Source organism: Rhodococcus sp. NPDC003383 (assembly GCF_053589115.1).
This window is the reverse complement of sequence record NZ_JBSFRG010000026.1, coordinates 1-57,671: the sequence shown is the minus strand read 5'-3', so window position 1 is coordinate 57,671 and position 57,671 is coordinate 1. Positions and strand designations below refer to the sequence as shown.

Genomic DNA, 57,671 nt, shown 5'->3' with positions numbered 1-57,671 from the left:
CTCCCACGCTGTGATCGATCGTCACTCCCGAGCGCTGGACAGAGCGCAGTAGCGAGCCACTGCAATTTCACGTGGTCCGGGCGGGGCACTACTCGACCGGCGGCGCCGTACTCTCCACCCTCAGGGGGCGGTGTTCACTTGGTTCGCGCCCTTCGGCGCGGCAACAGGGCGGCGAGTTCGTCGCGGCTGGTGGTTCCGGTCTTCGTCATGGCCCGGTAGATGTGGCTCTCGACAGTGCGTACGGAGAGGGTCAGTCGACCGGCGATTGCTCGATTCGACAATCCCTCACCGATCAGCATCACGATCTCTCGTTCGCGATCGGTCAGCGGCAACGACGTGGTGGCCAGACGGAGGGCCGGGGTATCGGCGCCGCCACATTGTTCGGCGAGGGCATCTGCGCGCGCCGAGCATCCCAAGGCCGATCCACGTCGTTCTTGGATGCGGTACGCGAGGGCGGCATGGGCGGCCGCATCGACAGCGGCAACCATATCGCCCATGTGCTCGAAGTCCGTTGACACCGACTCCAATTCAGCACCGTCGCCGCGCCGGAGGGCGGACGCGAACCGGGCTGCCAGACCGACACGTGGACCCTCGACGATCGACTCCAGTCTGTGCAATCGGGGTGCCCCGGTGTGGTCCCCGAACTGGACGGCCGTCTGCAGACAGATCACTTCGGCCCCGAATTGTCCTTTGGCTGCCGCAGTTTCGGCCGCCGACAACAAGACGGTGATCGCCTCGCTGACGGCGCCCTGGCATGCGGTTGCCCACGCCCGGGCAAGGCTGCGCTCGTAGTCCAGAGTCCGAAAGGAACGTCGTAGTTTGTCGAGCGCGGTGAGCGCCTCGCTCGACGAACCGCGCATCGCGAGTGCAGTTGCGAGCGGGACCCGATAGCGGTACCCCCAGCCGATGGCATGGCCCGAGGCGGACAACGATACGGCTGTCGGGTCCAGCGTCGAACATGCGGTGTCGAGGTGACCCGCCCCGAGGGCTGCCCTCGCCGCGATCGCAGCGCCGAGTAGATGAGCCGCCCCCGGAAGATCGGCCGCTTGTCTGCGTACCCGCTCGGCCACCTCGACGGCTTCGCTCACTCGGCCGGATAGCAGCAAGGCGCTGACGTGTGCGTCGGCGATGTTGAATCGCATATGCGGAGCGTCGAAAGAGCGAGCCGCAACGTCGTAGCCGTCCTCTGCGACCGCCACGGCGTCGCCGGTGCGCCCGGCGTCGGCATATATGGAAGCAAGCACCCAGGCAACCTCGGCGCCGACGACCGGAGGCAGGTCGTCCGGCGCCAGCCTCTCCGCAGCTTGCATTGCCCTGTCCGGCTGGTCCATCGCAAACCGGTACACCGTGAGGAACGCGTCGATGAAGTGGCGGGCCTGCGGTGGTGTCGTGCACGACGCATCGTCGATGACTTGCTTCGCGCGCGCCGGGTCGCCGAGCGTCCACAGAAGGTTGCTCGCCCGCAGGAATGCGAATCTGGCCTTCTCGCTGTCCGTCAACCGGCCGGTGTGAATTGCGGTGAGTACGGAATCGGCTTCCTCGCCGCGACCCGACCAGGAAAGTGCATGCGCCCGGACGAAGGCGGGTTCCGGTCCGGCCCCGGCACGAATCGCTGCCTCCGCGAGTCGATCGGCGAGGGGCAGGTCTCCCAACCAGACAGCGCCCCGGGCGGCCCTGACGAGCAGTTCGGCGTCCGATGCGACGTCGGAGTCGAGGCTCAATGTGCCGCGGCGCACAACCACTCGCATGTCGTCCCGGTCATCGGATTCGGCGAGTTCTGCGGCGACCAGTCCGCGTAGCCGTCGAAGCCGAGTGGGTGCCGTGCGCCTGCGCCGTACCTCGGCGTAAAGCGGGTGCGCCACCCGTACCGCCATACCACCACCGACGGGTTCGAGTGTGATGAGACCGCGGGTGTCGGCCTCCTCGACCGCCGCTGGGTCGGCGATCCGGTTCAGGGCCGCCAGTTCGATCGGCTCCCCGACAGCCAGCGCGTCGATCACGTCGCCAACCTTCGCGGGAAGGGTGCCGATCCGGGTTTCGATCAGCTGGATCAGGCCCGACGGCATGGTCGGTTCGCCGATCCACCGCCAGCATCCGTGTTGCTGCACAATTCGGTGGTCGGCGACCTCCTGCTCGACGATGTTACGTAGATACAGAACGTTGCCACGAGTAAGGTTCCACAGCCGTCGGACCGCATCCGGATCCACCGATCCGTCGAGGGCAGCCGACAGCAGCGTGCCGGTCTCGTCGAGTGTCAGCGGCTGCAGGTCGAGGTGGTCGAACCGGCCGACCTTCCATATGTCCTGTGCCGCGGCAGGAATCGGTTCACCGTCGAGAACGGTGAGCAATACTTTCGCTGCACCGCGGTGCACGATCTGATGTATCACGAATGTCGACAGATCGTCGAGAAGTTGCACATCGTCGACGGCCACTACCACCGTGGCGCCGAACGATGTGGCGGTCAGCGCTTCGATGACCCCCCGGAGCAACTGAACGGTGTCGGTGACGCCCGACTGCGCCCACGCCGTGACTGCGCCCAGCGGAATTGCCCGCCCCGAAGACGTGCCGACCACCAGACGGCTGATGCAACCCTTCGACTCAGCAGCCGACAAGGCTTCGCGGGCGAGCCGACTCTTGCCCACACCGGCCCCACCGTGGACGACGATCCCGGAAACATCCGACGCCTCGATGACGGCCTCGATGGTTCGCATCTGCTCCGAGCGGCCGATCAACGGCCACGACGCACGCACCCGAGAAGCCTATCCCGACCTCTGGCTTTCACGTCCGGAAACCTCCTCGATGATCCAGGGTGGCGAGACGGTGGCGTGGTCGGCAGGTGCGGATGAGGTCCCGACGGGGTGGAGGGTCCGCGGCTCAGCTCAGGGTGACGGTGCACCCGGGCTGCAGGGTGACGACCGTATCGCGGCACATGATCTCGATCGATTCCTGATTCCCGGGCTCGGCAGCGACTTCGACCGTGCGTCCGCTGACCGTCAACCACAGCTTGCGGCCGCGGTAGTAGATCGGAAACTCGAGGGCGCCCAGGGTATCCGGCCATTGCGGACCGAGGACGAGACGGTCGCCGCGGACTTCGAGTCCGGTGAAGCACCTCTGCAGCAGGTCGATGCTGCCGGCCATGGCCGCGAGGTGGATGCCTTCCGACGTCGTCCCGCCCTGGATGTCGGTGATGTCGGAGGCGAGGACCTGCTCGAAGTACTCCATCGCCCGCTCGCGGTGGCTACGGGCGAGCACCCACGAATGCACCACGGCGCTCAGCGTCGAACCGTGGGAGGTCCGGGCGAGGTAGTAGTCGATCGTCCGGTGGATGGTTTCGGATTCGAGGACGTACCCGAGTTGTTCGAACAGTTCCCGCAGTTCGTCGGCGGAGAGGAGATAGAACAGCATCACGACGTCGGCCTGTTTCGACGCCTGGTAGCGGTTGACGTCGTCGCCTTCCGCTTCGAGGATCCGGTCGAGGCGGTGGATGTCCGGGTACTTCGCGCGGTATCGGTCCCAGTCGAGTTCGGCCAGCTCGCCGTAGCCTTCGAACTGGCTGATGACCTCGTCGTGGAACGGCACGAACATGCGGTGCCCGAGATCCGACCACAGCGTCATCTCCTGGGCATCCAGGTGGAGACGGTCGACGAGCTCGGCGCGGTTGTGCTGGGGGATGGCGGCGAGGGCCTCGATGGCCCGCCGGATCACCCAGACGGCCATGACGTTGGTGTACGCGTTGTTGTCGACGCCCGAGTACGGCGCGTCGGGGTAGCCGGAATGGAACTCGTCCGGTCCCATCGCCCCGCGGATCACGTAGCGGGACTTGGCCCGGTCGTACGACGCCAGACTGGCGAAGAACCGCGCGATCTCCACCAGCATCTCCGCCCCGAAATCGCCGAGGAACTCCACGTCCCCGGTGACCTGGTAGTACTGCCACACGTTGTAGGCGATGGCGATGCCGATGTGGTACTGGCGCCAACTCGGGTCGGGCAGCCATCTTCCGGAATCCGGGTTCAGGTGCAGTTGCTGGCTCTCCTCGCGGCCGTCGCTGCCGGACTGCCACGGGAACATCGCGCCCCGGTACCCGGCGGCGGTCGCGGCGCGGCGCGCTTCGGGGAGGCGACGGTATCGGTACTGCAGCAGCGACCGGGTCAGGGCCGGCTCGCGCAGGTTCAGCACCGGGAAGACGAACACCTCGTCCCAGAAGATGTGGCCGCGGTAGGCCTCTCCGTGGAGTCCGCGCGCCGGTACCCCCACGTCGAGGTCGGCGGTGTTGCGCGAGACGGTCTGCAGCAGGTGCAGCAGGTGGAAGCGCACGATCCGGGACGCTTCCTCGTGACCGGCGAGGTCGATGCCGACCCGGTCCCACAGGTGTTCCCACGCCAGGACGTGGCCGTCCAGGATCTCGTCGAATCGCCCGAGCCCCTCGAGCAGCCGGGTCGCCGCCTCGGCGGGGCCGGAGATCGCATGGTCACGGCCGGTGAACACGGTCACCGTCTTCTCCGCAGTGATCGAGGAACCTGCCTCCACATCGACGGTGAGATGGTGGCCGACACTGCCGTCCTCGTCGAAGAATCGGTAGTTGCAGGCGTTGCGGTTCCCGTCGGACCAGACGGTGGTCCGGGCCGCCACCGAGACCGGGATGCGCGACTGGTTCGTCTGCACCGTCAGAACCACCGAGTCGTGTGCCGCCTCCCGCGCCTCGACGGGTTCGAGGTGGTCACTGGCCAGATCGCGATACCGCTCGACGAGCGTGTTGCGGACCGCGCCGTCGATCGCCGTGCGGAACTCCACGCTGCCGCTCCAGTCGTGGGCCACGATCGTGGTCTGCAGCGCCCCCACGTGGGGCAGGTGCATCGCGACGAACCGGCGCTGGATCACGGTCGTCGTCCGGCCCTGCGGGTCGCGGTACCGCACCCGACGGGTGAGAACGGCGCGGCGCAGATTCAGGTACTGGCGGTAGTCCATCAGTTCGACGGAGTCGATGTCGAACCAGTGCCCGCCGTCGATGCGGAAGGTCATCGGCAGCCAGTTCGGGGCGTTCACCAGGCTTTCGTTCGTGATCACCGTACCCGCGCGGTCGTCGTGCAGCCGGTTGTACAGACCCGCGATGTAGGTGCCGGGGTAGTGCCACCGTCCGGCCACGGATTCCGGTGAGCACCCACGGGTGGCGAAGAATCCGTTGCCCACCGTGCACAGTGCCTCGCGCAGCTTTTCGCTCGGCGGATCGTAGTCGTCGTAGTACAGCATCCATCCACCCGCGCGGGACGGGCTCGCGGGGTCGCGGTCGACCAGATCGGCCAGGCGCTGGAGCAATTCGCGAACCTGCGCCGGATCGTTCACGGCGAACCGCGCGGCCGACCGGCGATCACCGGGCTCCTCGCTGCGGACCACGATCCCGATCCCCTCGGGAGACAACGCGTCGAACGCGTCCTCGTCCGAGGGATCGTCGCCGATGTACAGCGGCAGCAGCCCTTCCGCGCCGGTGACACGCCCGAGCACCCATCGCAGAGCCTCACCCTTGCCCCAGTCCGCGATGGGAAGAACCTCGAGCACCTTCCGGCCGCCGATGATCCGGAGAGAATCCTCGGCACCAGCGACCTCGTGCACGACGGCCGCGACCTCGTCGACGCGGTCGGCAGGCACGGCGCGATGGTGCACGGCGACCGAGAATCGTTTCCGTTCGATCACCACGCCCGGCACGGTGCGCAGGCGCTCTTCGAGCAGCCCGGACACCCGGTCGAGGGCCGATCCGGCGGCCGGAGCCTCCGAATGCTCGTACTGTCCACCCGTCGGTCCGGCGACGTCGAATCCGTGGCTGCCCACATACCAGATACCCGGTATCCCGACCCGCGCCTGCAGGTCCGGCAGGTCACGCCCGCTGACCACGACGACGGGGCATGCGTCCGCGAGCCGGCGGAGAACCTCGGCGGTGCCGTCGGTGAGCACCGTCGCTGCGGGGTCCGGCTCGAGGTTCGCCAGCGTGCCGTCGAAGTCGAGGAACAGCACCGGTGTGCGCACCCGCAGCAGCGTCGCCAGTTCGTGCCGGGAGGTCAGTGCGTCGGGTATCTCCGAGAGCCGGTGGTCGCCCGCCCGGATGTCGATCTCGCCCGGATCCCGGATCACCAGGGCGAACCCGGCTCGCTGCGCCGCAGCCGCGACGTCCTCGTCGGCGGTGATCACGACGGTGGCCGTGAGCGGTGACCGGAGCCGGGCGGCGACCTCCGAGGGGGTGGTGTCGGTGGCCACGATCGGAAGCGAATCGTCGTCTCCTGCTGTGTCGCCGGCCGCTGTGTCGACGCCTGCTGTGTCGAGCACCGACCGGGCGTCCCCGGTGGGGGAGAACACCGCGACGTCGACGCCGAGATCGCGCAACCGGTGCAGCAGCGCAACCGTCGAGTCGACGGACCGGCCGTCTTTCAACACGCCCACGTCGACGACGACGGCGCCGTGGTGGCGCAGGTCGATCAGCGGCAGGGGACCGGTCTCGTGTTCCGCCTGCACAGCGCCTCCCGGACGAACGAGCTCTACCCCTGGTGTTCTGATCATGGCACCGGAGAAGGCCGAAGAGTGGATACTTCGCGCAACACCGGCCGTCTGAGCAGCAGATCTCCGATCCGGGCCCTGCGGTGCACGAAATCGGTTTACCGTGCACAGGGGGTGCGCCGTTCGCCGGGGAACACAGGGAGCCACCGATGGGTGAACACAAGGTCTGGGTACGACCGATCGAATCGGTGAGCGCGGACGACGCGCCCACCGTCGGCGGAAAATCCGCCAACCTGGGCGAGCTCACACGGGCGGGATTTCCGGTTCCCGCCGCGTTCGCCGTCACCACCGACGCCTACCTCGACGCGATGCAGGCGGCCGGTGTGCGCGAAAGGCTGGCGGCCGAGGCGGTCCCGCCCCCCGACATCGACGACGCCACGCTCATCCGCACCTCCGCCGAACTCGCCGCGCTGGTGACCGAGTCGACGATCCCGGACGAGATGCGCGCGGACATCGTCTCGGCGTACGAGGCCCTCGGAACCAACATGCCGGTGGCCGTGCGATCGTCGGCGCCTGCCGAGGACGCGGCGGACACGTCGTTCGCCGGCATCCACGAGTCCTACACCAATATCATCGGCGCCGACGCGCTGGTGCGCGCCGTGCAGGCGTGCTGGGCGTCGTTGTGGTCCGAGCGGGCTCGCACCTACCGCGGGCTGCGCGGGGTGGCCGACGAGCCGTCCATCGCCGTCGTCGTGCAGGTGATGGTCAAATCCGAGTCGTCCGGGGTGGCATTCACCGCCGACCCCCGCACCGGCGAACGCGATCGCATCGTGATCGAGGCGGCGCTCGGCCTCGGCGAGGTCGTCGTCGGCGGGCAGGTCGAGCCGGACACCTACGTCGTCGCCAAGGACAGCTTCGAGGTGCTCGACGTCCACCTCGGGCATCAGGAGTTCCGGATCGCCTCGACCGACACCGGCGACAGCCGGGTCGCGGTCGATCCGGCCCGCGGCACCCGCGTGCTCGACGAGGACCAACTCGAGCGGGTCGCGCGTCTCGCCGCCGGTGTTGAGCAGCACTACGGTTCCCCGCAGGATCTCGAGTTCGCGTTCGCGGACAACGAATTGTGGATCGTGCAGACTCGCCCGATCACCACGCTCGACACGTCCTCGTCCGGTGGGCCGTCCGGAAACGGTGACGCGACACCGTTGTTGACCGGCCTCGGTGCCGGCCCCGGCGTGGCCACCGGGCGGGTGCGGGTGCTCCACGAACTGGTCGACGGCAAACGCCTGACCGACGGCGAGATCATCGTCGCACCCATGACCCGGCCGGACTGGCTGCCCATCCTGCGCCGCGCGGGCGGCATCGTCACCGACGGTGGCGGCATCACCTGCCATGCCGCGATCGTCGGGCGGGAACTCGGCAAACCGGTGGTGGTCGGGGCCCGCACCGCGACCACGGACCTGCGCGACGGGCAGCTGATCACCGTCGACGGCGATGCGGGCGCAGTGTTCGACGGGAAGGTCCAACCCGAGACCCGTCCGGCCGCGGCGGCGCCGGCGGTCCCGACGGCCATGGGTGCCGCGCCGACCGTCACCGCGACCTCGGTGTACGTCAATCTCGCGACGCCGGATGCCGCGGAGGCGGTCGCTGCCACCGACGTCGACGGGGTCGGATTGCTGCGGGCCGAGTTCATGATCACCGAGGCCCTCGCGGGGGAGCATCCGGCGCGCTTGATCGGGCAGGGGCGGCGCGACGAGTACGTGGCGAAGATGTCCGAGGGGGTCGCTCGGATCGCGGCGGCGTTCGCGCCGCGGCCGGTCGTGTACCGGGCGATCGACTTGCGCAGCAACGAATTCGCGGATCTCGAGGGCGGCGAGATCGAGCCGGACGAGGAAAACCCGATGATCGGCTATCGCGGCTGCTTCCGCTACGTCCGCGATCCGGAGCTGTTCTCATTGGATCTCGATGTGCTGCACCGGGTTCGGGAACAGCATCCCAACGTGCACCTGATGATTCCGTTCGTGCGCACCCGGTGGGAGCTGAAGGAGTGCCTGGCGCAGCTCGACGCGCATCCGCTCGGCTCGGATCGCCGGATGCTGCGCTGGATCATGGCCGAGGTGCCGTCGGTGGTGTACTGGCTGCCCGAATACGCGAAGCTCGGCATCGACGGGGTGTCGATCGGCACCAACGACCTGACCCAGCTGATGCTCGGCGTGGATCGCGACTCGGAGGTGTGCCGCGACCTGTTCGACACCATGGATCCGGCCGTCCTCGACGCGATCGACCACATCATCGAGCGGGCTTCGGCGGCGGGGCTGACCACCTCGCTGTGCGGCCAGGCCGTGTCGACGAGCACCGCACTCGCCGAGCACCTGGTCCGGCGCGGCATCACCTCGGTGTCGGTGACGCCCGACGCGGCGCCGCAGACCAGGCGGACGGTGGCGCAGGCCGAACAGCGGATCCTGCTCGACCGCGCCCGCGGAGCCGGAGCGTGACGTCGTGACCGGCACCGCCCCGGCGGATCTGCTCGATACTCACCTGCCGGTGTACGACGTCGCCCTCACCGAACAACTGGTGGTGGATGCGGAGGTTCCCGCCGTCTTCCGCGCTGCGCACGATCTCGACTTCCTCACCGTGCGAACACCTTTGCTGACCGCGGCGTTCTTCGTGCGTGGCCTGCCGGCACGCCTGTCCGGCAAACCGTCTCCGGAACTGCCCGCACTGCGACTGTTCGCCGATCCGGCGTCGAGTGGTCTGCCGGGCTGGCTGGTACTCGGGGAGGTACCCGATCGAGAGATCGCCTTCGGTGCGGTCGGCAAGTTCTGGAAGCCCGACATCGAATGGCGTGATGTTCCGCTCGACCGTTTCCGCGGGTTCGACGAGCCCGGCTGGGGGAAGATCGGATGTCACTTCTCGGTTCGAGCGAACGGGCCGGGGCGCAGCGTCGTCTGCTACGAATGCCGGACGCAGACCACCGATCCGGATTCGCGGAAGAAGATGATGCGCTACTGGTGGATCATCCGGCCGTTCGTCGGGCACATCATGCGCGCGACGTTGCGCACCATCGCAGCCGACGCGTATTGACGTGAGTGACTGCACTTCACGGAGCCGACGAGAGAACCCGAGAACGCAATGGGGACACCAGCAGAGGGGACACCGGCGGAGTCGATGCCGGACCGTCGCACCCTCGAGTCCGCGGTCGCGCTGGCCTGCCGCGCGCCGTCGCTGCACAACAGCCAGCCCTGGCGGTGGGTTCTCGGCGCGCACGCGCTGACGCTCTACAGCGACAACGACCGCATCCTGCCGGCCACGGACCCGTCCGGTCGTCAGATGGTGCTCTCGTGTGGGACTGCGTTGGACCACCTGCGGACCGCGCTCGCCGCGCAGCGGTGGTCCTCGGCGATCGAGCGGATGCCGCGCTCGCCGGACCGGCAGTGCCTCGCGACATTGCGGTTCCGTCGGCTGGACGAATCGTCCGACACCGAACCTTCCGACACCGGGGCCCGCTTGGCGGCGGCGATCGCCCGTCGACGCACCGAGCGGTTGCCGATGGCCGCACCGCCGGAGTGGCCCTCCACCGTCACGCTCCTGCAGGAACTCGCCGAGGACGCCGGTGCGCACCTCGACGGGATCGGCGAGGACGAAAGAGCCGCCCTCGACGACGTGTCCCGCCGAATCAGCGGGGAGAAGCGCGCCGACCCCGCCTACCTGTCGGAACTGAACTGGTGGACCGGGCACGCGATGTTCCCCGAGGGCGTTCCCGCCGACACCCTGCCGGCCGCCGGGAGCGCGGTGGCGGTCGAGCGGGAGTTCCCGCCCGGTCGCGCGACGAGCGAGACCTCCGGCGAACAGGACCACGCGGCGATCCTGCTGCTCTCCACTGCCACGGACCGACGGCTCGACTGGCTGCGGTGCGGCGAGGCCCTGTCGGCTGTGCTCCTCGCCTGCACCGACCGCGGACTGGCGACCTGCACGGTCACCCACCTGACCGAGTCCGAGGATTCGCGGGCGTTCCTCCGGGGGCTGACCGGGGACGGCGTCCCCCAGGTGCTGATCAGGGCCGGCGTCCGCACGCCACCCGGTCCGGAGACCCCGACGCCGCGCCGACCGCTCTCCGAGGTTCTGTTCCGGGAACACCCGGAAGCGGACTCGCGATAGCGGCGGCACGGGTGGGCTACCGGCGATCGAAGCTCGCGTGCATCTCCCAGATCAGGATCTCGGCGACGGTGACCGCAGTGACTCGCTGGCCGCCGGATCCGGTCAGCCGCAGCGCATCTCCGTGCTCGAGTGGTCCCGAGCCTTCGACGTCGACGGTGCCGCGTGCGACGCACAGGTGGCCGAACGGTGCGTCGGGGATCGTCACCGTCTGTCCCGGCTGCAATCGGGTGGCGTGCAGACCGGCGTACCTGTTGTGCAATCCGACGGCGGCGTCGTTGCGGTGGCGGGGCAGGCCGGACGCGACGACGACGAGTGCGCCCGCGTCGAGTTCGGCATCGATGGGCAGTTCCTGGTAGCTCGGCTCGATGCCGGGTTCGTCCGGCGGAATCCACATCTGGATCACGTGGACGGGTTCGGTGACCGACGATCCGTCCGCGCGGCTGTGGTCGTTGCGTTCGGAGTGCAGGATGCCGCGGCCCGCGCTCATCCGCGAGTCCCGTCAGCGACGGTGCGCCCGCTTCTTCTTCCTCTTGTTCTTCTTCCGGGTGCGGGATTTCGGCTCGGGCGGTGGTGTCGACACCGCCGCTTCCGCGGACGCCGCGGGTTCGCTGTCCGCGGGGTCGTCACCCGGCGCGGGCGGGGACAGCGACCGGGCGGCCTCCCGGCGCAGGCTGTCCATGAGTTCGGGGGAGCGCAGCAGGAACGTCGCCTCCCGCAACGCGGTGTACCGGGCCAGCGAGATCAGCACCGCATTGCCCTGGTCACCTACGATCTCGACCGCGACCGTGTCGCCGTTGACCTCGCGGACCAGGCTCTTCAGATTCTTGCGTGCGGATTTCACCGTGGTAGCCGGCACCGGCATCGACTCCCTTCGCTTCGTGTCCGAATTCGCATCCTCGCATCGACGGGTCCGTTTCGGGCCGGGACACGACAATCGGACGGCATCCGAACAAGATCAGGACTCGGTGGTCCAGTTGACCCCGGTGCGCTCGATGTAGGCGGCGACAGCCTCCTCGACCGTGCCGAAGAAGTGCGCCGGTTCGATGGCCTCGGCCAGGCCGTAGCGGTCGATCTTCATCCGGACCGGGTGCTTGAGCTCGGCGAACACCAGTGACGTGCCCTGGGCGTCGAGTTCGCGATCGAGTTCGAACAGCACGTCCGCCGCGGTGGTGTCGACGTCCGTGATCGGTTCGGCGGCGATGAGGATCCACCGCGGTTTCGGGTCGCTGCGGGCCAGGCGGCGCACGTTGTCGCGGAACGTCTTGACGTTGGCGAAGAACAGGGGCGCGTCGAACCGGTAGATCTCGAGGCCGGAGAGGTGCCGCGCGCCGGGATGCACGGTGACGTCGTGGAATCCCTCGAGGCCGGGCACGCGGCCTAGGACCGTCTGATACGGCCACCATGCCCGCCGGAAGATGTTGAAGACCGACAGCAGCACCGCGACCGCGATGCCCGGCAGCACGCCCAGAATCGCGACACCCAGGAACGCGACGATCGACAAGGTGAACTCGGTCCGGCGCTGATGCCACAACCGGACGGTCCCGGGAATGTCGGCGAGCGACAACGAGGCGGTGATGACGATCGCGGCCAACGCCGGCTGGGGGAGATTGCGGAACAGGCCGGGCAGCAACACGATCATCACGAGGATCAGCACCGCACCGGTGACGCCGGTGAGCTGCGTCTTCGACCCCGAACGTTCGGCGACCGCGGTCCGGGAACCGCTCGTACTCACCGGGAAGCCCTGGAACAGCCCGGCGGCCACGTTCGCGGCACCGATCCCGATCATCTCCTGGTTGCCGCGGATCTCCTGTCCGGTGCGCGCCGCGAACGACGACGCGGTGGAGATCGTGTCGGTCAGCGACACCAGCGCGATCCCCACCGCACCGGCGAACAGCAACGCCAGGTCGTCCACTTCCAGGTGCGGAATCGTCAGCGGCGGGAAACCCTGCGGCAGTTCCCCGACGAGCGACACGCCGCGGTCGGCCAGCCCGAATGCCGAGGCCGCCGCGATCGCCAACACCACCATCACCAGCACCGCCGGGATCTTCGGAACCCACCGCTGCATCGCGAGGATCAGGGCGATCCCGCCGATCCCCACCGCGACCGCCGCTCCGTTGGTCTCCCCGTTCGCCACACCCCGCACGAATCCGGTGACGTCCCCGAAGAAGTTCTCCGAGTCCACCGAGAACCCGAACAGCTTCGGCAACTGGCCGACCAGAATGGTCAGGGCCAGGCCGTTCATGTAGCCGATCATGGTGGGCTTCGAGATCAGGTCGGCGATGAAACCGAGCTTGGCGATCGACGCGAGGATCATGACGACACCCACCATGATCGCGAGCATCGACGCGAGCGCGACCGCCCGCGCCGGGTCGCCTCCGGCCGCGACGAGCGGCAGGATGGTCGCCGCGATCATCGGGCCCAGCGACGAATCCGGGCCGAGCACGAGAATGCGGGACGGGCCGAACACCGCGTACCCGAGCAGGCACAGGATGCTCGTGTAGAGGCCGGTGATCGGGGGCAGCCCGGCCAGTTCGGCGTACGCCATGCCCTGCGGGACGAGCAGAGTCGACAGCACGATGCCGGCGACGATGTCCTTCGCGAGCCAGTTCCTGCGGTAGGTTGCAACGGCCTCGAGTCCGGGCATCACACCGAACAGGGACGTCGCCGTACGCCGGTGCGTCATCGCTACATTGTGCGGTCGGCTGGGCGACAACTCATGCCGAATCGCCCGTACCGCCTTCGAACTGCTCGACCACCCACGAAGACGCTGCGCGCCCGTCGGATTCGAAAACGATTTGACGGCCGTCTCCGAACGGCAGGAGACTGGCACCTTCCGAATCGGCGGCGACAGTGGCGGTCGACCAACCATCCAGAAAGTTCCTCGACATGCAGACATCACAGGCGCAAGAGCACCTGGACGCCGACGCCGAGGAAAGGATGGCACCCGGAAGCGGACTGCTGATCGGTGTGCTGGTCGTCGCGACGTTCGTGATGATCCTCAACGAGACGATCATGAGCGTCGCCCTGCCGCGGCTCATGGTGGACCTCGACATCTCCGCGAGCACCGCCCAGTGGCTCACCACCGGGTTCCTGCTGACGATGGCCGTCGTCATCCCGACCACCGGCTATCTGTTCCAGCGCTTCCCGCTGCGGCCGATGTTCATGGCCTCGATGGGTGTGTTCAGTCTGGGCACGCTGTTCGCGGCGTCCGCGCCCGGGTTCGGGCTGCTGCTGGCGGGCCGGATCACCCAGGCGGTGGGCACGGCCATCATGCTGCCGCTGCTGATGACCACCGTGCTGCGTGTCGTGCCGGCCGCCCGGCGCGGACGGATGATGGGCATCATCTCCATCGTCATCGCGGTCGCACCCGCGATCGGCCCCACCATTTCCGGCATCGTTCTCGACGCGTTCGACTGGCGCTGGATGTTCTGGATCGTCCTGCCGATCTCGCTCGTCGCGTTCACCGTCGGATCGGTCCTGGTCAAGAATGTCACCACCACCGGCAAGGCCCCGCTCGACGTGATCTCGGTCGTGTTGTCGGCGCTCGCGTTCGGCGGCATCGTCTACGGGCTGAGCAGCATCGGCCACTCCGCGGAGGACTCGCAGGTCCCGGCGTGGGTGCCGCTCGCCGTCGGCGTGGTCGCGCTGGCCGTGTTCGTGCTGCGGCAGATCTCCCGGCAGTCCGACGGCCGCGCGCTGCTCGACCTGCGCCCGTTCTCGACGCCGGCGTTCAGCCTCGGTCTCGGCATGCTCGTGATCAGCATGATGGCGCTGTTCGGCGCCCTGATCCTGCTGCCGCTCTACCTGCAGAACGTCCGCGGCATCGACATCCTCACCACGGGTCTGCTGTTGCTGCCCGGTGGCCTCGTCATGGGCGTCCTGTCGCCGTTCGTCGGCCGGATCTACGACCGCACCGGCCCGCGCGTGCTCGTCATCTCGGGCGCAGCCGTCGTCGCCGCGGCGCTGTGGCTGATGGCGATGCTCGACACCGAGTCACCACTGCCGATGGTCGTGCTGATCCACTCGCTGCTGATGGGTGGACTCGCGTCGGTCATGACACCGCTGATGACCTCGTCGCTGGGGTCGCTTCCGGACGAGCTGTACTCGCACGGAAGCGCGATCTTCAGCACGATCCAGCAGCTGGCCGGCGCCGCCGGCACGGCACTGTTCGTCACGGTCATGACCTACACGGCGACCAACCGCCTCGCCGAGGGGGCCACCGAGATCGACGCCGCCCAGGCCGGTATCCACACCGCGTTCCTGTACGGCGGGATCGTCTCGCTCCTCGCGCTGGCCGTGTCGTTCTTCATCGGACGGCCGGAACGCACCCCGGTGACCGAGGCGCACCCGGTCTCGCCGAGCAGCACGGTCGCCGAATAACCGGGCGCGCGGTCGGTCCTGTCAGTCGCCGTCGGTGCCGGCGGTCTTGTACGCCTCGGCCAGCAGCGTCGCGACGTGGTCGTCGAGTTGGTCCGGCGAGGTGATGCTCAGCCGGTGGGTGGTCACCGTGTCCGTCGTCGGGAACGCCTCCCGCAGCTGTGGGTGATGGATGCGGCGCTGCAGATCGATCGCGACCTCGAGTCGCGTCGAGTACACGAACGCCGCCGCGAACACCCGGTCGCGGGCCCATGCGACATCCGACCGGCGCACGCGCTCGTCGACATCGGCGCCGAGTGCCAGCACCATGTCCCGGAACCGGAGGAACCCCTCGACGCCGGCGGGGTCCTTGTCGGCCAGATAGTCGTCGACGGACGCGTACATCGGATGCTCCTCGGGCGTTTCGCGGTTGTCGTGCGGTGCGCTCACCGCGACCGGCCGTAGCGGTCGGCAAGTTTCTCTTCTGTGGTGCGCGGCGCCGGCGGGGTCTCCGGGTCCGGTACCTCGGCGGTCTGCGCCTTCTCCTTGCGTCGTTCGCGCAGCTCCGCCCACACGACGTAGCCGAGCCCCAGCGGCGCCATGATGCCGAACGCCAGCCACTGCAGGCCGTACGACAGGTACGGTCCGGCGTCGAGCTGCGGCAGCGGGATGGTGCCGAGACCCCCGGGCTGCCCCTCGGCGAGCTGCAGGTAGCCGCCGGCCAGGTCGATGCCCGTGGCGGCCGCGACCTGCGGGGTGTCGATGTAGTACACCTGCAGGAACCCGGCGTCCCGGAACGGTTCCTTGCCGGGCACGGTGCCTTCCGACATGCGGATGCGCGCCTCGAGGGTCACCTGCCCGGTCGGGGCAGGCTCGATCGCCGGAACCTCGGTGCCGAGTGCGGGACGGACGTAGCCGCGGTTGACCAGCACCGCGCGCCCGTCGTCCAGGGTGAACGGGGTGAGCACCTCGTACGCGGGCTGGGACTCGACGCTGCGCAACCGGACCAGCACGTCGGAGTCCGGAAGGTAGCTGCCGGTCGCGGTGACCCGTCGCCACTCGTCGTCCTGCGCGGGTTCCCCGTCGCCGACCAGCTCACCGACGGGAACCGGATCCTGCGAGAGCGATTCGGCGATCCGGTCGTTGCGTTCACTCGTGCTGGTGTTCTTGCCGAGCTGCCACGGCGCGAGGACCGTGAAGCATGCGTAGGCGAAGCCGACGACCACCACGGCCAGCAAGAACCAGCTCGGGCGCAGCAGAAACTTCAGACGTCGCACGTGTCCACGGTAGCCCGTGAGCTGTGCCTCACCGTTCCCGCACCCATGCGAGCAGCCCCGGAATCGCCGCCTCGATCTGCTCGCGCACCAGCTCGAACTCCGGCAGACCGCCGTAGTAGGGGTCCGGTACCGAATCGGTGTCGGCGTCCGGATCGAAGCTGCGGAGCAGGGCACGGCGCTCGGTGGGCACCCCCAGATGCGCGAGTGCGCGGTCGTGCCCGGTGGCCAGGGCCACCACGAGGTCGGCTTCGAGATGCTCGGCGCCGAGCTGCGCAGCCTGGTGACCCGTCGGGTAGCCGTGGCGTTGCAGCACCGCGTTGGTGCGCGGATCGGCCTCGGCGCCGATGTGCCAGCCGTGCGTGCCGGCGCTGCTCACCCGCACCCGTCCGTCGAGCCCCTCCTTCTGCAGATGGTGGGCGAAGATCTTCTCGGCCATCGGGGACCGGCAGATGTTGCCGGTGCACACGAACGTCACATGCAGAGCGTCAGCACTCACCGGTGAGGATCCTCCCCAGTTCGGCGACGCTGCCGACGGCCGTGTGCGCTTGTTCGGATTCGTCGGCGGCGCCGTAGCCGTACTCGACGAACACCGTCGGGATCCCGAACCGGCCGGCGCCGTGCACGTCGTGTTCGCGGTCGCCGACCATCACGACCCCGGCGGTGCCGCCGGCGTGGGCCTCGACCGGTTCGATGCCCAGTGCGGCGAGACTGTGCGCGACCACGTCGTCCTTTGCGCGGCGGCTGCCGTCGGGGCTGGCCCCGCCGATGAACTCGAACGCGTCCGCCACCCTGAAGTGCCGCAGGATCCGCTCGGCGAACACCTCGTTCTTCGACGTCGCGATCGCGAGCCGGCTCCCGGCGCCGCGCACCGCGTTCAGCATCGTCTCGACCCCGTCGAACAGGGCGTTCTCCGCCCAGCCGGTTGCCGCGTAGTACTCGCGGTAGGCGGCGGTGCCCCGATCCACCTGGTCGTCGTCGAGACCGAGCGCGCGCAGCGAATCGGTCATCGGCGGACCCAGCAGCCGCACGAGATTGCCGGTCGGTACCTCGACGCCGAGGGTCGCCAGCGCGTGCCGGAACCCGTTGATCACACCGGTCGCGGAATCGGTGAGGGTGCCGTCGAGATCGAACAGCACCACCGGCGACGGCAGCACCGGAGGGCGGGTGTCGACGAGGAGAGTCACCGGCCCATTGTCGCTGCTGCCCGCCGCGGGCGCCGCGTAGGGTCGTCTCGGAACGACGGACGACGGGCGAGGAGGGCACGTGTCGGCGGCGACTTTGCGTGAGGTGCGGCTGCGTGAGGTGATCGGGGTGCTGGAGGCGGCCTACCCGCCGTCGCTGGCCGAGTCGTGGGATTCGGTCGGCCTCGTCGCCGGTGACCCCGACGAACCGGCGAGCAAGGTGCTGCTGGCCGTCGACGCGACCGCCGCGGTCGTCGACGAAGCCCTCGCGTGGGGAGCGCAGCTGCTGCTTGTGCACCATCCGCTGCTGCTGCGCGGTGTCGACACCGTCGGTGCCCACACCCCGAAGGGCGCACTGATCCACAAGCTGATCCGCGGCGGCTGCGCCCTGTTCACCGCCCACACCAACGCGGACCGTGCCGACCCCGGCGTGTCCGACGCGCTCGCGCAGGCGCTCGGCCTGACCGGGCTGCGACCCCTGGAACCGAAGCCGGAACCGGCCACCGACAAGTGGGTGGTGATGGTTCCGTCCGAGGCCGCCGACACCGTGCGCGACGCCCTGTTCGCCGCGGGGGCGGGAGCGATCGGCAACTACCGGGAATGCTGCTGGACCGCCTCGGGCACCGGACAGTTCCGGCCGCTCACCGGCGCGGACCCGGCGATCGGCAGCGTCGGCGAACTCGAACGGGTCGCCGAGGATCGCATCGAGGTGATCGCGCCGCGCCGCGCCCGCTCGGCGGTCCTCGCCGCCCTGCGCTCGGCGCACCCCTACGAGGAACCCGCCTTCGACGTGTTCGAACTGGCCGAACTGCCCAGCTCCCGGGGCCTCGGCCGCGTCGGCGAACTATCCGAACCGCAGACCTTCCGCGCATTCACCGAGACGGTCGCGGCCGCGCTGCCCACCACCGAATGGGGTGTGCGCGGCGCCGGCGACCCGGACCGGCAGATCCGCACCGTGGCCGTGTGCGGCGGATCCGGCGACTCGTTCCTCGGGACCGTCGCGAAACTCGGCGTCGACGCCTACGTCACCGCCGATCTGCGGCACCACCCCGCCGACGAGCACCTGCGCGCCGGCGGCCCGGCGCTGGTCGACGTCGCGCACTGGGCCAGCGAATACCCGTGGTGCGAGCAGGCCCGCGGTGTACTCGATGCCGCGTTCGGGGATCGCCCGGGGTGGGCCGCGCGGGTCAGTGAGCTGCGCACCGACCCGTGGACGACCGCCGCCCGGTGACGCACCCGCGCGCGGTACCGTAATCAGCTACGACCGTCCCCTCCGAAGCCCCTACTCCGAGTTCTCGAAAGCAGGAACCACCCGCGTGAACGTCGAACCCGCCGTGCAGTCCAAGCTTCTGTCCCTCGCCGCCGTGGACGCCGAGCTGAACCGTCTCGCACACCGGCGTCGCACCCTGCCCGAGCAGCAGGAGGTCGAACGTCTCGAAGCCGAGCGCACCAGCCGCAAGGACGCGGCCGTCGCCGTCGAGATCGTCCTCGACGACCTCGACCGGGACATCCGTAAACTCGAGACCGAGGTCGATGCGGTCCGCCAGCGTGGTGATCGCGACCGCAAGCTCCTCGAGAGCGGAACGGTCGGCGCGAAGCAGCTCACCGAACTGCAGCACGAGCTGAGCAGCCTCGAACGTCGTCAGGCGGCACTCGAGGACGAACTCCTCGAGGTCATGGAACGGCGCGAGGCCACCAAGGCCGATCACGATCACGCGGGCGCGCAGGTCTCGAAGATCGACGAGGAGATCGCCGCGGCCGAGAGGCTGCGCGACGAAGCGCTCGCCGACATCGAGGTCGCCGAGCAGCGCTGCCGCACCGACCGTGCCACCCTCGTCGACTCGTTCCCCGCCGACCTCGTCGCCGCCTACGACAAGCAGCGCGAACGCGCCGGCATCGGCGCAGCGCTGCTGCAGGGCCGCCGCTGCGGCGCGTGCCGCCTCGAACTGGACCGCGGCGAGATCGCCCGGATCACCGCCGCGGCACCCGACGTGCTGGTGCGCTGCCCAGAATGCAACGCGATCCTGGTCCGCAAGGAAGCCGGGCAGTGACGACCGTCGTCGTCGAAGCCGACGGCGGCTCGCGCGGTAATCCGGGTCCGGCCGGCTACGGCGCGGTCGTGTTCGACGCCGACCGCCGCACGGTGCTGGCCGAACGCAGCGAGAGCATCGGCATCGCCACCAACAACGTCGCCGAGTACCGGGGACTGATCGCCGGTCTGACCGCGGCCCGTGAACTCGGCGCCGACGCCGTCGACGTGCGCATGGATTCGAAGCTCGTCGTCGAACAGATGTCGGGACGCTGGAAGATCAAGCACCCGGACATGATTCCGCTCGCTGCGCGGGCCCGGGAGCTCGCGGCCGGCTTCGACCGCGTCGACTTCACGTGGATCCCGCGCATGCAGAACGCGTACGCGGACCGGCTCGCCAACGAGGCGATGGACGCCGCGGCCGCCGGGGTGGTCGGAGCGGTCGACCCGGTGACGGTGGAGGCTCCCACGGCCGCACCGGCCGCGAACACCGCACCGGCCGAGAACACCGCACCCGGCTGGACCGGAGCGGTCGGCTCACCCACCCGGTTCCTGCTGCTGCGGCACGGCCAGACCCCGCTGTCGGTCGAACGGCGCTATTCCGGGCGGGGCAACCCGCAGCTCACCGATCTCGGTCGTGCGCAGGCCGAGGCTGCGGCGACCCGGATCGGGAAGCGGGGCGGCGTCGCGGCGATCGTCTCGTCGCCGCTGGACCGGGCACGCGCCACCGCCGCGGCGGCAGGCCGGGCCCTGGACCTGCCCGTGGCAGTGCACGACGGTCTCACCGAAACCGATTTCGGCGCCTGGGAGGGCCTGACGTTCCGCGAAGCCGCCGACCGGGACCCGGACCTGCACCGCGCGTGGCTCGGCGACACCTCCGTGCGGCCACCGCAGGGGGAGAGCTTCGACGAGGTCAACGCGCGCATCGCGAAGGTCCGCGACGAGCTGATCCGGGAATATCCGGGACAGACCGTGCTGCTGGTCTCGCACGTCACGCCGATCAAGACGATGCTGCAGTTCGCGCTCGACGCCGGGCCCTCGCTGCTCTACCGGCTGCACCTGGATCTGGCGTCGCTGTCGATCGCAGAGTTCTTCGCCGACGGCGGATCCTCGGTGCGGCTGGTCAACGACACCTCGCACCTGTGACGGTGCGGAGGTGACGTCGAACCGGTGGTGACGGGCGACTGAGACTCAGGCGCCGCAGTTGTTGCCGGTCGGTCCGCCGGCGAACTGCGCGTCGAGCCACTCCAGGCCTTGCGCGGCCGCGGGCAGCAACCCGACCCCGTGCCCGACGACGGTCTTCTCCAGGACCGGGGGTATGGGATACCGCTGATAGTCGACGGATACCCCTGCGGCGCACCATTTCCCGACCATCGTGTCGACGCCTGTCACGAGCACGAGATCGTCGGCGGCGTTCTGCCCGACGAACATCGGGACCGACGGAGGGGTGTTGCCCAGTTCCTGCCGTTTCACCGCGCTCGCCCACGGCTCCGCCGACAGATAGTCGGCGATGGGCCGCCCGTCGAGCGTGTACCGGGTGGTGGACGCCAACGGATTCAGCAGCGGGAAGTCGTACACGCAGGAGTCCGCGGCCCGGTCCAGGATCTCGCGACCCTCGGGATTGAACACCGCGAGCATCTCCTCGGCGTCGTCCGGGTACGCCGCGACGAAGCCGTTGACGACCCAGCCGATCCCACCGGTCAGGATGGAGCCGTCGCCGGCAACGGCGAGATCGGCCAGCGACGCGGGCGGTGATCCGGCGACCGCCGCGACCACCGGCAACTCGGGTGCGTAGCTGTCCTTCAACTCCGCGGCGGCCGCCGAGCTCATCCCGCCCTGCGAGTATCCCCAGAACGCGAACCGGGTGTCCTCGGCGATGCCCAGCTCGGTCAGCGACCGTGCGGCCCGCGCGAGATCGAGCATCGCGTGACCCTGCGATTCGCGGTTCAGGTAGGGATGGATCCCCGGCGTGCCCAGACCCTCGTAGTCGGTGACGGCCACGGCGTAGCCGCGCGCGAGCAACGGGGCGATCTGCAGATACTCGTACTCCTGGCCGAAGACCATGAGCTTCGACGGCGCACACTGGTCACCCATACCCTGCGTGCCCGGGCCGACGATCACCGTCGGCCGCGGTCCGGTCCCCGCCCACGGCAGGGTCGGGACCAGCACCGTGCCGGTGACAGCCACGGGGTCCCCGGCCGCTCCCACGCTGCGGTACATCACCCGGGTGACGGTGGCATCGATCGCGAGTGGGGTGCCGGGCACGATCGCCGCCACCGACGGCTCGACGCGCAGCACGTCCCCCGGGGAGCCCGCAGGCAGCGGATCGGGCGGCAGGTAGAAGTCGGTGTACTCGCCGGAGCGACCGGCCGGGTCGGCGGCGGCCACCGGCGCGGCGAGCGGCGCCGCGACGGTGATTCCCGCGACCGCGATCATCGCGAGATTCCTGAGCTTGCGGGGCATTCGGGTTCCTGTCTGTCTTCAGCGGTGCTGCCTCAGCGGCCGGAGACCGCGGGATGTGCCTGGTGCACGGACACGTCGACACGGTCCTGGTAGAACGCGACGTGCCCGCGCAGACGAGCGACCTGCTCGTACGGATCGTCGTAACTCCAGCACAGCGGTTCCCCGCCGTCGCCTTCGACGCTCCAGTAGGTGGCTTCCCCCTTGTACGGGCAGCGGGTCGACGGGGCGTCGGACGTTGCGAGATCGACGAGGACGTCGGCGCGGGGGAAGTAGAAGACCAGCCCGTGATCCTGTTCGTCGACGAGCAGCGACCTGCTCGTCTCCGCGAGGCGCACGCCGTTCAGGGTTGCGCGCACCAGGTTGCGGCGCGCGTGGATGTCGACGCGGTAGTCGGGCCGGGCCGCGAAGCCGGGGGAACGGGTGCTGTCGGTTCCTGTGCTCATGGGTGTCCTCGTTCGGATCGGTCGGGCACGGTTCGGGGTGTGCTCACAGCCGTGACGCGGCCGGAATCGCCGCGTCCTCGGGCCGGATCGGCCGGATCATCGCCTCCTGAGTGAACGACGCGAGCAGGTCACCGGAGTCGGTGTGCACCTGCCCGCGCACGTACGACATGCCGGAACCGACCTGCGTGCTCTCGTGCGAGTACAGCAGCCATCCGTCCCAGCGGACCGGTTCGTGGAAGGCGACCGTGACCGTCATGACCCCGGTCGAGATCGTCCGGTGTGCCTGGCTCGTGCCGACACCCTCGTGCGCGCGCAGCGTCGCCGACACCGACAGGTGGTTCGTGAAGTGCGCGAGCAGCGCCTTGGCGAGGTCGGCGCGCTCGGGGACGGGGTCGTAGCGCAACCATGCGTGCAGTTCCGGGGGTCCGACCTCCTCCGGGCTGCGGACGTCCACCACGCCGACGACCCGCAAGTCGCGGCCGGTCATGGGCATGTGTACCGGATGAGCGGCTTCGGGACCGGCGACCTGAGGCTTGGCCGCATGGTGCCGGACGACGTCGCCGGTGGGCACGTCGGCGAGCACCGAGACCATCGCGTGCCGGCGGCCGTTCTGGCAGACGGCGACCTCCGCGTCGGCCATCGTGCGGCCCTCGTGCAGCACGTCGACCTCGAAGTCGACCGGAACCTCCGAGTCGACCGCCCGCACGAACACCGCCCGCGCGGACCGGATCTGCTTGTCGGGGAACCGTTTCGCGGTGGCGACGATGGCCTGGGCGAGCAGCTGGGTCGCATCGGCGACGCGCCGGCCGCCGCCGTCGCTCTCGCCGGTGAAGCGGTTCTCGCCGCTGGGTGTGACGTCGAAGATGCGGAGCATGCGCTCCACCGACGATTCCTCGACGGTCCTTACCGAATCCCGAGGTGTCGTCACGCCCGCTCCTTCGCCGAACCCCGCGAGAGCAGAGTTCTCCGAGAGCAGGAGCCGGATTACCCCTGCAACTTGCGGATCGTACGCATGTTCCGGGTCGTAGTCACGGACTTGTACCGGGCACGGCCCACGACCTTCCCGAACGCGCTGCTCAGCGTCGACCCCTTGACGACATGCCAGTAGACGACGCCCTCACCCGGCGCGACCCGCTCGATCTGCGGGTCCACGGCAATACCGAGCAATTCCTCGCGCACGGCCGGGTCGGCCACGAAGACGACGTAGGTGTGCCAGCCGTCCCGGTTCTCCTCGAACGGGCAGGCATCGGCGAGACCGGCGAATCGGGCCTGCTCGAGCACGAACACGAACGCCTCGTAACCGAAGCGGGCACCCAGGGCCGCCTCGATCTCCGCCTTCAACGAGGCCGGGTCGGTGTTCTCCGAGCCGAACACGACGTTGCCGGAGGCGAGCACCGTACGCACGTCGCCGTAGCCGAGTCCGGTGAACACGTCCTTCAGGTCCGCCATCTTGATGGTGATGCCGCCGACATTGATCCCTCGCAGCAGAGCCACGTAACGCGTCATGGACGGCACCGTAGTTCGCGTATCCGACAGGCAGGGCAGTATGGTTGTCGACGCGGACGAGTTGGCCGGGCGGCCGCGGATCGAGGAACCGGCACCGAATGGTGTCAGGCCCCGAGCCGAGGAAAGTCCGGACTCCACAGAGCAGGGCGGTTGCTAACGGCAACCCGAGGTGACTCGCGGGACAGTGCCACAGAAAACAGACCGCCTGCCCTTCGGGGCAGGTGAGGGTGAAACGGTGCGGTAAGAGCGCACCAGCACCCCGGGTGACCGGGGTGGCTCGGTAAACCCCGCCCGGAGCAAGGTCGAAGGCCGCACCACCACCCCCTCGGGGCGGCGGTGCGGCTGCGCAGGTGTTCGAGGGCTGCTCGCCCGAGCCTGCGGGTGGACCGCTCGAGGTACCCGGTGACGGTGTGCCCAGATGGATGGTCGCCACCCCGCCTCGGCGGGGGACAGGATCCGGCTTACAGGCCGACTCGTCCGCCCTTCACGGGCACCGCCGGGTGACCGGAGCGGGTCCGGTCAGAGCGGGCCGACCACCAGCAGCTGCGCCCAGTAGGTAGCCGCGTCGGCACCCAGGTAGGGCAGCAGGTTGTCGAAGATCAGGTAGGACATGTGGTTCTCCTCGGCTCTCGTATCGGGTTCGGGGGACCGGACGCGACGGTACCAGCCACGCCCGACCGGCGGGTTCGGCCCGTTCTCGCCCACCGTTGCGGCAGACTGTCGATATGAGTGACGACGGTTGGTACTACGACGTGAGCACCGGCAAGGTCTCCCAGGGCAAGGATCCCAACGCACTGAATCGGATGGGTCCCTATCCGGACCGAGCCACCGCCGAGCGCGCGCTCGAGATCGCGGCCGAACGCAACAAGGCCGCGGACGCCGCCGACGAAGAGTGGAACAACTGAGGAGCCTCACGCGCCCGTGGTGAACACACGCATTGTCGTCGCGCCCGCGATCGACTTCGGTGCCGTCCGCGCCGAATTCGCGCTCGACGACCGCTACCCCGCGTCCGCGATCGCGGAAGCGGAGAAGACCGTCGACCGTTTCGCGGCCGAGCGCGAGGACCGCACGGACCTGCCGCTCGTGACGATCGATCCGCCCGGGTCGATGGACCTCGATCAGGCGCTGCATCTCGAACGCACCGCCGACGGCGGGTTCGTCCTGCACTACGCGATCGCCGATGTGCACGCCGTCGTCGAACCGGGTGGTGCGATCGACAAGGAGAGCCACAAACGCGGCCAGACCTACTACCTGCCGGACGGTTCGGTCCCGCTGCATCCGCGGGAGCTGGCGGAGGGCTCGGCGAGTCTGCTGCCCGGTGAGATCCGGCCCGCGGCGCTGTGGCGGATGGAACTCGACGCGGCCGCCGAACCCGTCTCCGTGACGGTGAGGCGGGCGCTGGTGCGTTCGGCGGCGCGGTTGGACTACGCCGGGGTGCAGGCCGACGCGGTGGCCGGGACGCTGCATCCGTCGATCGCGGCGCTGCCCGAGTTCGGTCGCCTGCGTCAGGCCGCGGCGCGGGCGCGCGGCGCGATCGAGTTGCGGTTGCCGGAGCAGGACGTCGTCGCCGACGGTAAGGGCTGGACGCTGCAGATCGAACCGCGCACCGCGGCCGACGACTGGAACTCTCAGGTGTCGCTGCTGACCGGCATGTGCGCGGCGTCGATGATGATCGAGGCGAAGGTCGGGCTGCTGCGCACGCTGCCGCCCGCCGACCCGGAAGCGGTTGCCGCGTTGCGGCACACCGCCGCCGCGCTGAACGTTCCGTGGCCGGCGGAGGTGTCCGTCGGCAACTTCCTGGCGGGCCTGGACGCGAACCTGCCCACCACGCTGGTGCTCATGAGCGAGGCACCGGCACTGCTGCGCGGCGCATCGTATCGACCGCTCGACGGGTCGCTGCCGGATCTTCTCGTGCACGGCGCGATCGGCGCACCCTACGCGCACGTCACCGCGCCGCTGCGCCGGTTGTCGGACCGCTACGCCACCGAGGTGTGCCTGGCCGTCAGCGCGGGCGAGCCGGTGCCGCAGCAAATCCGGGACGAGCTGGCCGCGATGCCCGACATCATGTCGGCGTCGGATTCGATCGCCGGGAAGATCGCCCGCACCTGCATCGACCTGACCGAGGCGACGGTGCTGGCGCCGCGGGTGGGCGAACAGTTCGACGCGACCGTCATCCGGGGCGCGAACGGCCGGCGCGACGCGCAGGTGTTCGTCCCGTCCGAGACCGTCATCGCCCCGTGCAGCGGCGAGCCGGACGACGGCACCCACGTGCGGGTCACGCTCGACGTGGCCGACCCGGTGACGCGGAAGGTGCAGTTCGCGTACTCGAGGTGACGGTACCGTCGACGGCGTGACCGACACCCGATCCGACACCCCGACCGGTTCCGGCCGATCCCGGAACCGCCGTCTCGCCGCCGTTTTCGTCGCCGTCGTCGCGGTGCTCGCGGCCGCGGCCGGGTTCGTGCTGTGGCTCGCGCCGAGCCGCTATCTGCCGTGGGACACCGAACCGTTCCCGAAGATCGACACGACCGCGTTGTCGCCGCAGCAGGCCCGCGTCGTCGAGCTGCTCGAGCAGGAACACGACGCGCAGCGGCCCGGCACCTTCTATTCCGAGGGCGTGAAGGAACCGTGGTGCGCCGACTTCGTCAGCTGGATCATGCGCGAAGCCGGAATGCCGCTGTCCAACCCGAATTCGGGGCACTGGCGGATCCCCGGCGTGTACACGCTGCAGGAGTACTACGAGCAGGAGGGCCGATTCGTGCCCGCCGGCTCCGGCCGTGGTCCCGAGGTCGGTGACGTGGTGCTCTACGACAACACCAGCTGGGTCGGTCAGCACACCAACATCGTCGTCGCGGTCGACGGCACCACCGCGATCACGGTCGGCGGCAACGAGATGGGCCGGATCCGGGTGCACAGCCTGGACTGGGCATCGGACCCGGCCGTCGTCGGATTCGGTCTCCTCGCCGGCTGAGGAGACCGAACGGGGCTCACCGGAACCGGTCGGTGGCCTCGACGAGGTGGTGGGTGATGCCGGGCTCGTTCGCGGCGTGTCCGGCGTCGTCGACGATCTGCAGCGTCGACTCCGGCCACGCCCGGTGCAGTGCCCACGCGCTCGTCGCCGGGCACACCACGTCGTAGCGTCCCTGCACGATGACCCCGGGAATGCCGTTCAGCAGGTGCGCATCCCGCAGCAACTGACCCTCGTCGAGGAATCCGCGATGGCGGAAGTAGTGGTTCTCGATGCGGGCGAACGCCAACGCGAAACGCGGCTCCCCGGTTTCGGCGACGTGTTCCGGCCGCGGCAGCAGCGAACTCGTCGCGCCCTCCCAGGTCGACCACGCGACCGCCGCCTCGAGCGCGACCTCGGGATCGGGGGAGTGCAGCAGCCGATGGTAGGTGTCGACCGGATGCTCGCCGGGCTCCGCACCCGCCAGCGGGGCGCAGAACTTCTCCCACAGGTCCGGGAAGATCTGCCCGGCCCCGCCGTTGTAGTACCAGTCGATCTCGCTGCGCCGCAGCAGGAACACCCCGCGCAGGACGAGTTCGGTGACCCGGTCGGGATGTTTCTGCGCGTACGCCAGCGCGAGCGTCGATCCCCACGATCCGCCGAAGACCTGCCAGCGATCGATCCCGAGCCGGGTGCGCAGCAGTTCGATGTCCCCCAACAGATGGCCGGTGGTGTTCGTCGAGAGGTCCGCGCCGTCCGCCACGTGCGGAAGGGACCGGCCGCAGCCCCGCTGGTCGAACAGCACGATGCGGTATGCGCCGGGATCGAAGAACTGCCGATGCAGCGGGGACGTGCCGCCACCCGGGCCGCCGTGCAGGAACACCACGGGCTTGCCGTCCGGGTTTCCGCTGATCTCCCAGTACACCTGCTGGCCGTCGCCGACGTCGAGCATGCCCTGCTCGTACGGCTCGATCGGCGGATAGGGCTTGCGCAACTCGGTCATCAGTAACCCACGAGCGCCGACGCGAAGTCGGGGATCTCGAGCGCCCTCAGCGCCTCGTCGCGAACGTCCGGGCACTGCGCGGTGGTGATCTCGTCGATGCGGGCGCGGTCCCCGGCCAGGGCGATCAGATCGATGCCGTTGTTGGCGGCCCACTCGCCGACGAGCAGGTTCAGGCCGGGCTTGCTCATCGACGGGGTGTAGGTGCGCCAGCTCTGCAGCTCCCCCTCCATCCGGGTGCACAGATCCGCCGCCTGCGTCTCGGTGACCCCACCCGGCAGCGCCGCCGGGGCAGTGGTCTCGGCGGTCGGCGGCGCGGGGTTGGTCGAACCACTCGGCGCGGGTTCGGATCCCGGGGCGCAGGCACCGAGCACGGTGATCGTGGCAGCAGCGACGACGGCCGCGGTCAGCGTGCGTCGGAGTCCGGTCATGGAGTCACCTCGGAGGTCGAGCGGTCGATGTCGACACCGAGTCTGCCACCCGCGGACCGCACGACGGCGGTGCCGTTCGTCACCACTGCGATGGTGCCGTCCGTCACCCGTCAGCCGCGCTCGGCGATGATCCGCGCGATGTTGCGTTCGGCGAGCGCGGCGATCGTCAGCGACGGATTCACCGTGCCGGTGCTGCCCGGGATCAGAGCGCCGTCGACGACGTACAGGCCCGGATGACCGTGCACGCGACCGTAGCCGTCGGTGACCTCGCCGAGGACGGCACCGCCCAGCGGATGGGCGGTGAAGGACGCATTGACATCCGGAGCCATCGGCCGCGCGCCCGGCACGGTGCCGCCGGCCTCGGCCATCGCGTCGTGGACGGCGCGCAGGGCTTCCACGCTCTCCCGTTCCCCGCCCGCCGGCCAGTTCACGACGGCGCGGCCGGCGCCGGCGTCGTAGGTGACCTCGGCGCGGCGCGGGTCGAGGGTCATGCCGAGCGAGGCCAGCATGCCCACGTCCTTCGCGGTGCCCGCGACGAACCAGTTCTCGAGGCTCAGCGGCATGCCCGACTCGTCGACGATCCGGGAGGCGGACGGGGCGCCCTGGTCGCCGGCGAATCCGTCGGTGAGCGCGAAGGAGCGGACCAGCACGGCGTCGCCGTTGGTGCCCCAGCCACGACCGACGCGGTCGTCGAGGTTCGCCAGTGCGCCGGTGTGGCGGGCGCGCAGCAGCAGTTCGGTGGTGCCGATCGAGCCGGCGCCGAGCACCAGCCTGTCGCAGGTCAGCGTCCGCGTCCGCAGCACGGTGCCGAAGGGGTCGACGATCTCGACGTCGACGCGGTAGCGGCCGTCGGGTTCCTGACCGACGGCGAGCACGCGATGCGCGTGGCACACGAGTGCGCGCCCGGTGGCCTCGGCGGCCGGAATGTAGTTCTGTGTGAGGTCGAACTTGGCGCCGTTGGAATTGCCGAGGTTGCTCTCGCCGGCGATCGCCGAGCGCCGCACCCGCCCGGCGAGTTCGTCGCGCACGACGTCCCAGTTCCAGATCCCGTCGATGCGATGCGGGGTGTAGCCGGCCGCGCGGGCGTCCGCGTCCCACCGGCGCGAGTGCGTGAACTCGGGGGCGCCGTAGATGTCGTCGGGCATCGCATCGAGGCGCAGCATGGAGCGCACCTTCGGATACCAGGTGGAGGTCATCTCCCGGTAGTCGAGCCGCGAGCCGAACACGTGCTCGAAGAAGCGCTGCTCGGGCGCGATCATCACGCCGGTGAACACGACGGAGCCGCCGCCGACCGCGGCGCCGCGCCACACCGACAGGTTGGGGTAGTCGACCACGTCGAGGACCCCGGCGAAGTCGTCGCAGGTCACCGGGACACCGGTGGGGCCGATGAACGCCACACGGTGATACAGGCCGCGGCCGTCGGCGAGCAGGTCGGTGGTGAAGATCTCCCGCTGCGGATCGCGCGGCCAGCGCAGGCCGCGCTCGAGGACGGTGATGCGGCTGCCGGACTCGGCCAGGCGCAGCGCCGCGGCGCTGGCCCCGAAACCGGATCCGACGACGATGACCTCGGAGTGGTCGGGTGCGGTCGGGGGAGCGGCGAACAGTTCGGGCACCAGGCGCAGGTAGGTGTCGGTCCCCACGGGCAGCGCGGACGCGGACCGCGATCCTGCGAGCCCCGGCCCGAACGCGACGGCAGCAGCCGCCAGGGTCGATGCCTGCAGGAAACGACGCCGCTTCATCCCAGAGCCCCCAAGGATGTCCGTGATACCCCCCGGACGTGACCGACCGGCCCGCCCGCTACCGGCGGTTACTGTAACCGGAGGACGCGTCCGGAGGCCATCCCGGGTGAATTGCCGGCCCCGAATGCCGACGACGGGTGCCACGGCATGGCCGTGACACCCGTCGGGACCGGGATCAGGGAAGTGGGATCAGAAGGAGTGCTCGGGGCCCGGGAAGGTACCCGCGGCAACCTCGGCGGCGTAGTCGGCCGCGGCGCGGCGCAGTTCGTCGCCGACGTTGCCGAACTTCTTGACGAACTTGGCGGTCTTGCCGCTGGTGTAGCCGGCCATGTCCTGCCACACGAGCACCTGCGCGTCGCACTCGTTGCCCGCGCCGATGCCGACGGTGGGGATGGTCAGCTTGCGGGTGACCTGACCGGCCAGCTCGGCCGGAACCATCTCCATCACGACGGAGAACGCACCGGCTTCCTGGACCGCGATCGCGTCGAGGATCAGCTGCTCGGCGCCGTCGCCACGGCCCTGCACCCGGAACCCGCCGAGGGTGTTGACGGACTGCGGGGTGAAGCCGATGTGGGCCTGCACCGGGATGCCGGCCGCAGTGATCGCCGCGATCTGCGGGGCGACCCGTTCGCCACCCTCGAGCTTCACCGCGTGGGCGCCGCCCTCCTTCATGAACCGGATCGCGGTCGCGAGCGCCTGCTCGGGGGACGCCTCGTACGTGCCGAACGGCAGGTCGGCGATCACCAGCGCGTGCGGTGCGCCACGGACGACGCCGCGTACCAGCGGCAGCATCTCGTCGACGGTGACCGGGACGGTGGTGTCGTAGCCGTAGACGACGTTCGCGGCGGAATCGCCGACGAGCAGCACCGGAATGCCCGCATCCTCGAAGATGCGTGCGGACGAGTAGTCGTAGGCGGTCAGCTCGGCCCAGCGTCGGCCCTCGGCCTTCATCGCCTGCAGGTGATGCACGCGAGTCTTGCGCTTGGGGGCATCGGACGCGGCAGCGCCGCCGTACACGGAAGTCATGTTGTCGGACATCGCTGTCCCTTTCTGCCTCGAGGCCCGTGCGGGGTCCCCGGGTTGGTGATGACGATCTCGAGTCTGCCACCGCACGCTCCGCGCGTGTACCGGGCGCGTCGTGCGATTGGTCACATTCCCGCTCGTCGCAGCCGCCCGGCCGCGGTCGCTCGCGGCGGCGCCGGACCGCGCGTCGCTAGCATCGCTGGAGTGCCGATCCTCACCCCCGGACTGCGATCCCGTGTCCTCACCGGCCTGGCAGTCGCCGGTCTCGCGCTGGCCACCGCCTGCGGCTCCCCGTCGGACACCACGAGGGCGGTCCCGGCCGAACCGGTCGGAGTTCCGGACGGATTGGAGCAGTTCTACACCCAGCCCGTGACCTGGGAGTCCTGCGCGGGCTACGGCACGGACGGTCCCCGCCTCGGGCGCGAGGGCGCGGAATGTGCCCGCATCACCGTTCCCCTCGACTACGACGACCCGGACGGTGCGACCGCGAAGATCGCGATCTCGCGTGTGCGCGCGGGCGGGGACAGGATCGGATCCCTGCTGGTCAACCCGGGCGGACCGGGGGCATCCGGTCTGGGCATGGCCACCGTCGCCGCGTCCACCGAACTCGCGGAACGATTCGACGTCGTCGGTTTCGATCCGCGCGGGGTCGGTGCGTCCGAGCCCGCGGTGCGCTGCCTGACCGACGCGGAGGCCGACGCGGAACGGGCCCGCGACGACGGCGACATGTCCCCCGAGGGCATCGCCGCGAGCGAGAAACACAGCCAGGAGTACGCGGACGCGTGCGTCGAGCGGTCCGGACTCGATCTGCTCGCCCACGTCGGTACCCGCGAGGTGGTCCGCGACATGGACGTCATCCGCGGCGTGCTCCGCGACGAGAAGCTCAACTACCTGGGTTTCTCGTACGGAACCCGGCTCGGCACGGTCTACGCCGAGACGTTCCCCGACCGGGTCCGCGCCCTCGTCCTCGACGGCGCGCTCGACCCCGAGCAGGAACCCGTCGAGGAGGTGGTGCTACAGGCCGCCGGTTTCCAGCGGGCGTTCGATGCGTTCGCCGCGGACTGTGCCCGCTACGACACCTGCGCGCTCGGCACCGATCCGACGCAGGCCGTCGCGCGGTTCCGGGCGCTGGTCGACCCGCTGATCACCGCCCCGGCCCGGACCACCGACCCGCGCGGACTCAGCCACCGCGACGCGATCACCGGTGTGCAGCAGGCCCTGTACTCGCCGAGTCTGTGGGGGTCGCTGCGCGGCGGCCTGCGGTCGCTGGCCGACGGCAACGGCGACACGCTGCTGTTGCTGGCGGATATGTACGAGGGGCGGGGCGAGGACGGCACCTACAACAACGTCAACGACGCGTTCAACGCGATCCGGTGCGTCGACGACCCGCGGATCACCGACCGGGCCCTGGCCGGCGAGGCCGACACCCGGTTCCGGGAGGCGGCGCCGTTCCTCGACGACGGCCGCGGAACCGGGCAGGCCCCGCTGGATCTGTGTGCGTTCTGGCCGGTGCCGAACACCGGCGAGCCGCACACTCCGGAGGTTCCGGGATTGCCTCCGGTGCTGGTGGTCTCGACCACCGAGGATCCCGCGACCCCCTATCAGGCCGGCGTGGATCTGGCCCGTCAGCTCGGCGGCGCGCTCATCAGTTTCACCGGGACCCAGCACACCGTGGTGCTCGACGGGCAGCGGTGCGTCGACGACCCGGTGATCCGGTATCTGGTGTCCCTCGAGGTGCCGGAATCCGACCCGCACTGCTGACCCGTAGCGGTTGTGAGCGACACGCCGCATCGATAACTCACCGATGTAACACGGAGTTAACTCCCAGTGCCTAGTCTCGCCACTATGGATCGCCAGAAGGAGTTCGTGCTCCGCACCCTCGAAGAGCGCGACATTCGGTTCGTGCGCCTGTGGTTCACCGATGTCGTCGGGACGCTCAAATCCGTGGCGATCGCCCCGGCCGAACTCGAAGGAGCCTTCGAGGAGGGCATCGGTTTCGACGGCTCGGCCATCGAGGGTTTCTCCCGCATCTCCGAGGCCGACATGGTCGCGCGGCCGGACGCCACGACCTTCCAGGTGCTGCCGTGGATGGACGATCGCGGACACCAGTACTCGGCGCGGATGTTCTGCGACATCACCATGCCGGACGGCACCCCCAGCTGGGCGGACCCGCGGCACGTGCTGCGCCGCCAGCTGAACAAGGCGTCGGATCTGGGTTTCAGCTGCTACGTGCACCCCGAGATCGAGTTCTTCCTCGTCGAGAACGGTGAGCCCGGCCAGCCCCCGGTCCCGGCCGACGACGGTGGCTACTTCGACCAGTCCGTGCACCGCTCGGCCCCGAACTTCCGCCGGCACGCGATCGACGCGCTCGAGTCGATGGGTATCTCGGTCGAGTTCAGCCATCACGAGACCGCCCCCGGCCAGCAGGAGATCGATCTGCGCTACGCCGACGCGCTGTCGATGGCCGACAACGTGATGACCTTCCGCTACGTGGTCAAGGAGATCGCGATGGCGGAGGGTGTGCGCGCGACCTTCATGCCCAAGCCGTTCCGTGAGCACGCCGGTTCGGCGATGCACACGCACATGAGCCTGTTCGAGGGCGAGAACAACGCCTTCCACGATCCGGACGATCCGCTGCAGCTCTCCGCGACCGGCAAGGCGTTCATCGCCGGCATCCTCGAGCACGCCAACGAGATCAGCGCCGTCACCAACCAGTGGGTGAACTCCTACAAGCGCATCGTGCACGGCGGAGAAGCCCCCACGGCCGCGTGCTGGGGTCCGTCGAACCGTTCGGCGCTCGTGCGCGTGCCGATGTACACGCCGAACAAGGCGTCGTCGCGCCGCGTGGAGATCCGCACCCCGGACTCGGCGTGCAACCCCTACCTGACGTTCGCGGTGCTGCTGGCCGCCGGTCTGCGCGGCATCGAGAAGGGCTACGAGCTCGCCCCCGAGGCCGAGGACGACGTGTGGTCGCTGACCTCCGCCGAGCGGCGCGCGATGGGCTACCGCGAGCTGCCCACCGATCTCGACATCGCGCTGCGCGAGATGGAGAAGTCCGAGCTGGTCGCCGAGGCGCTCGGCGAGCACGTGTTCGACTACTTCCTGCGCAACAAGTGGCGTGAATGGGAGAACTACCGCAGCCAGGTCACCCCGTACGAGCTGGAGCAGTACCTGGGTCTGTAGTCGGCGATAGGGTGAATGGCGTGCGGACGCGGACAGAGGAGATCGCGGCAGATCCGACCGGCGTGGGACCGGGGGTGGGTGCGTGGTGAAACCGCCACCCGCCCGGTCCGCGATTCCCGGACCGGGCCGGCTCGGGCTCGTCGAGCCCACGGCCGCAGCCCACCTCGAACAGCTCGCCTGGAACGACACCGACAGCATCGAACTGCTGTGGTCGTTGTCGCGCGCCCCGAACGCCGATCTGGCGTTGCGGAACCTGGTTCGGCTGCAGGAGGCACTCGACGAGGCCGGGTGGGCCGAACTCGACGGCGCGCTGCGTTTCGACAAGGGACTGCGGGGACGGCTGTTCGGGTTGTTCGGGGCCTCCGCGGCGTTCGGCGACCATGTCGTCGCCCACCCGGACCGCTGGCGCATGCTCGCCGGGAAACTCGAGCTGCCGGACCGGCACACGTTCACCGCGCGCATGCTCGACTGCGTCGGAGCGGTCGCCGAGCCGGGGGGCCGCACCGACACGCTCGTCTACCGGGCGCAGCTCACCGGCCCCGCGGCGATACCGGCGCTGCGCACCTCCTATCGCGATCAGCTGATGCTCATCGCCGCCGTGGATCTCGCGGCGACCGTCGAGAACGAGCCGGTGCTGCCGTACATCGAGGTGGGACACAAGCTCGCGGATCTCGCCGACGCGGCCTTGACCGCCGCGCTGGCCGTCGCGGTCGCGACGATCGTCCCCGAGGGACCGTGCCCCGTCGATCTCGCGGTCATCGCGATGGGCAAATGCGGTGCGCGCGAACTGAACTACGTCAGCGACGTCGACGTCGTGTTCGTGGCGGAGCCCGCCGACGCGCGCGCGAGCCGCATCGCCGGGGAGATGATGCGAATCGGCACGTCGGCGTTCTTCGACGTCGATGCCGCGCTGCGTCCGGAAGGTAAACGCGGCGAACTGGTCCGAACCCTCGACTCGCACATCGCCTACTACATCCGGTGGGCCAAGACGTGGGAGTTCCAGGCGCTGCTCAAGGCCCGGCCGATGGCCGGCGATCTCGAACTGGGCCGCCGCTACATCGAGGCGTTGAGCCCGATGGTGTGGACCGCGTCCGAGCGTGAGGCGTTCGTTCCGGAAGTGCAGGCGATGCGCCGGCGCGTCGAGGAACTCGTCCCCGCGGAATTGCGCGAACGCGAACTGAAACTCGGACGCGGGAGCCTGCGCGACGTCGAATTCGCGGTCCAGCTGCTGCAACTCGTGCACGGCCGCGCCGACGAATCGCTGCGGGTACCCAACACGGTGGAAGCGTTGTCGGCGCTCGCGGAAGGCGGGTATGTCGGCCGCGACGACGCCGCGAACCTGCGGGCGTCGTACGAGTTCCTGCGATTGCTCGAACACCGGCTGCAACTGCAGAAGCTCAAACGCACCCATACCCTGCCGCCCGCCGAGGACCGGGAGGCACTGCGCTGGCTGGCCCGTGCCGCGCACATGCGGCCGGACGGCCGCAACGACGCGCTCGGGGTGCTCGAGGCCGAGATCAAGCGGAACTCGGCCCGGGTCCGCAAGCTGCACGCCAAGCTGTTCTACCGTCCGCTGCTCGAATCGGTGGCCCGCCTCGACGCGGAGGCGGTGCGGCTGTCCCCGGAAGGTGCGGTGCGTCAGCTCGCGGCGCTCGGCTACAGCGCACCGGAACACGCGCTCGGACACCTGACCGCGCTGTCCGGTGGTGCCTCGCGCAAGGCGCGGATCCAGGCACTGATTCTTCCGCAGCTGCTCGAATCGCTGAGCGACACAGTCGATCCCGACGCGGGCCTGCTGGCGTACCGGCGGCTGTCCGACGCGATGTACAACGCGGTGTGGTTCCTGCGGACACTGCGCGACGAACCCTCGGTCGCCGAACGGCTGATGACGGTGCTCGGATCGTCGGCGTTCGTGCCGGACCTGCTCATCAACGCCCCCGACGTGGTGCGCCTGTTCGCGGACGGCCCCAACGGTCCGCGCCTGCTCGAACCGCAACCCGAGGAGGTCGCGAAGGCGATCGTCACGTCGTCGGCGCGGTACGACGATCCGGTGCGCGCGATCGGGGCGGCCCGATCGCTGCGGCGCGCCGAACTCGCCCGTGTCGCCAGCGCCGACATCCTCGGCATGCTCGACGTGCCCCAGGTGTGCCGGGCCCTGTCGAGCGTGTGGTCCGCGGTGCTCGAGGCGGCGCTGGGCGCCGTGATCCGCGCATCCGAACAGAAGCAGGGCCCTGCGCCGGCGCGCATCGCGGTGATCGGCATGGGCAGGCTCGGCGGCGCCGAACTGGGCTACGGGTCCGATGCCGACGTGCTGTTCGTGTGCGAGCCGCTACCGGACGCCGACGAAACGGTGGCCGTCAAGTGGGCCAACCAGATCGCCGAACAGGTCCGCAAGCTGCTCGGCGCGCCGAGCACCGATCCGCCGCTGGAGGTGGACGCGGGCCTGCGGCCCGAGGGTCGCAGTGGGCCGTTGGTGCGCACACTCGCCTCGTACCAGGCGTACTACGCGCAGTGGGCGCAGGCGTGGGAGGTGCAGGCGCTGCTGCGTGCGCACCCCGCCGCCGGCGACCCCGATCTCGCTGAACGGTTCCTGCGCATGATCGACGCGGTCCGTTACCCGGAGGGTGGGGTGTCGCAGGAGGCGGTGCGCGAGATCCGGCGGATCAAGGCGCGCGTCGACTCGGAGCGGCTGCCGCGCGGTGCGGATCCGGCGACCCACACCAAGCTCGGCCGCGGTGGCCTGGCGGACATCGAATGGACCGTGCAGTTGCTGCAATTGCAGCACGCCCACCGGATTCCGGCGCTGCACAACACCTCGACGCTCGAGGCGCTCGATGCGATCGGTGCCGCGGAACTCGTCAGCCAGGAGGATGTCGCGCTGCTGCGGGAGTCCTGGCTCCTGGCGACGCGGGCCCGCAACGCGCTCGTGCTGGTGCGGGGCAAACCGACCGATCAGCTGCCCGGGCCGGGTAAGACGCTGACCGCCGTCGCGCGGGTCGCGGGATGGGAGGGGGACGCCTCCGAGTTCCTGGACCACTACCTGCGGGTCACGCGGCGAGCCCGGGCCGTCGTCGAGCGGGTCTTCGGGGGAACCGACAACGGTTACGGAAGCGCGCACGGATACGACGGGCACGGGTAGTGGCCACGGGGTAAGGCGACCCCGGTAGGGGAGCGGTCAGCTCTGCGCGAAGAGGCGGATGCGTTGTTCGCGGCTGCGCTCGAGATGTGTGCGCATGTGCTCGCGGGCGGCGCTTTCGTCGCGGGCCCGCAGGGCGGCCAGGATCTGCTCGTGCTCGGCGTTGAGGAGGTCGGGTTCGCCGTAGTTGGACGGCGGCCCCGAGTCGTAGATGCGCAGCTGGGTGGTAAGGCGCACCAGCAGCGCGGTGATGGTCGAGTTGTGCGCGGCCTGCCACAGGGCCTCGTGGAACCGGAAGTTTCCGCTGCGTACCTCGGCGTCGTCGGTTGCGGCGCAACAGAATCCGTGGAGCTGTTCGAGGCGTGCCATGTCGAGTTCGGTGTGCCGGACGGCGGCGGCCCCGGCGGCTTCGGATTCGAGCGCGACACGTGCCGCGTAGATCTCGATGACGTCCTCGGCGGTGCCCGAGCGCACCCGGAAGCCGCGGGTGGCGCGTTCGAGCAGCCCGTCGTGGGCGAGCCAGTTGAGCGCTTCGCGGATCGGGGTGCGGGAGGCCCCGTAGGTCTCGCTGAGCTGAGTCTCGTGCAGGGCGGCGCCGCGGGGGAACTTGCCGGCGAGGATGTCCGCGCGCAGACGCAGGTACTGCTTCGACGTCTGGTCGTCGCGTCCGGTCGGGGGCTCGGAGAGCAGGGAACCGGTCAGGTCCGCGGTGGTGTCGCCGTGGGTCATGGGTCAGATTATGCCATCGACGACATCCGGATGCTTGCGTATACGTTATTCGTCGTTTAGCGTCGCTGCGGTGAGCGACGACAGGCGAGACGTACTGATCAGGGCCGAGGACCTGGCCCGGAATCCGGGTACCTACACGATCCTCGACGCGACCGTCTCGTTCCCCAAGCCCCGCTTCGACGGCGACTACCGGCCCGAATCCGGTCTCGCCGATTGGGAGCGCGCCCACATTCCCGGCTCGCTGCACGCGAACCTGCTCGGCGATTTCAGTGCCGTCGACGCGAACCTGCACTTCACCCGTCCGGCACCCGCCCGGCTCGCGCACGCTCTCGGGAACCTCGGTATCGCACCCGACGCCGAGATCGTGGTGTACGACCAGGGCACGAACACCTGGTCCGCGAGACTGTGGTGGATGCTGCGCAACATCGGGATCGCCGCGCGGGTCCTCGACGGCGGACTCGCCCGCTGGACTGCACTCGGACTGCCCGTCGAGACCGGTGCGGCGGAGCCGCGCCCGGCGACCGAACGGTGGGCACAGCCGACCGATCACGGCCTGTGGCGCGACCGCGACGCCGTACTGTCCATCAGCGCGGGCGATGCCCCCGGCACGCTGGTCTGCGCGCTCGACCCGGAACAGTTCGCGGGCACCGCGACGACTCGCTACTCGCGGCGCGGCCACATCCCGCGCAGTCTCAACCTGCCGGCGAAGGGTCTGCTCGACGACGGGCTGCTGCGGCCGGACGAGGAGGTGTCCGCGGAGGCCGAGGCGGTGCTCGCCGATTCCGAGCGCCCGGTGGTCCTCTACTGCGGCGGCGGTGTCTCGGCCTGCCTGGTCGCCCTCGCGCTGGTGCGCGTGGGGTTCGACGACCTGGCCGTGTACGACGGATCGCTCGAGGAATGGACGGCGGATCCCGCACTGCCCATGGTCACGGCCGCGCCTTCCGAGGACCGGGAGGGTGACACATGACGCGATGTCGCCGCTCCTGATCGTCCCGAAACCGACTTCCCCTCTCCGACAGGAACTTCTGTGACTACCACGACGAACGCCCCCACCGTCGACGATGTGGCCGCCGCGCTCGAGGCGCTGCGTGCCCAGGTGCCGCTGGTGCAGTCGCTGACGAACATCGTCTCCGCCAACTTCCTGACCAACGTGCTGCTCGCGGCCGGTGCCAGCAACGCCCACATCGACAATGCCCACGAGGCCGGTGGATTCGCCCGGATCGCCGGCGGTGTGCTGGTCAATCTCGGCACCCCGGACGACGGCACCGCCGCCGCGTTCACCGAGGCCGCCGGTGCCGCCCGCGAGGCCGGAACCCCGTGGGTCCTCGACCCGGTCGGCGTCGGCGGGTTGCCGTGGCGCACCGGTCTGGCCGCCGATCTGCTTGCCCTGCACCCGACTGCGATCCGGGGCAACGCCTCGGAGATCATCGCGCTCGCCGGGTTGGGCGGCGACACCCGCGGCGTCGACAGCGCCGACGAGGCTGCCGCCGCGGTCCCAGCGGCGCTGGCGCTGCTCGAGCACGCCGACGCCGTCTCGGCCTCCGGACCCGTCGACTACCTGGTCGGACGTGACCGCGAGGGTGGGATCACCGGGGTGCGCATCGCCGGAGGCAGCGCGATGCTTCCGCGCGTGACCTCCACCGGCTGCTCGCTCGGCGGCCTGGTCGCGGCCTACCTGGCGGTGGCGCCGACCCCCTTGATCGGTCTGGCCGCCGCGCACGCCCATGTCGCGGTCGCCGCCGAGATCGCCGAGGAGAACTCCACGGGCCCGGGATCGTTCGCCGTTGCCTATCTCGACGCGCTGTACGCGGTCGATGCCGACACGCTGCGGGCCCGCGCCCGCATCGAGGCGCTCGAACTTTCGAACTGAGGACGAAAACCGATGGGCATCAAGACTTTCTGGTATCTCACCCAGGCCGACGGGGACTACCCGTGGAGCCCGGGCGGGCTGTATCCGGTCGACGGGCAGCGGCAGATCGAACTGGCGAAGACGATCGACAACGGCGGGTTCGACGGCGCGCTCGTCGCGACGTGGCCGAACGATCCGTTCATCTCGGCGACCTGGGCGGCCGCGCACACCACGCGCATGAAGTTCCTCGTCGCGATCTACGCGAACATGACGCCGGCGCGTCTGCTCGCGGAGAAGGCGCTGACGTTCGACGCGTTCAGCGGTGGCCGCCTGATGATCAACTCCGTCAACGGCCGCGAGAACATCCTCACCAAGTACGACATGAACGTCGAGCACGACCGGCGGTACGAACTGGGGGAGAAGTACTGGGCGGACTTCCGGCGGATCTACGCCGAGGGCACCGAGTCGAACTTCCCGAACACGCCGCTGCGGATCGACGCGCCGAGCGAGGACCACAGCGTTCCGCTGTGGGGGACCGGGGATTCGCCTGCGGGACTGCAGAATTCCGGCAAGGTGCTCGACGCGTACCTGGTCATGCTGCGTGAGACGGCGTTCGTCGAGTCCAAGTTCACCGCGGCACGAGAGTCCGCGGCCGCCGAGGGGAGGGAGTTCACCGACTTCGGTGCCCTCTCCGGCGTCATCGTCCGGCCGACGCAGGCCGAGGCCCTGGACCGGTTCCGGTCCCTGTTCGAGAAGGCCGGGATCGATCGGATCACCGACGTCCTGGACAAGGCGGTACGCCGTCGCACGGGCGGCAAGCAGGACCTCAAGACGTTCACCGCGCGCGACGCGCAGCGGCAGGGCTGGGTCGACACCATCAACGCCGGCCGCCTGCCCGAGCCGAAGGACCTGTATCTCGGTGACGGCCTGTACGCCGGCATCACGGCGTGGTCGCCGCTCGACATCTTCGCGACCGGGTCGTCGGCGGTGTACTACGCCGGAACGCCGGACGAGATCACGGGGCACGTGCGGGCGCTGCACGACCGAACGGGTCTGACGACGCTGATCCTCGCCGGCTGGCCTCTGATCGACGAGGCGAAGAACGTTGCCGAGCATCTGATTCCGCGCTTCCGCGAACTCTGAGTCGCGCTGCGACGAGGCCACCACGGCTGGGACCCCGGTCCCGGTAGTGGTGGCCTTTTGGGTTGCGGAAATTCGGACTGGTCAGTAATTGATTGTTAATGTAGGTTGCCCAAAGTAAGGTAAGCCAGACCTCAGTCCGAATCAGAGAAGAGTGACATTCAGTTGACGCGCACCGTTCGGCGCTCTCACGCCTTACCCCTCGTTCTTGCGCCCGCGCTCCTCGTGGCCGCCTGCGGCTCCGGCGACACCACGGACGCCGCGTCCGGTCCGGCAACCGCGGACTCGCTCACCGTCGCCGTCGCCAAGGACAGCGGTCCGCTGAACATCTTCGTCGGCCAGACCGACCAGATGACCGAGCTGGTCTACGACAAGCTCCTCTCGCCGTCGCCGTACGTCGCGGAACCGCAGCCGTGGCTCGCCACCGACGTGCGCCAAGTGAACCCCACGACTTGGGACGTCGACCTGCGCGACGACGTGACCTGGCACGACGGTGAGGCGTTCACACCCGACGACGTCGTGTTCAGCTTCCACTTCATGCACGCCGCGCCCACCGGGCGGTTCACCCACCACGTCAACGATGTTCCGTCGATCTCGACGATCGACGTCACCGGAGAGCACTCGGTGCGGTTCGTCTGCGACTACTCGTGCCCGGAACTCGGCACCGTGACGCTCGCCGACCTGCCGATCCTGCCCGAACATGTGTGGGCGAACGTCGACCCGGCCAAGGTCAAGGAAGTCACCGATCTGCCGGTCGGCACGGGCCCCTTCAAGCTCGTCGACTACAACCCCACGACCGGATACCGCTTCGAGGCGAACGCCGACTACTTCGCGGGCGCACCGACCGTCGACGAACTGATCATGCCGGTGATCGCCGACTCCTCCGCCGCATTCACCGCGCTTCGCTCCGGGCAGGTCGACGCCGTCGACCGGGCGCTGCCTCCCGAGCTGGTCGATCAGTTCAGCGCGTCGAACGACATCGGCACCATCGACGTGGATCCGCTGGGTTTCACCGAGTTGCGAATCAACTTCACCCGTGAACCCTTCGCCCAGGCCGATTTCCGCACGGCTCTGAGCTTCGCGTTCGACCGCGACAAGATGCTCGACATCGTCGCGCTGGGGAAGGGGCGACCCAGCACCCAGGGCTACGTGCACCCGGATGCACCGTTCGCCGATCCCGACGCCGACACCCCGTACGACCCTGCGCAGGCCGCCGCCTTGTTCGACTCCCTCGGATGGAAGGACGTCGACGGAGACGGCCTCCGCGAGAACCCGGCCGGTGAGAAGCCTGCTCCGTTCAAGTTGGTCGTCAACGGCGGCAATCCGCAGCATGTCCGTGCCGCCGAACTGTTCGTCGAGGACTTCGGCGAGGCCGGATTCGCCGTCGTCGTCGAGCCCCTCGAGGCGGGTTCGCTGTCGAGTGCGTCGTCCAACAAGGAATACGACTTCCTGATCAACGACATCGTCCCGCACGGGACCGCCGACCCGACGCAGCTGATCATGTCGCACCGCTCCGGCTACCTGTGGGATTCCCCGAAGATCGCCTACCCGGAATACGACGCTCTGTACGAGAAGTGGCGTGCCACCGACAACTACGACGACCGTGTTGTGGTCCTGAAGGAGATCCAGAAGCTGATCAACAGTCAGCCCACGACCCTTCCCCTGTACTACGCAGAGGAGACCTGGGCCTACGACGCCGAAAGCTTCTCGGGCTGGGTCGAGACCCCCGGTTACGGCATCGTCCACAAGTGGTCGTTCCTGCCGGCGGACGTCGTCGCCGCCGCGAACGCGGAAGCGCCGCAGGACTGATCGATGGTTATTCTGCGCCGAGCAGGGCAGTACGCCCTCGTGCTGTGGGCGGCGGTGACGCTGAACTTCGCACTGCCGCACCTCGCACCGGGTGATCCGGTCGGCTACCTCTACGTCGGCGAACTGCAGGGCCTCGGCGAGAAGTACCTCGCGGAACTCCGCGCCGGCTACGGCCTGGACAGGCCGATCCTCGAGCAGTACCTCTCGTTCTGGTCGGGGCTGCTGCGGGGAGATCTCGGGATGTCCGTGCAGTACAACAGGCCTGTTCTCGACGTGTTGGGGGAGAAGCTGTCCTGGACGGTCGCGTTGGTCGGCATCTCGATGGTGCTGGCCTTCGTGATCGGCACCCTGCTCGGCGCGTGGGCCGCGTGGCGACGCGGCACCGCGAAGGAGACCGGCACGGTTGTCGGTGTCCTCGTGGTGGATTCGATGCCCGCATTCTGGGTGGGCATGATCCTCATCGCCGTGTTCTCGGTGACGCTCGGCTGGTTCCCGTCCTACGGGGCCGCGACGATCACCGCGACCGGCGGGCAATGGCTCGCAGAAGTCGCCTCGCGGATGGTCCTTCCCGTCGCGACGCTGACCATCGCGAGCATCGGCGGATTCTTCCTCATGACCCGGGCCTCGATGATCGGCGTGCTCGACGAACCGTTCATCCGGCTCGCCCGGGCCAAGGGACTCGGGGAGTTCCGGGTGGCGATCCGGCACGCGCTGCGCAACGCGGTGCTGCCCGTCTACACGACCCTGACCCTGACGGTCGGTGTGCTGCTGTCCGGCGCGGTCGTCGTCGAGTCGGTGTTCGCGTATCCGGGGCTGGGCAAACTCACCTACGACGCGGTGACCGCCCGCGATTATCCGTTGCTGCAGGGTGCGTTCCTGCTCGCGACCGTCGGCATCGTCGCGGCGAACCTGCTGGCCGATCTGACCTATCCGCTGCTCGATCCGCGGGTGCGCCGCGACCGGACCGCGGCCGAAGGACGCACCGAGGTAGCCGTATGAACGTCAACCGCTTGACCATCGTCGGAACCCGAACCCGGTCCCAGCGCCTCGCGCTCGTCGGCGCGGTACTGCTCGGTGCGCTGCTGCTGTGCGCGATTTCCGCACCGTGGCTCGCGCCGTTCGACCCCACCGAACGGGTGACGCGCCCGTTCGCGGCGCCGTCCGCCGAGCACTGGCTCGGCGCCGACGACGTCGGCCACGACCTGCTGTCGATGCTGATCCACGGCGCCCGCATCTCGCTGTTCGTCGGGATCGTCGCGGCCGTGATCGCCACCGCCGTCGGCACGATCGTCGGGGTCGTCGCAGGATATGCGCGCGGCGTCGTCGACACCGTGCTGATGCGCATCGTCGACGTCGTGCTGGCGCTGCCGGTGCTGCCGCTGACCATCGTCATCGGCGTCTTCGCCGGACCCGGTCTGCGCACTCAGATCATGGTCATCTCGGCGGTGTTGTGGGCGGGTTTGGCCCGCGAATTGCGCGCACAGGTCCTCACACTGCGCGAACGCGATCACATCCAGGCCGAACGCGCCATGGGCGCCGGTCCCGGGTACGTGCTGTGGCGTCATATCGCCCCGTCGGTCGTGCCGCTGGTGGTCCCGCAGTTCGTGCTCACCATCAAGACTGCGGTGCTGCTCGAAGCATCGCTCGCGTTCCTGGGACTCGGCGACATCTCCGCCGCGAGCTGGGGATCGATGCTGTCGATGGCGCACGCGCGCAGTGCCTTCCTGACCGACGCCTGGATCTGGTGGGTGATCCCGCCGGGTGTGGCCATCGCCGTCACCGTGCTCGCATTCGCGTTGCTCGGCAATGCCATCGAGGAGCGATCCCACCCGATCCTCCTGCCGGCGAAGCGATCCCGGAAGAAGGCCGCCACCGCACCGGCTCCGGTCGATCCGGATGTCGATGCGGGAGCACCGCTGGTGATCGACGACCTCACCGTCGTCTACGGTGAGGACGGGCGCGGCGCCACGGGAGTCGGATTCACCGTCGGCGCAGGAGAACTCGTCGCCCTCGTCGGGGAATCCGGCAGCGGCAAGTCGACGGTCGCGGCGGCCACGATGGGGTTGCTGCCCCCGGCCGCGCAGATCGTTTCCGGGGCGGTGCGGGTCGACGGCCGCGACGTGGCCGGGATGAGCCCCGCGGAACTCCGGGGCCTGCGCGGCAACCGCATCGCCCTGATTCCGCAGGAGGCGCTGAGCGCCCTCGACCCCGTCTACACGATCGGCTCCCAGATCGACGAAGCCGTCCTCGCCCACCGCTCGTGCACGAGAGCCCAGGCGCGGGAACGCACCCTCGAGCTCCTGGCCGACGTGGGTCTCGAGGCCGACAGGGTCGACGCCTACCCGCACCAGCTCTCGGGCGGCATGCGTCAGCGCGTCGTGATCGCGATGGCGCTCGCCAACGAACCGGACGTGCTCGTGGCCGACGAACCGACCAGCGGACTGGACGTGCTGCGCGAGGCCGAGGTTCTTGCGCTGCTCGACGAGCTGCGGGTGCGCCGATCCCTCGCGTTGCTGATCGTCACCCACAATCTGCCGGTTGTCGAGCGAATCGCCGACCGTATCGCGGTGATGAAGGACGGCGAACTCGTCGAGATCGGTACCGCCGAGCAGGTCGTCGGGTCGCCCACGCACCCGTACACCCGCAAACTCGTCGAATCGGCGCCCCGGCTGCGTCCGTCACTTCAGGAGGTCTTCTCGTGAGTGCACTGCTCGACATCGCATCGCTTTCGGTCGCATTCGACGGCAAGCCCGCGATCACGGACGTGACCCTGCAGGTCGCCGCCGGTGATTCCGTCGCGCTGGTGGGTGGCTCCGGAGCCGGGAAATCCACCGTCGCACGGGCGGTCGCCGGCCTGGTGACCCCGACCGCGGGACGGATCGTCTTCGACGGAGTCGACCTGACCGCGGTGCCGCAGCGCCGGCGCCGCGCGGCGCGCAAGGGGATGCACCTGGTCTTCCAGGACCCGTACGCGTCGCTGCCGCCGACCCTGCGGGTGGGGGACATCGTCGCCGAGCCGATGGTGATCCACCGTATCGGTGACCGGGACAGCCGCCGGCAGGCCGCGGTCGCGGCGCTCGAATCCGTGCACCTGCGTCCCGCCGAGAGCTTCCTGCAGCGCTACCCGCACGAGCTGTCCGGTGGGCAGCGTCAGCGGGTGGCGTTCGCACGGGCGCTGGTGACCAGGCCGAAACTGCTGCTCGCCGACGAACCGACCAGTGGTCTCGACGCGTCGCTGCGACTCGAGATCGTCGACCTCATGGGCGAACTCGCCGTCTCCGAGAACATGGCCGTCGTCCACATCACCCACGATCTGGCGCTGGCCGCCCGTAGTTGCCGCGACATCGTCGTGATGCAGGGCGGGCGCATCGTCGAAGCCGGCCGCGCCGACACCGTTCTCGCCGACCCGGCACACGAATACACCGCCGCCCTCGTCGGTGCCGTGTCCGGTGTCTGAACCCGATTCCGCTGCAACCCGACTCACACCAGGAGATGTCCCGATGTCCGAAACCATCGCCGTCGCCGAGAACGGCACCGTCATCGATTTCACCGTCGACGACGTCATGAAGTACCACGGCCCGGGATTCCCGGGCGGAGTTGCACACGCGGTGAAAGTCCTCGAACGCGCGCTGCCGGTGCTGAGTCCCGACGCGCCCGCGGAGCGCCGCGAGATCAGCGTCGCCACCGCGCACCGCGGTCCCGGCGTGCGCGACACGTTCGAGGCGGTGACCCGGGCTGTGACCGCCGGGCGGTTCACCGTCGACGCGGAACTCGAGCGCCGCGATCGCGGGCAGACGCTGGAGCGGTACGTGTTCGTGCTGACCTACCGCGACCGGACCGTGCGGCTCGAGATCCGCGACGGCTTCGTCACCGACGAGTTCATCACCCTCGGGCGCAAGGCCGACCGCACCGACGACGAGGAAGCACGCCTGACGGTGCTCAAGCAGGAGATGGCCGATCGGCTGCTCGCTGCACCCGCGGACGAGGTCTACGACATCGTGAACTGACGTGCACCGCGGTGGATTTCACCGATCGGGCCGACGATGTCCGACGGTCCCGTTAATCTTCGCCCATGACCGAGAAGGCGAAAGGCCCGGAGTCGTACTTTCCGTCGATCGAGAAGAAATACGGTCGCCCGATCGAGGAGTGGAAGACGATGATCCGCGAGTCGGATCTGACCAAGCACATGGAATTGGTGAACTGGCTCAAGGTCGACCACGGCATGGGCCACGGACACGCCAACGCCCTCGTCGCCCACACCCTGAAAGAGAACGCGGGCTGAACCGACCGGGCCCGCCACCGCAGTGCGGTGGCGGGCCCGATCGTGCGCGGAGCGTCAGGTGTTGTCGACCCAGCGCAACAGCGAGTACAGGAACCGCGTCGCGCCCGGCATGAAGTTGCTGCCGTGGTGGTACGTCGGATCGAGGGTCGTGACGATGAGACGGCCCGCAGTCGAAGTGGTGTCCTCGTAGAGCATCATGCCCGCGTCGTGCGGATTGCCCTCGGCATCGGGTTCCTCGGAGACCACGAGCGGGACCACGTCCGCTTCGGTGCGGAGCAACCCGTGGTGATGCCAGATGACGGATTTGGTGCTCAGGTACGCCCATGCCCCGTGGTCGTGGCTGCGGGTGCGGATCAGCGGGTCCTCACCGTGGAGCCACCACCAGAAGTTCGTCGGCCGCGGTTCCCATTCCACGCCGGGAAGCCAGGTGTGGACGCCGTTCTCGCCGAGGACGACGAGCGTGTCGCCGCGCTCGGCGACCGCGCGGAACCGATCGGCGTGGCGGGCGACGAGTCCGGGATGCAACCGGTCGGCGACGATCACCGTCGAGTAGCCGTCGAGATCGCCGTCGGCGAGGTCGGCCAGGTAGTGGAAGTCCGGCTGGTAGGCAAGCACCGCCGGGTCCTTCATCGTCTGCAGATGGGGGTAGGACCCGCCGTGGACGATGGCCAGGCGCCGGCTCCGCAGGGGTGCGATGTCGGTGCGGGAGAAGGGTTCGGCGGTGGTCATCGCTGCGTCAGCCAATCGATCAGTTGCGGTGTCATCCGCGCGGACGTGTTCGGGTCGTTCTTCCAGCCGGTCAGGTCGTTCCCGCCGTGGACGAGCACCTGGCCGTCGCCGAGCGGGTAGACGAAGTCGAGGGGCAGCGCGTGTCGGCCGATGCGGGTCGTGACGATCGCATCGTCGGGGATCTTGTCGACGTAGCCGCGCGCGTAGAAGCCGGTGACGCCCTTGCGAAAACTCAGGTCGGCAGGGTCGACACCGTCCCACACCGGGTGCGGATCGCCGAGCGTGATCGCGAGGTCCTTCGGGCCGGTGTAGGCGAGCTTGCGCCACACCCCGAGGCCGGGAAGGAAATCCGTCAACGCGTGACCCATGACGGCGACGCGGCCGCCGCGGGTGACGAATCCGGTGAGCAGATCTCGGTTGCGCTCAAGGAAGATCTGGTCGACACCGCCGCCGATGATCAGGCCCCGCACTGTCGTGAGGTCGACGTAGGGGAGGTTGTAGACGTCGACCTGACCGACGCGGGGTCCGGTTCCGGGTTCGCCGGCGAGGTTTTCGGTGCCCATCGTCACGTGCAGGACAGCGGCGATCGCGGTGGGCTCGTCGGTGGTGGAGGGCGGCCGGTTCGATTGGGGCACTGTTGCTTCCTGGTGTTGGCTTCCGGGGCACGGGTCCGGTCTCCGCGACGGTGTCGCGGGCCGGGCTCGCCGGGTTCGTCCGAATAAGGTGAACCTTAAGTAGTAAAGGTAAACCTAACCCGCTCACCCAGGCAAGCTGCCCACGCCGAAAGGCGCCGGCAGCCGTGTGCTGCCGACGCTGCAAACGTGGCGTGCGCCCGTCAGTTACAGACGACGGTGAGACCGAGACCCCGCCAGATCTTGTACTCGACGTAGTCCCATTCCTGGTCCGTCGAATCCCATTCGGGACGGATCTCGGTGTAAAACCCCTTGTCCCGCTGCTCGGTGACGTTGCACACGGTCAGCGCGCTGCCGGACTTGTTGGTGATGGTGTACGGGATGTCCTGTGATTCGAGGGTGGCGACGGCGTCCTGCTCGCTCATGCCTACGACGTTGGGGATTCCGACGACGAGGATGTCCTCGTACAACCACTCGGCGGATGCAACTCCGGTGCCGAGGGTGAGTGCGGCGGTGGCCGCGAGAACCGCGGCGGTCAGGGTTCTGCGCATGACAACGTCCTTCCGGAGACGATGCCGGTTCGAAATGCGGACCCGGCAAGGAAAGCCGGGCGACGGGGCGGGTCGCCGCAGTGCCCCGCGCTGTGCGGCGAACCGGATGCGCACCGAAGGATCGGGTCACGCCTGTCGACGTGGCCGCCGAGGTGTGGACGCGATCCGGTGCTCATCGGGGTGTATTCGTCGCGGGCCGTTGCGACGAATGTGCGTTACGTCACAAATCGTACCTCCGGGTCTGTGGAGGTGGCGGGGACTTCGGCAACTTGTTATTGACAGCACCCTGTCTAATTGACAGGATGCTGACATATCGATGAACGACATCGGAGGTTGCCATGACACCCACGCTCGGCACAGTGTTCCTCGCCGTCTACGACACCCTGGCCGACTGGGAACCCGGCCATGCCGTCGCTCACCTGGCCCGGGCCGGCTACACGATCCGGGCCGTCGGGCCGAGTCGTGAGCCGGTCACGACCATGGCCGGCATCCGCATCGTCCCGGATCTGGCCCTCGACGAGGTCAGCCCCGACGACGCCGCCCTGCTCGTGCTTCCCGGCGCCGACCTGTGGGATACCGGCGACGAACTGGCCCCGTACGCACGCCTCGCCCGCGAATTTCTCGACACCGGCGTGCCCGTCGCGGCGATCTGCGGCGCCACCGCCGGACTCGCCCGCGAAGGCCTGCTCGACGACCGCGATCACACCAGCAACGTGTCCTTCTACCTCGCCGCCACCGGCTACGGGGGCGCGGGTCGCTATGTCGAGGCCGATGCCGTCACCGACGGCATCCTCGTCACCGCCGGTGGGACCGAACCGGTGGCGTTCGCCCGCGAGATCTTCGGCCTTCTCGGCGTGTACGAGGGTGAGGTCCTCGACGCGTGGTACCGCCTGTTCCACGACTCCGACGCGTCCGCCTTCCCGATCCTCGAGGCGGCCGAAGAGGCGGCGGGCGGCGACCGGTGAGCCGTGCCGAACAGGATCTGCTCAGCCGGGCCGCGCTGAGCGTCTTCCGTCTCAACGGCCAGTTCCTCTCGGCCGCCGAGGAACTCGCGAAACCGGCCGGTTTGACCGCGGCCCGCTGGCAGGTGCTCGGCGCCGTCCTGCACGAGCCGCTTCCGGTCGCCGGAATCGCCCGCGCGATGGGCATCACGCGGCAGTCGGTACAGCGCATCGCGGATCTGCTCGTCGATCAGGGGCTCGCGGAGTACACCCCGAACCCGGCGCACCGCCGGGCCAAGCTGGTCGCACCCACGGCGGCGGGCCGCGCGGCGATCGAACGTATCGGTCCGGCACACGCCGAACTCGCCGCGCGGCTGGCCGGCGCGCTCGGTGCCGAGGGCTTCGCCGAGACGGTGCGAGTCCTCGAACGGCTCTCCTCGACACTCGACGCGATCGGCGTCGCCCGGTAGTGCTCTGAGCACCGTGACCACCACGGGGGTGTGGTACGCGTCACAATCGATCAAAATGCTCAGTTGTTCTCGATGCTGTTGACGGATTGAATCAGGAATGGAGATTATTGCTGCACCAATTGATGTGACTCGAGCGACACTGCACAACGGATGTCGCAAAGGAACGGTGGTGTGCGATGACCGAGATCGCGGTCCGTGAAAGCGACAGCCTTCCCTATGATCTGAACGACCGATACCGCTCCGGCTCCGGAACGGTCCTGCTCACGGGTGTGCAGGCCATTGCCCGGCAGCTCGTCGAACAGCACGTGCGGGACATCCGCGAGGGCCGTCGCGTGGCGACCTTCGTCTCCGGGTATCCCGGAAGCCCGCTCGGCGGCCTGGACAAGTTGCTGCACGGCATGCCGAAGGTGCTCGCCGAACACGACATCACGTTCACCCCGGGGTTCAACGAGGAACTCGCCGCGACGGCGGTGTGGGGCAGCCAGGCGGACCTCGGAGCGGGCACGCCGACGCACGACGGCGTCGTCGGCGTCTGGTACGGCAAGGGCCCCGGCCTCGACCGCGCCACCGACGCGCTGCGGCACGCCAACATGTACGGCGTCTCACCGACCGGCGGTGTGCTGCTGATGGTCGGTGACGACCCCGCGTCCAAGTCCTCGACCGTGCCCGCCGTCAGCGAGCGGTCCCTGGCCGCCCTCGGCATCCCGGTGCTCTTCCCGCGCAACGCCGCCGAGATCGTCACGATGGGCCTGCACGGCGTCGCCCTCTCGCGGGCCTCGGGGTGCGTCGTCGCACTCAAGATCGTCGCGGATGTCGCCGACGGCGCCTGGAGCGTCGACGGGTCGGTCGCGGACACCGAGATCACCGTTCCCGAAATCTCCTGGGAAGGGAAGCCGTTCGTCTACAAGCAGCGCCCGATGGCCGCGCCGGTCGACAGTGTGATCGCCGAAGCCGACCTGTACGGGCCGCGCTGGGCGATGGTCCAGGCCTACGGCAAGGCCAACGCGCTCGACGTCATCGAGGTCGATCCCGCCCATGCCCGCATCGGCCTCGTCGCGACCGGCACCACCTTCGACGCGCTGCGGCAGGCCCTGCTCGACCTGTCCGTCACCGACGCCGACCTGCACAAAGCCGGCATCCGGCTGATGCGCATCGGCATGCCGTACCCGATCGGACCCGACATGGTCCGTGAGTTCGCCGACGGGCTCGAGCGCATCGTCGTCGTCGAGGACAAGACCGCCTTCGTCGAAACCCAGATCCGCGAGATCCTCTACGGAACCGAATCGGCGCCGGTCATCGTCGGCAAGAAGGACGCCGACGGACGGCGACTCGTCCCGGTGGACGGCGAACTCACCGCCGGCCGGATCCGCGGGCCGCTGCGCCGCGTCCTGAAGGGGCATGTGGACCTCGGCCCCGCGCCGCTGCCGCAGCTCCCGCTCGAGGTGCTCTCGGCCACCCGCACTCCCTACTTCTGCAGCGGCTGCCCGCACAACCGTTCCACCGCGCTGCCGGAAGGATCGATCGGCGGCGGCGGCATCGGCTGCCACGCGCTCGTCACGATGTCCGGCCGCGCCGACAGTGCGGTCACCGGGCTGACCCAGATGGGCGGTGAGGGCACCCAGTGGATCGGTCAGGCCCCGTTCACCGACGTCGGTCACATGTTCCAGAACCTCGGTGACGGAACGTATTTCCACTCCGGTCAGCTCGCCGTCCAGGCGTGCGTCGCGGCCGGCGTGAACATCACCTTCAAGCTGCTCTACAACGACGTCGTCGCCATGACCGGCGCGCAGGACGCCGAGGGTGCGCTGACCATTCCCGCGCTCACCCACAAGCTCACCACCGAGGGCGTCAAGCAGATCATCATCTGCTCCGACGAACCGAAGCGGCATCGCAAGCGCAAGCTCGCCCGCGGCGTCACGGTCTGGCACCGCGACCGCCTCGACGAAGCACAGCGCGTGCTGCGCGAGGTTGCCGGCGTCACCGTGCTCATCTACGACCAGCACTGCGCCGCCGACGCGCGACGTCAGCGCAAGCGCGGCACCCTGCCGACCCGCACGACCCGCGTCGTGATCAACGAGGCGGTGTGCGAGGGCTGCGGCGACTGCGGCGTCAAGAGCAACTGCCTGTCGGTGCAGCCCGTCGACACCGAGTTCGGTTCGAAGACCCGCATCGACCAGACCTCCTGCAACACCGACTACTCGTGCCTCGACGGCGACTGCCCGTCGTTCGTCACCGTCGAGATCGACCCCACCCGCAAGACCGAGAAGCGCACCGCACCGACACCGCCCGCCGTGCCCGACGTCGAGACGGCGGTCGCCGGCACCCGCAACGTGTTTCTCGCCGGAATCGGCGGAACCGGCATCGTCACCGTCAACCAGGTTCTCGCGACCGCGGCGATGCGTGCCGGCTTCGAGGTCGAATCCCTCGACCAGATCGGTATGAGCCAGAAGGCCGGACCGGTGGTCTCGCACCTGCGGTTCGCCCCCGACGAGCTCGAACCGGGCAACCGCGTCGGCACCGGCGGTGCGTCCTGCCTGCTGGCCCTCGACCTGCTCACCGCGGCCGATGCGAAGAACCTCGCCTACGCCGATGCGGCCACCACCGTCGCGGTCGCGTCGACGAGCCGCACCCCCACCGGGGACATGGTGTACGACCGGTCGATCCGCCACCCCGACGAGGAGCAGCTGCTGTCGCGGCTCGAGGCCGCCACCGCCCGGCTCGCCTCGTTCGACGCCCTCGCCGCCGCACAGGCCCTGTTCGGGAACACTGCCGCCGCGAACTTCCTCGTCGTCGGTGCCGCGCATCAGCTCGGCGGCCTGCCGATCCCCGCGGAGGCCATCGAGGAGGCCATCGAGCTCAACGGTGTCGCGGTCGCGGCGAACATCGCGGCGTTCCGCTGGGGACGCGCGGCGGTTGCCGATCCCGACGCGTTCGCCGCGGCGACCGAGCCGGTCCGCGCGCAGCGTTCCGGGACCGTCGTCCCGGAGGAGCTGCTGGCCGGCACCACGTTCGACGGTGAGGTGCTGCGCCTGGTCCGGATCCGTGCCGCCGCGCTGATCGACTACCAGGGCCGCCGCCTGGCCGCCCGGTACATCGAGCAGGTGCAGTCCGTCTGGGAAGCCGAGCGTCGCGTCACCGACCGCACCGAGTTCTCCGAGGCGGTCGCCCGCGGGCTGTTCAAGTTCACCGCCTACAAGGACGAATACGAGGTCGCGCGGATGCTCGTCGATCCGGCCTTCCTCGACGAGGTGAACGCGCAGGTGCCCGACGGAGCGGACCTGACCTACCGCCTGCACCCGCCGGTCCTCCGGGCACTCGGCCGCAAGAAGAAGGTCGGTTTCGGACCCAGAACCCATGTGGCACTGCGTCTCCTGGCGAAGGGCAAGAGGCTGCGCGGAACCCGGCTCGATCCCTTCGGCTACGCCCACGTGCGCAAGGTCGAACGCGAGCTGCTCGCGCACTACACCGACACCGTCCTGGGTCTCGCCGCAGACCTGAACGAGGACACCTACGACCGCGCGGTCCGCATCGCGGACCTGGCCGACACCGTCCGCGGCTACGAGGACGTCAAGCTGCGCTCGATCGAGCGCTACCGCGCCCAGCTCGCCGAACTCGGCATCGACGCCCCGTCGGCACAGACCCCCGAAACCTCCCAGATCTCCACCGCCCGAAAGGAATCCGTCGCGTGAGCACCCCCACCGTCATCCGCCCCCTCGAGGACACCGCAGCAGGAGTCTTCGGCCGGTCCCGCAACCTGTCGGATCGCCCGCACGAACAGGTCGTGTTCTGTGAGGACGCCGCGACCGGGCTCCGCGCGATCATCGCGATCCATTCCACCGCACTCGGACCCGCGCTCGGCGGCACCCGCTTCTACCCGTACGCCGACGAGCGGCAGGCGCTCGACGACGTGCTGCGCCTCTCGCGGGGAATGACCTACAAGGCGGCGGTCTCCGGCGTCAACCTCGGTGGCGGCAAGGCCGTGATCATCGGCGACCCGACCACGGACAAGACCGAGGCGCTGCTCGCCGCGTACGGCCGGTTCGTCGACTCCCTCGGCGGTCGCTACATCACCGCCGCCGACGTGGGAACCTTCGCCTCCGACCTCGACGTCGTCGGCCGCAGCACCGCCCACGCGGTCGGCCGGACCGTTGCGGCCGGTGGATCCGGGGACAGCTCCCCGCTCACCGCGCTCGGCGTGTTCCAGGCGATGCGTGCCGGTTCCGAGAACGTTTGGGGCGCACCGAATCTCGACGGACGTGTCGTCGGCGTCGAGGGTCTCGGCAAGGTCGGGTATTCGCTTGTCGGCCTGCTCGCCGCGGACGGCGCCCACGTGGTGGTCTCCGACGTGAATCCGGCCGCGATCGAACGCGTCGTCGCGGACTTCCCGAACGTGCGGGTCGCCGACAGTGTCGTCGAGGCGCCGCTGGACGTCTACGCGCCGTGTGCGCTGGGCGGCACGCTCTCGCCGGTCACGGCCCGGTCCCTGGACGCGCGGCTCGTGTGCGGCGCGGCGAACAACCAGCTCGCGTCCCCCGAGGTCGAAAACCTGCTGGGGGAGCGGGGGATCACGTGGGTGCCCGACTACGTGGCCAACGCCGGCGGCCTGATCCAGGTGGCGGGCGAGGTCGACGGTTTCGACGCGGCGGCCGTGCGTTCCGACGTCGAGGCGATCTTCGACCGCACCTCCGAGATCTTCGAGATGGCACGGGTTCTGGGCACCGGGCTCGGCGCCGCCGCGAACCGGATCGCGGAGCAGCGCATCGACGCAGCGTGACATCGATGCAGTAATACGAAACAGAGGCAGGGGAGTCGCTACGGCGGCTCCTCTGCCTCGTTGCGTCCGTCCGTGTGTCGCCGTCAGGGAAGGTCCGCGACCGGCGTCGAACGGCCGTGACCGGCACCGCGGGTGAGCTGATCGAGCAGAGGCTGCGTCCGGTACGCCACAGGCGTCGTCAGGGCCAGCGTCGTGGTGGTGTGTGCGACGCCTTCGATCGAGTGGATGCGTTCGAGCACCTGCAGCAGGTTCTCCTGCGACTGGGCGGCCATGCGGATCAGCAGGTCCTCCCGGCCCGTGGTCGCGTGCACCTCGAGCACCTCGGGGAACCGTTCCAGTTCGGCGATCACGTGGCCCATGCGGGCCTGGACGAGCTCGGCGCCGATGAACGCCTGCAGTGGCAGGCCCAGCTTCGGTAGGTCGACGACCGGCCGGTATCCCGTCACGGCTCCCGACTCCTCGAGCTTCCGGATGCGCGACTGGACGGTGTTGCGTGCGACGCCGAGCTTCGCCGACAGGTCGACGATCCCGGCGCGAGGGTTGTCGGTGAGCTCGGCGAGCAGGGCCGCGTCGAGACGGTCGAGACTGAGCACGGTGACATCCTTTCCACTGTGATGCGTGTCACTAGTTGAGCATAGTGCATAGCTGTTGAAGAAGATATTGACACCATTCTCGCTAGTGCCATGATTGCTGCATAGAAATGCTCACAGAATCTCTCATCGACGCAGCATGAAGCGCCATCTGTGAGCGAACGCCCCCGGCTACCCACGAGGTCCGGTGGGGCAATACAACCCACACCGAGGAGCACAACATGCCCGGAGTCGGCATCTGGCGCACCAAATCTGTAGAGCAATCGATCGCGGACACCGATGAACCCGGTTCGAGGCTCAAGCGTGAACTCACCGCGAAAGATCTGACCGTATTCGGTGTCGCCGTCGTGGTCGGCGCCGGCATCTTCACCCTCACCGCCCGCACCGCCGGGAATGTGGCCGGCCCCTCGATCTCGCTGGCCTTCGTTCTCGCCGCCATCACCTGTGGCCTCGCCGCCCTCTGCTACGCGGAGTTCGCCTCGACGGTTCCCGTCGCCGGCAGCGCCTACACCTTCTCGTACGCGACGTTCGGCGAGTTCGTCGCCTGGATCATCGGCTGGGACCTGATCCTCGAATTCGCCCTGGCATCCGCCGTGGTCGCGAAGGGGTGGTCCATGTATCTCGGCGGATTGTTCGGCGGCAGTGAACACACCACGATGCATCTCGGGCCCCTCGCATTCGACTGGGGTGCACTGCTCATCGTCGGTGCGATCACCGTCATCCTCGCCGTCGGTACCAAGGTGTCCTCGCGGGTGTCCGCGGTCGTCACCGCCATCAAGGTCGCGGTCGTGTTGCTCGTGATCGCCGTCGGCGTCTTCTACATCAAGGCGAGCAACTACGCGCCGTACATTCCGCAGGCCGAGGAAACGCAGACCACCGCGACCGGCGTCCACCAGTCCCTGTTCTCGGCGCTGACCGGCGCCGGTGGCAGCACCTACGGCTGGTACGGCCTCCTCGCCGCGGCGAGCCTGGTGTTCTTCGCCTTCATCGGATTCGACGTCGTCGCCACCACCGCCGAGGAAACGAAGAACCCGCAGAAGTCGCTTCCGCGCGGCATCCTCGGATCGCTCGCCATCGTCACCGTCCTCTACGTCGGCGTCACCCTGGTGCTCACCGGCATGGTCAAGTACACCGATCTGCGGACCGGCAGCGCCCTCGTGGGTGACGGCAGCGCCACCCTGGCCACCGCGTTCGAGGCACACGGCATCACGTGGGCGCAGATGGCCATCAACATCGGCGGCCTCGCCGGCCTCACCACGGTCGTGATGGTGATGATGCTGGGCCAGACCCGCGTGCTGTTCGCGATGTCCCGTGACGGACTCATGCCGAAGAAGCTCGCCACCACGAACCACAAGGGCGTCCCGGTGCGCATCACCCTGATCGTCGGCGCCGTCGTCGCCGTCCTCGCGGCGGTGTTCCCGATGGGTGTGCTCGAGGAAATGGTCAACATCGGCACGCTGTTCGCGTTCGTGCTCGTGTGCATCGGTGTCATGGTTCTCCGCCGGATCCGTCCGGACCTGCCGCGCGGTTTCCGCGTCCCGATGGTGCCGCTGGTGCCGATCCTCGCGGTGCTCGCCTGCGGCTGGCTGATGCTGAACCTGTCCGTCGAGACCTGGATCCGGTTCGTCGCCTGGATGGCCATCGGTGTGGTGGTGTACTTCGCCTACGGTCGCCGCAAGTCGGTCCTCGGACAGCGACTGCGAGCAGAGCAGCGGCGGGTCGACGAGGTCGAGCAGGTCTCCGAACCGCGCGAGGTCCCGCAACCCGAACCGGTGTAACCGCCCGTACCCGTGCGCGTTTCCGGTAGCACCAGCTACCGG

Annotated in this window: 48 protein-coding genes, 1 other RNA gene and 1 pseudogene; 28 read left to right on the top strand and 22 right to left on the bottom strand. The window is 69.2% G+C overall.

Annotated features, from left to right (window positions below; translation table 11 throughout):
* Nucleotides 1-134 precede the first annotated feature (134 nt).
* Both ACWDTS_RS20970 and otsB read right to left on the bottom strand, forming a co-directional pair.
* Nucleotides 135-2,750 carry a helix-turn-helix transcriptional regulator gene (locus tag ACWDTS_RS20970; protein WP_368862569.1) on the bottom strand — a complete coding sequence of 872 codons (2,616 nt, stop codon included), beginning with the start codon at nucleotides 2,748-2,750 and terminating at the stop codon, nucleotides 135-137.
* A 124-nt stretch (nucleotides 2,751-2,874) separates the two neighbouring features.
* The gene (otsB, locus tag ACWDTS_RS20965; protein ID WP_450118950.1) at nucleotides 2,875-6,501 is read right to left on the bottom strand and encodes a trehalose-phosphatase; all 3,627 of its coding nucleotides are present in this window, start codon (nucleotides 6,499-6,501) and stop codon (nucleotides 2,875-2,877) included.
* 191 nt (nucleotides 6,502-6,692) lie between these two features.
* Between otsB and ppsA the strand changes: the two genes are divergently transcribed.
* The 3 genes from ppsA (at nucleotide 6,693) to ACWDTS_RS20950 (ending at nucleotide 10,641) form a co-directional block, all read left to right on the top strand.
* A complete protein-coding gene (gene ppsA, locus ACWDTS_RS20960) occupies nucleotides 6,693-8,978 on the top strand; it encodes a phosphoenolpyruvate synthase (RefSeq protein ID WP_450118949.1) in 2,286 nt (761 codons plus the stop codon).
* A gap of 4 nt (nucleotides 8,979-8,982) precedes the next feature.
* A complete protein-coding gene (locus tag ACWDTS_RS20955) occupies nucleotides 8,983-9,567 on the top strand; it encodes a hypothetical protein (RefSeq protein ID WP_248675316.1) in 585 nt (194 codons plus the stop codon).
* Between the two features lie 84 nt (nucleotides 9,568-9,651).
* The gene (locus ACWDTS_RS20950) at nucleotides 9,652-10,641 is read left to right on the top strand and encodes an Acg family FMN-binding oxidoreductase (protein ID WP_450118948.1); all 990 of its coding nucleotides are present in this window, start codon (nucleotides 9,652-9,654) and stop codon (nucleotides 10,639-10,641) included.
* A gap of 16 nt (nucleotides 10,642-10,657) precedes the next feature.
* Here ACWDTS_RS20950 and ACWDTS_RS20945 read toward each other — a convergent pair.
* The 3 genes and pseudogenes from ACWDTS_RS20945 to ACWDTS_RS20935 all read right to left on the bottom strand — a co-directional run.
* A pseudogene (locus tag ACWDTS_RS20945) lies at nucleotides 10,658-11,131 on the bottom strand (pirin family protein); the annotation flags it as partial.
* Between the two features lie 9 nt (nucleotides 11,132-11,140).
* Nucleotides 11,141-11,503, bottom strand: a complete 363-nt coding sequence (locus ACWDTS_RS20940; protein ID WP_450118947.1) for a type II toxin-antitoxin system Phd/YefM family antitoxin — start codon at nucleotides 11,501-11,503, stop codon at nucleotides 11,141-11,143.
* A gap of 93 nt (nucleotides 11,504-11,596) precedes the next feature.
* The gene (locus ACWDTS_RS20935; protein WP_450118946.1) at nucleotides 11,597-13,324 is read right to left on the bottom strand and encodes a SulP family inorganic anion transporter; all 1,728 of its coding nucleotides are present in this window, start codon (nucleotides 13,322-13,324) and stop codon (nucleotides 11,597-11,599) included.
* 203 nt (nucleotides 13,325-13,527) lie between these two features.
* Here ACWDTS_RS20935 and ACWDTS_RS20930 point away from each other — a divergent pair, with 203 nt between their 5' ends.
* The gene (locus ACWDTS_RS20930) at nucleotides 13,528-15,021 is read left to right on the top strand and encodes a DHA2 family efflux MFS transporter permease subunit (RefSeq protein WP_450118945.1); all 1,494 of its coding nucleotides are present in this window, start codon (nucleotides 13,528-13,530) and stop codon (nucleotides 15,019-15,021) included.
* A 21-nt stretch (nucleotides 15,022-15,042) separates the two neighbouring features.
* On the opposite strand, the gene ACWDTS_RS20925 is transcribed toward ACWDTS_RS20930, so the two are convergent.
* From ACWDTS_RS20925 to ACWDTS_RS20910, 4 genes are read right to left on the bottom strand one after another with little or no spacing between them, the layout of a single operon-like run.
* Nucleotides 15,043-15,402, bottom strand: coding sequence for a DUF5655 domain-containing protein (locus ACWDTS_RS20925; protein ID WP_197251015.1), 360 nt, complete (start codon nucleotides 15,400-15,402; stop codon nucleotides 15,043-15,045).
* Between the two features lie 41 nt (nucleotides 15,403-15,443).
* A complete protein-coding gene (locus tag ACWDTS_RS20920; protein ID WP_197250977.1) occupies nucleotides 15,444-16,274 on the bottom strand; it encodes an SURF1 family cytochrome oxidase biogenesis protein in 831 nt (276 codons plus the stop codon).
* A 28-nt stretch (nucleotides 16,275-16,302) separates the two neighbouring features.
* Complete coding sequence (locus tag ACWDTS_RS20915) at nucleotides 16,303-16,770, bottom strand: low molecular weight protein-tyrosine-phosphatase (protein WP_197250978.1); 468 nt, start codon at nucleotides 16,768-16,770, stop codon at nucleotides 16,303-16,305.
* The gene (locus tag ACWDTS_RS20910) at nucleotides 16,760-17,458 is read right to left on the bottom strand and encodes an HAD hydrolase-like protein (RefSeq protein ID WP_450108126.1); all 699 of its coding nucleotides are present in this window, start codon (nucleotides 17,456-17,458) and stop codon (nucleotides 16,760-16,762) included. Before ACWDTS_RS20910 ends, ACWDTS_RS20915 begins: the two co-directional genes overlap by 11 nt.
* A 94-nt stretch (nucleotides 17,459-17,552) precedes the next feature.
* Between ACWDTS_RS20910 and ACWDTS_RS20905 the strand changes: the two genes are divergently transcribed.
* The 3 genes from ACWDTS_RS20905 (at nucleotide 17,553) to ACWDTS_RS20895 (ending at nucleotide 20,630) form a co-directional block, all read left to right on the top strand.
* Nucleotides 17,553-18,686, top strand: a complete 1,134-nt coding sequence (locus ACWDTS_RS20905) for a Nif3-like dinuclear metal center hexameric protein (RefSeq protein WP_197251016.1) — start codon at nucleotides 17,553-17,555, stop codon at nucleotides 18,684-18,686.
* Between the two features lie 85 nt (nucleotides 18,687-18,771).
* Complete coding sequence (locus ACWDTS_RS20900; RefSeq protein WP_197250980.1) at nucleotides 18,772-19,506, top strand: zinc ribbon domain-containing protein; 735 nt, start codon at nucleotides 18,772-18,774, stop codon at nucleotides 19,504-19,506.
* The gene (locus ACWDTS_RS20895) at nucleotides 19,467-20,630 is read left to right on the top strand and encodes a bifunctional RNase H/acid phosphatase (protein ID WP_248675310.1); all 1,164 of its coding nucleotides are present in this window, start codon (nucleotides 19,467-19,469) and stop codon (nucleotides 20,628-20,630) included. The genes ACWDTS_RS20900 and ACWDTS_RS20895 overlap by 40 nt, the downstream gene beginning before the upstream one ends.
* 45 nt (nucleotides 20,631-20,675) lie before the next feature.
* Here the strand turns inward: ACWDTS_RS20895 and ACWDTS_RS20890 are convergent, their stop codons facing one another.
* From ACWDTS_RS20890 to ACWDTS_RS20875, 4 genes are all read right to left on the bottom strand, one after another.
* Nucleotides 20,676-21,947 (bottom strand): lipase family protein, encoded by a 1,272-nt coding sequence (locus ACWDTS_RS20890; protein WP_450118944.1) that lies wholly within the window; start codon nucleotides 21,945-21,947, stop codon nucleotides 20,676-20,678.
* Nucleotides 21,948-21,979: 32 nt separating this feature from the next.
* Entirely contained in the window at nucleotides 21,980-22,390 is a 411-nt protein-coding gene (locus ACWDTS_RS20885; RefSeq protein ID WP_450118943.1) for a DUF427 domain-containing protein, read from the bottom strand.
* 43 nt (nucleotides 22,391-22,433) lie between these two features.
* A complete protein-coding gene (locus tag ACWDTS_RS20880) occupies nucleotides 22,434-23,264 on the bottom strand; it encodes an acyl-CoA thioesterase (protein ID WP_450118963.1) in 831 nt (276 codons plus the stop codon).
* A gap of 110 nt (nucleotides 23,265-23,374) precedes the next feature.
* The gene (locus ACWDTS_RS20875; RefSeq protein ID WP_450118942.1) at nucleotides 23,375-23,896 is read right to left on the bottom strand and encodes a DUF1697 domain-containing protein; all 522 of its coding nucleotides are present in this window, start codon (nucleotides 23,894-23,896) and stop codon (nucleotides 23,375-23,377) included.
* Nucleotides 23,897-23,953: 57 nt separating this feature from the next.
* Between ACWDTS_RS20875 and rnpB the strand changes: the two genes are divergently transcribed.
* The 4 genes from rnpB to ACWDTS_RS20855 all read left to right on the top strand — a co-directional run bounded on the left by rnpB (nucleotide 23,954) and on the right by ACWDTS_RS20855 (nucleotide 26,867).
* Nucleotides 23,954-24,376: RNase P RNA component class A (gene rnpB, locus ACWDTS_RS20870), an RNA gene on the top strand.
* A gap of 245 nt (nucleotides 24,377-24,621) precedes the next feature.
* Nucleotides 24,622-24,801, top strand: a complete 180-nt coding sequence (locus ACWDTS_RS20865; protein ID WP_197250984.1) for a hypothetical protein — start codon at nucleotides 24,622-24,624, stop codon at nucleotides 24,799-24,801.
* 16 nt (nucleotides 24,802-24,817) lie between these two features.
* A complete protein-coding gene (locus ACWDTS_RS20860; RefSeq protein ID WP_197250985.1) occupies nucleotides 24,818-26,230 on the top strand; it encodes an RNB domain-containing ribonuclease in 1,413 nt (470 codons plus the stop codon).
* A gap of 16 nt (nucleotides 26,231-26,246) precedes the next feature.
* A complete protein-coding gene (locus tag ACWDTS_RS20855; RefSeq protein WP_450108127.1) occupies nucleotides 26,247-26,867 on the top strand; it encodes a CHAP domain-containing protein in 621 nt (206 codons plus the stop codon).
* A 16-nt stretch (nucleotides 26,868-26,883) separates the two neighbouring features.
* Here ACWDTS_RS20855 and pip read toward each other — a convergent pair whose 3' ends face one another.
* The 4 genes from pip to panB form a co-directional block, all read right to left on the bottom strand.
* Nucleotides 26,884-27,846, bottom strand: coding sequence for a prolyl aminopeptidase (gene pip, locus ACWDTS_RS20850; RefSeq protein WP_450108128.1), 963 nt, complete (start codon nucleotides 27,844-27,846; stop codon nucleotides 26,884-26,886).
* The gene (locus ACWDTS_RS20845) at nucleotides 27,846-28,274 is read right to left on the bottom strand and encodes a hypothetical protein (protein WP_197250988.1); all 429 of its coding nucleotides are present in this window, start codon (nucleotides 28,272-28,274) and stop codon (nucleotides 27,846-27,848) included. The genes pip and ACWDTS_RS20845 overlap by 1 nt, the downstream gene beginning before the upstream one ends.
* Nucleotides 28,275-28,384: 110 nt before the next feature.
* On the bottom strand, nucleotides 28,385-30,013 hold the full coding sequence (locus ACWDTS_RS20840) for a GMC oxidoreductase (protein ID WP_197250989.1): 1,629 nt from the start codon (nucleotides 30,011-30,013) through the stop codon (nucleotides 28,385-28,387).
* Between the two features lie 189 nt (nucleotides 30,014-30,202).
* A complete protein-coding gene (panB, locus tag ACWDTS_RS20835) occupies nucleotides 30,203-31,051 on the bottom strand; it encodes a 3-methyl-2-oxobutanoate hydroxymethyltransferase (RefSeq protein ID WP_197250990.1) in 849 nt (282 codons plus the stop codon).
* A gap of 195 nt (nucleotides 31,052-31,246) precedes the next feature.
* Here panB and ACWDTS_RS20830 point away from each other — a divergent pair, with 195 nt between their 5' ends.
* From ACWDTS_RS20830 to ACWDTS_RS20820, 3 genes are all read left to right on the top strand, one after another.
* Nucleotides 31,247-32,797, top strand: coding sequence for an alpha/beta hydrolase (locus ACWDTS_RS20830; RefSeq protein ID WP_450108151.1), 1,551 nt, complete (start codon nucleotides 31,247-31,249; stop codon nucleotides 32,795-32,797).
* A gap of 84 nt (nucleotides 32,798-32,881) precedes the next feature.
* Nucleotides 32,882-34,219, top strand: a complete 1,338-nt coding sequence (locus tag ACWDTS_RS20825; protein ID WP_197250991.1) for a glutamine synthetase family protein — start codon at nucleotides 32,882-32,884, stop codon at nucleotides 34,217-34,219.
* Nucleotides 34,220-34,301: 82 nt separating this feature from the next.
* Nucleotides 34,302-37,358: a bifunctional [glutamine synthetase] adenylyltransferase/[glutamine synthetase]-adenylyl-L-tyrosine phosphorylase gene (locus ACWDTS_RS20820; protein WP_450118941.1), complete on the top strand. Its 3,057-nt coding sequence runs from the start codon at nucleotides 34,302-34,304 to the stop codon at nucleotides 37,356-37,358.
* A 36-nt stretch (nucleotides 37,359-37,394) separates the two neighbouring features.
* On the opposite strand, the gene ACWDTS_RS20815 is transcribed toward ACWDTS_RS20820, so the two are convergent.
* Nucleotides 37,395-38,084 (bottom strand): GntR family transcriptional regulator, encoded by a 690-nt coding sequence (locus tag ACWDTS_RS20815; RefSeq protein WP_197250993.1) that lies wholly within the window; start codon nucleotides 38,082-38,084, stop codon nucleotides 37,395-37,397.
* A 70-nt stretch (nucleotides 38,085-38,154) separates the two neighbouring features.
* Between ACWDTS_RS20815 and ACWDTS_RS20810 the strand changes: the two genes are divergently transcribed.
* From ACWDTS_RS20810 to ACWDTS_RS20770, 9 genes are all read left to right on the top strand, one after another.
* Nucleotides 38,155-39,051, top strand: a complete 897-nt coding sequence (locus ACWDTS_RS20810) for a sulfurtransferase (RefSeq protein WP_248675306.1) — start codon at nucleotides 38,155-38,157, stop codon at nucleotides 39,049-39,051.
* A 60-nt stretch (nucleotides 39,052-39,111) separates the two neighbouring features.
* Nucleotides 39,112-39,954: a hydroxyethylthiazole kinase gene (gene thiM, locus ACWDTS_RS20805; protein ID WP_197250995.1), complete on the top strand. Its 843-nt coding sequence runs from the start codon at nucleotides 39,112-39,114 to the stop codon at nucleotides 39,952-39,954.
* Between the two features lie 12 nt (nucleotides 39,955-39,966).
* Nucleotides 39,967-41,076: an LLM class flavin-dependent oxidoreductase gene (locus ACWDTS_RS20800; RefSeq protein ID WP_197250996.1), complete on the top strand. Its 1,110-nt coding sequence runs from the start codon at nucleotides 39,967-39,969 to the stop codon at nucleotides 41,074-41,076.
* A 222-nt stretch (nucleotides 41,077-41,298) separates the two neighbouring features.
* Nucleotides 41,299-42,882, top strand: a complete 1,584-nt coding sequence (locus tag ACWDTS_RS20795) for an ABC transporter substrate-binding protein (protein ID WP_450108129.1) — start codon at nucleotides 41,299-41,301, stop codon at nucleotides 42,880-42,882.
* Between the two features lie 3 nt (nucleotides 42,883-42,885).
* Nucleotides 42,886-43,881, top strand: coding sequence for an ABC transporter permease (locus ACWDTS_RS20790; protein WP_197250998.1), 996 nt, complete (start codon nucleotides 42,886-42,888; stop codon nucleotides 43,879-43,881).
* Nucleotides 43,878-45,584, top strand: coding sequence for a dipeptide/oligopeptide/nickel ABC transporter permease/ATP-binding protein (locus ACWDTS_RS20785; RefSeq protein ID WP_248675303.1), 1,707 nt, complete (start codon nucleotides 43,878-43,880; stop codon nucleotides 45,582-45,584). Before ACWDTS_RS20790 ends, ACWDTS_RS20785 begins: the two co-directional genes overlap by 4 nt.
* Nucleotides 45,581-46,339, top strand: coding sequence for an ABC transporter ATP-binding protein (locus ACWDTS_RS20780; protein WP_197250999.1), 759 nt, complete (start codon nucleotides 45,581-45,583; stop codon nucleotides 46,337-46,339). The genes ACWDTS_RS20785 and ACWDTS_RS20780 overlap by 4 nt, the downstream gene beginning before the upstream one ends.
* A 43-nt stretch (nucleotides 46,340-46,382) precedes the next feature.
* Nucleotides 46,383-46,889, top strand: coding sequence for a hypothetical protein (locus tag ACWDTS_RS20775; protein WP_450108130.1), 507 nt, complete (start codon nucleotides 46,383-46,385; stop codon nucleotides 46,887-46,889).
* A gap of 65 nt (nucleotides 46,890-46,954) precedes the next feature.
* A complete protein-coding gene (locus ACWDTS_RS20770) occupies nucleotides 46,955-47,164 on the top strand; it encodes a DUF4287 domain-containing protein (RefSeq protein ID WP_248675301.1) in 210 nt (69 codons plus the stop codon).
* Nucleotides 47,165-47,218: 54 nt separating this feature from the next.
* Here ACWDTS_RS20770 and ACWDTS_RS20765 read toward each other — a convergent pair whose 3' ends face one another.
* The 3 genes from ACWDTS_RS20765 to ACWDTS_RS20755 all read right to left on the bottom strand — a co-directional run bounded on the left by ACWDTS_RS20765 (nucleotide 47,219) and on the right by ACWDTS_RS20755 (nucleotide 49,076).
* Complete coding sequence (locus ACWDTS_RS20765) at nucleotides 47,219-47,893, bottom strand: hypothetical protein (protein ID WP_197251001.1); 675 nt, start codon at nucleotides 47,891-47,893, stop codon at nucleotides 47,219-47,221.
* Entirely contained in the window at nucleotides 47,890-48,528 is a 639-nt protein-coding gene (locus ACWDTS_RS20760; protein WP_307846041.1) for a hypothetical protein, read from the bottom strand. Before ACWDTS_RS20760 ends, ACWDTS_RS20765 begins: the two co-directional genes overlap by 4 nt.
* 200 nt (nucleotides 48,529-48,728) lie before the next feature.
* On the bottom strand, nucleotides 48,729-49,076 hold the full coding sequence (locus ACWDTS_RS20755) for a PASTA domain-containing protein (RefSeq protein ID WP_197251002.1): 348 nt from the start codon (nucleotides 49,074-49,076) through the stop codon (nucleotides 48,729-48,731).
* Between the two features lie 338 nt (nucleotides 49,077-49,414).
* Between ACWDTS_RS20755 and ACWDTS_RS20750 the strand changes: the two genes are divergently transcribed.
* The 4 genes from ACWDTS_RS20750 (at nucleotide 49,415) to ACWDTS_RS20735 (ending at nucleotide 55,261) form a co-directional block, all read left to right on the top strand.
* Complete coding sequence (locus ACWDTS_RS20750; RefSeq protein WP_450118940.1) at nucleotides 49,415-50,041, top strand: type 1 glutamine amidotransferase family protein; 627 nt, start codon at nucleotides 49,415-49,417, stop codon at nucleotides 50,039-50,041.
* Complete coding sequence (locus tag ACWDTS_RS20745; protein WP_197251004.1) at nucleotides 50,038-50,487, top strand: MarR family winged helix-turn-helix transcriptional regulator; 450 nt, start codon at nucleotides 50,038-50,040, stop codon at nucleotides 50,485-50,487. The genes ACWDTS_RS20750 and ACWDTS_RS20745 overlap by 4 nt, the downstream gene beginning before the upstream one ends.
* A gap of 176 nt (nucleotides 50,488-50,663) precedes the next feature.
* The gene (locus ACWDTS_RS20740) at nucleotides 50,664-54,176 is read left to right on the top strand and encodes an indolepyruvate ferredoxin oxidoreductase family protein (protein WP_450118939.1); all 3,513 of its coding nucleotides are present in this window, start codon (nucleotides 50,664-50,666) and stop codon (nucleotides 54,174-54,176) included.
* The gene (locus ACWDTS_RS20735) at nucleotides 54,173-55,261 is read left to right on the top strand and encodes a Glu/Leu/Phe/Val family dehydrogenase (protein WP_248673617.1); all 1,089 of its coding nucleotides are present in this window, start codon (nucleotides 54,173-54,175) and stop codon (nucleotides 55,259-55,261) included. The genes ACWDTS_RS20740 and ACWDTS_RS20735 overlap by 4 nt, the downstream gene beginning before the upstream one ends.
* Before the next feature lie 83 nt (nucleotides 55,262-55,344).
* On the opposite strand, the gene ACWDTS_RS20730 is transcribed toward ACWDTS_RS20735, so the two are convergent.
* The gene (locus ACWDTS_RS20730; RefSeq protein WP_248673618.1) at nucleotides 55,345-55,854 is read right to left on the bottom strand and encodes an Lrp/AsnC family transcriptional regulator; all 510 of its coding nucleotides are present in this window, start codon (nucleotides 55,852-55,854) and stop codon (nucleotides 55,345-55,347) included.
* A gap of 218 nt (nucleotides 55,855-56,072) precedes the next feature.
* On the opposite strand from ACWDTS_RS20730, the gene ACWDTS_RS20725 reads away from it, so the two are divergent.
* A complete protein-coding gene (locus tag ACWDTS_RS20725; RefSeq protein WP_248673619.1) occupies nucleotides 56,073-57,629 on the top strand; it encodes an amino acid permease in 1,557 nt (518 codons plus the stop codon).
* Nucleotides 57,630-57,671 lie beyond the last annotated feature (42 nt).

Coding starts and splice junctions, on each gene's coding strand:
- ppsA (WP_450118949.1), top strand. CDS start 6,693: ATGGGTGAACACAAGGTCTGGGTACGACCGATCGAATCGGTGAGCGCG.
- ACWDTS_RS20950 (WP_450118948.1), top strand. CDS start 9,652: ATGCCGGACCGTCGCACCCTCGAGTCCGCGGTCGCGCTGGCCTGCCGC.
- ACWDTS_RS20940 (WP_450118947.1), bottom strand. CDS start 11,503: ATGCCGGTGCCGGCTACCACGGTGAAATCCGCACGCAAGAATCTGAAG.
- ACWDTS_RS20935 (WP_450118946.1), bottom strand. CDS start 13,324: ATGACGCACCGGCGTACGGCGACGTCCCTGTTCGGTGTGATGCCCGGA.
- ACWDTS_RS20930 (WP_450118945.1), top strand. CDS start 13,528: ATGCAGACATCACAGGCGCAAGAGCACCTGGACGCCGACGCCGAGGAA.
- ACWDTS_RS20925 (WP_197251015.1), bottom strand. CDS start 15,402: ATGTACGCGTCCGTCGACGACTATCTGGCCGACAAGGACCCCGCCGGC.
- ACWDTS_RS20895 (WP_248675310.1), top strand. CDS start 19,467: ATGCAACGCGATCCTGGTCCGCAAGGAAGCCGGGCAGTGACGACCGTC.
- ACWDTS_RS20890 (WP_450118944.1), bottom strand. CDS start 21,947: ATGCCCCGCAAGCTCAGGAATCTCGCGATGATCGCGGTCGCGGGAATC.
- ACWDTS_RS20885 (WP_450118943.1), bottom strand. CDS start 22,390: ATGAGCACAGGAACCGACAGCACCCGTTCCCCCGGCTTCGCGGCCCGG.
- ACWDTS_RS20880 (WP_450118963.1), bottom strand. CDS start 23,264: ATGCTCCGCATCTTCGACGTCACACCCAGCGGCGAGAACCGCTTCACC.
- ACWDTS_RS20875 (WP_450118942.1), bottom strand. CDS start 23,896: ATGACGCGTTACGTGGCTCTGCTGCGAGGGATCAATGTCGGCGGCATC.
- ACWDTS_RS20865 (WP_197250984.1), top strand. CDS start 24,622: ATGAGTGACGACGGTTGGTACTACGACGTGAGCACCGGCAAGGTCTCC.
- pip (WP_450108128.1), bottom strand. CDS start 27,846: ATGACCGAGTTGCGCAAGCCCTATCCGCCGATCGAGCCGTACGAGCAG.
- ACWDTS_RS20845 (WP_197250988.1), bottom strand. CDS start 28,274: ATGACCGGACTCCGACGCACGCTGACCGCGGCCGTCGTCGCTGCTGCC.
- ACWDTS_RS20840 (WP_197250989.1), bottom strand. CDS start 30,013: ATGAAGCGGCGTCGTTTCCTGCAGGCATCGACCCTGGCGGCTGCTGCC.
- panB (WP_197250990.1), bottom strand. CDS start 31,051: ATGTCCGACAACATGACTTCCGTGTACGGCGGCGCTGCCGCGTCCGAT.
- ACWDTS_RS20825 (WP_197250991.1), top strand. CDS start 32,882: ATGGATCGCCAGAAGGAGTTCGTGCTCCGCACCCTCGAAGAGCGCGAC.
- ACWDTS_RS20815 (WP_197250993.1), bottom strand. CDS start 38,084: ATGACCCACGGCGACACCACCGCGGACCTGACCGGTTCCCTGCTCTCC.
- ACWDTS_RS20800 (WP_197250996.1), top strand. CDS start 39,967: ATGGGCATCAAGACTTTCTGGTATCTCACCCAGGCCGACGGGGACTAC.
- ACWDTS_RS20790 (WP_197250998.1), top strand. CDS start 42,886: ATGGTTATTCTGCGCCGAGCAGGGCAGTACGCCCTCGTGCTGTGGGCG.
- ACWDTS_RS20785 (WP_248675303.1), top strand. CDS start 43,878: ATGAACGTCAACCGCTTGACCATCGTCGGAACCCGAACCCGGTCCCAG.
- ACWDTS_RS20775 (WP_450108130.1), top strand. CDS start 46,383: ATGTCCGAAACCATCGCCGTCGCCGAGAACGGCACCGTCATCGATTTC.
- ACWDTS_RS20770 (WP_248675301.1), top strand. CDS start 46,955: ATGACCGAGAAGGCGAAAGGCCCGGAGTCGTACTTTCCGTCGATCGAG.
- ACWDTS_RS20765 (WP_197251001.1), bottom strand. CDS start 47,893: ATGACCACCGCCGAACCCTTCTCCCGCACCGACATCGCACCCCTGCGG.
- ACWDTS_RS20755 (WP_197251002.1), bottom strand. CDS start 49,076: ATGCGCAGAACCCTGACCGCCGCGGTTCTCGCGGCCACCGCCGCACTC.
- ACWDTS_RS20750 (WP_450118940.1), top strand. CDS start 49,415: ATGACACCCACGCTCGGCACAGTGTTCCTCGCCGTCTACGACACCCTG.
- ACWDTS_RS20740 (WP_450118939.1), top strand. CDS start 50,664: ATGACCGAGATCGCGGTCCGTGAAAGCGACAGCCTTCCCTATGATCTG.
- ACWDTS_RS20725 (WP_248673619.1), top strand. CDS start 56,073: ATGCCCGGAGTCGGCATCTGGCGCACCAAATCTGTAGAGCAATCGATC.